53 protein-coding genes (1 of these 53 cut by a window edge) are annotated in these 57208 nt (G+C 72.8%); 12 read left to right on the top strand and 41 right to left on the bottom strand.

Annotation, left to right across the window (positions count from 1 at the left end; genetic code table 11):
- From trpC to hisI, 6 genes are all read right to left on the bottom strand, one after another.
- Positions 1-308: the beginning of an indole-3-glycerol phosphate synthase TrpC gene (gene trpC, locus ACWGSR_RS11025; protein WP_453565491.1), read on the bottom strand. 502 nt of this gene lie to the left of the window's left edge; 308 of the gene's 810 nt are visible here — the first part of the coding sequence; it begins with the start codon at positions 306-308; the stop codon falls past the left edge of the window.
- Positions 309-447: 139 nt separating this feature from the next.
- Complete coding sequence (locus ACWGSR_RS11020; protein WP_453565780.1) at positions 448-939, bottom strand: DUF2752 domain-containing protein; 492 nt, start codon at positions 937-939, stop codon at positions 448-450.
- 389 nt (positions 940-1328) lie between these two features.
- Positions 1329-1583 carry an HGxxPAAW family protein gene (locus tag ACWGSR_RS11015; RefSeq protein WP_125668447.1) on the bottom strand — a complete coding sequence of 85 codons (255 nt, stop codon included), beginning with the start codon at positions 1581-1583 and terminating at the stop codon, positions 1329-1331.
- A 141-nt stretch (positions 1584-1724) separates the two neighbouring features.
- The gene (locus tag ACWGSR_RS11010) at positions 1725-2372 is read right to left on the bottom strand and encodes a TIGR02234 family membrane protein (RefSeq protein ID WP_453565489.1); all 648 of its coding nucleotides are present in this window, start codon (positions 2370-2372) and stop codon (positions 1725-1727) included.
- 14 nt (positions 2373-2386) lie between these two features.
- On the bottom strand, positions 2387-3877 hold the full coding sequence (locus tag ACWGSR_RS11005) for an anthranilate synthase component I (protein ID WP_376241813.1): 1491 nt from the start codon (positions 3875-3877) through the stop codon (positions 2387-2389).
- A gap of 11 nt (positions 3878-3888) precedes the next feature.
- Complete coding sequence (gene hisI / locus ACWGSR_RS11000; protein WP_376241815.1) at positions 3889-4239, bottom strand: phosphoribosyl-AMP cyclohydrolase; 351 nt, start codon at positions 4237-4239, stop codon at positions 3889-3891.
- 84 nt (positions 4240-4323) lie between these two features.
- Between hisI and ACWGSR_RS10995 the strand changes: the two genes are divergently transcribed.
- Positions 4324-4959 (top strand): TIGR03085 family metal-binding protein, encoded by a 636-nt coding sequence (locus ACWGSR_RS10995; protein WP_453565486.1) that lies wholly within the window; start codon positions 4324-4326, stop codon positions 4957-4959.
- 242 nt (positions 4960-5201) lie between these two features.
- On the opposite strand, the gene ACWGSR_RS10990 is transcribed toward ACWGSR_RS10995, so the two are convergent.
- The 10 genes from ACWGSR_RS10990 to hisD all read right to left on the bottom strand — a co-directional run bounded on the left by ACWGSR_RS10990 (position 5202) and on the right by hisD (position 12928).
- Positions 5202-6449 (bottom strand): MFS transporter, encoded by a 1248-nt coding sequence (locus ACWGSR_RS10990; RefSeq protein ID WP_453565484.1) that lies wholly within the window; start codon positions 6447-6449, stop codon positions 5202-5204.
- Positions 6446-7033 (bottom strand): ArsR/SmtB family transcription factor, encoded by a 588-nt coding sequence (locus ACWGSR_RS10985; RefSeq protein ID WP_453565481.1) that lies wholly within the window; start codon positions 7031-7033, stop codon positions 6446-6448. Before ACWGSR_RS10985 ends, ACWGSR_RS10990 begins: the two co-directional genes overlap by 4 nt.
- Before the next feature lie 118 nt (positions 7034-7151).
- On the bottom strand, positions 7152-7907 hold the full coding sequence (gene hisF, locus ACWGSR_RS10980) for an imidazole glycerol phosphate synthase subunit HisF (protein ID WP_376241823.1): 756 nt from the start codon (positions 7905-7907) through the stop codon (positions 7152-7154).
- On the bottom strand, positions 7904-8302 hold the full coding sequence (locus ACWGSR_RS10975; RefSeq protein ID WP_376241825.1) for a RidA family protein: 399 nt from the start codon (positions 8300-8302) through the stop codon (positions 7904-7906). Before ACWGSR_RS10975 ends, hisF begins: the two co-directional genes overlap by 4 nt.
- Positions 8299-9027, bottom strand: coding sequence for a bifunctional 1-(5-phosphoribosyl)-5-((5-phosphoribosylamino)methylideneamino)imidazole-4-carboxamide isomerase/phosphoribosylanthranilate isomerase PriA (gene priA / locus ACWGSR_RS10970; protein WP_376241827.1), 729 nt, complete (start codon positions 9025-9027; stop codon positions 8299-8301). The genes ACWGSR_RS10975 and priA overlap by 4 nt, the downstream gene beginning before the upstream one ends.
- A complete protein-coding gene (gene hisH / locus ACWGSR_RS10965; protein WP_376241829.1) occupies positions 9024-9689 on the bottom strand; it encodes an imidazole glycerol phosphate synthase subunit HisH in 666 nt (221 codons plus the stop codon). Before hisH ends, priA begins: the two co-directional genes overlap by 4 nt.
- Positions 9686-9850, bottom strand: a complete 165-nt coding sequence (locus tag ACWGSR_RS10960) for a hypothetical protein (RefSeq protein WP_376241831.1) — start codon at positions 9848-9850, stop codon at positions 9686-9688. Before ACWGSR_RS10960 ends, hisH begins: the two co-directional genes overlap by 4 nt.
- Positions 9851-9852: 2 nt before the next feature.
- Entirely contained in the window at positions 9853-10446 is a 594-nt protein-coding gene (gene hisB, locus ACWGSR_RS10955) for an imidazoleglycerol-phosphate dehydratase HisB (RefSeq protein WP_053646363.1), read from the bottom strand.
- Complete coding sequence (locus ACWGSR_RS10950; RefSeq protein ID WP_376241874.1) at positions 10443-11549, bottom strand: histidinol-phosphate transaminase; 1107 nt, start codon at positions 11547-11549, stop codon at positions 10443-10445. Before ACWGSR_RS10950 ends, hisB begins: the two co-directional genes overlap by 4 nt.
- Positions 11550-11575: 26 nt before the next feature.
- Positions 11576-12928 carry a histidinol dehydrogenase gene (hisD, locus tag ACWGSR_RS10945; RefSeq protein WP_453565475.1) on the bottom strand — a complete coding sequence of 451 codons (1353 nt, stop codon included), beginning with the start codon at positions 12926-12928 and terminating at the stop codon, positions 11576-11578.
- A 194-nt stretch (positions 12929-13122) separates the two neighbouring features.
- Between hisD and ACWGSR_RS10940 the strand changes: the two genes are divergently transcribed.
- The 4 genes from ACWGSR_RS10940 (at position 13123) to ybaK (ending at position 17258) form a co-directional block, all read left to right on the top strand.
- A complete protein-coding gene (locus ACWGSR_RS10940; RefSeq protein WP_453565472.1) occupies positions 13123-14736 on the top strand; it encodes an oxidoreductase in 1614 nt (537 codons plus the stop codon).
- A 145-nt stretch (positions 14737-14881) separates the two neighbouring features.
- A complete protein-coding gene (locus tag ACWGSR_RS10935) occupies positions 14882-15961 on the top strand; it encodes a hypothetical protein (RefSeq protein WP_453565469.1) in 1080 nt (359 codons plus the stop codon).
- A gap of 11 nt (positions 15962-15972) precedes the next feature.
- Complete coding sequence (locus tag ACWGSR_RS10930) at positions 15973-16710, top strand: LON peptidase substrate-binding domain-containing protein (RefSeq protein WP_376241840.1); 738 nt, start codon at positions 15973-15975, stop codon at positions 16708-16710.
- Between the two features lie 50 nt (positions 16711-16760).
- Positions 16761-17258 carry a Cys-tRNA(Pro) deacylase gene (gene ybaK / locus ACWGSR_RS10925; RefSeq protein WP_376241842.1) on the top strand — a complete coding sequence of 166 codons (498 nt, stop codon included), beginning with the start codon at positions 16761-16763 and terminating at the stop codon, positions 17256-17258.
- A 67-nt stretch (positions 17259-17325) separates the two neighbouring features.
- Here ybaK and ACWGSR_RS10920 read toward each other — a convergent pair whose 3' ends face one another.
- The 4 genes from ACWGSR_RS10920 to ACWGSR_RS10905 form a co-directional block, all read right to left on the bottom strand.
- Positions 17326-17940 carry a DUF2567 domain-containing protein gene (locus tag ACWGSR_RS10920; RefSeq protein ID WP_453565466.1) on the bottom strand — a complete coding sequence of 205 codons (615 nt, stop codon included), beginning with the start codon at positions 17938-17940 and terminating at the stop codon, positions 17326-17328.
- 34 nt (positions 17941-17974) lie between these two features.
- Entirely contained in the window at positions 17975-18781 is an 807-nt protein-coding gene (locus tag ACWGSR_RS10915; protein ID WP_376241876.1) for an ABC transporter permease, read from the bottom strand.
- Between the two features lie 157 nt (positions 18782-18938).
- Positions 18939-19919, bottom strand: a complete 981-nt coding sequence (locus ACWGSR_RS10910) for an ABC transporter ATP-binding protein (RefSeq protein ID WP_376241878.1) — start codon at positions 19917-19919, stop codon at positions 18939-18941.
- Positions 19920-19939: 20 nt separating this feature from the next.
- Positions 19940-21283 carry an NYN domain-containing protein gene (locus ACWGSR_RS10905; protein ID WP_453565464.1) on the bottom strand — a complete coding sequence of 448 codons (1344 nt, stop codon included), beginning with the start codon at positions 21281-21283 and terminating at the stop codon, positions 19940-19942.
- A gap of 225 nt (positions 21284-21508) precedes the next feature.
- On the opposite strand from ACWGSR_RS10905, the gene ACWGSR_RS10900 reads away from it, so the two are divergent.
- Positions 21509-21682 (top strand): hypothetical protein, encoded by a 174-nt coding sequence (locus tag ACWGSR_RS10900; RefSeq protein ID WP_167309042.1) that lies wholly within the window; start codon positions 21509-21511, stop codon positions 21680-21682.
- A 72-nt stretch (positions 21683-21754) separates the two neighbouring features.
- On the opposite strand, the gene dnaE is transcribed toward ACWGSR_RS10900, so the two are convergent.
- Positions 21755-25294: a DNA polymerase III subunit alpha gene (dnaE, locus tag ACWGSR_RS10895; protein ID WP_453565461.1), complete on the bottom strand. Its 3540-nt coding sequence runs from the start codon at positions 25292-25294 to the stop codon at positions 21755-21757.
- Between the two features lie 190 nt (positions 25295-25484).
- On the opposite strand from dnaE, the gene ACWGSR_RS10890 reads away from it, so the two are divergent.
- The 5 genes from ACWGSR_RS10890 (at position 25485) to ACWGSR_RS10870 (ending at position 31651) form a co-directional block, all read left to right on the top strand.
- Positions 25485-26843, top strand: a complete 1359-nt coding sequence (locus ACWGSR_RS10890; protein ID WP_401569191.1) for a DUF2252 domain-containing protein — start codon at positions 25485-25487, stop codon at positions 26841-26843.
- Between the two features lie 37 nt (positions 26844-26880).
- A complete protein-coding gene (locus ACWGSR_RS10885; RefSeq protein ID WP_376241853.1) occupies positions 26881-27567 on the top strand; it encodes a hypothetical protein in 687 nt (228 codons plus the stop codon).
- Between the two features lie 98 nt (positions 27568-27665).
- Positions 27666-28481 carry a DsbA family protein gene (locus ACWGSR_RS10880; RefSeq protein ID WP_376241855.1) on the top strand — a complete coding sequence of 272 codons (816 nt, stop codon included), beginning with the start codon at positions 27666-27668 and terminating at the stop codon, positions 28479-28481.
- Positions 28482-28682: 201 nt separating this feature from the next.
- Complete coding sequence (locus tag ACWGSR_RS10875; RefSeq protein WP_453565457.1) at positions 28683-30332, top strand: alkaline phosphatase D family protein; 1650 nt, start codon at positions 28683-28685, stop codon at positions 30330-30332.
- Between the two features lie 356 nt (positions 30333-30688).
- Positions 30689-31651, top strand: a complete 963-nt coding sequence (locus ACWGSR_RS10870; protein ID WP_376241859.1) for a zinc metalloprotease — start codon at positions 30689-30691, stop codon at positions 31649-31651.
- 74 nt (positions 31652-31725) lie between these two features.
- Here the strand turns inward: ACWGSR_RS10870 and ACWGSR_RS10865 are convergent, their stop codons facing one another.
- From ACWGSR_RS10865 to ACWGSR_RS10840, 6 genes are all read right to left on the bottom strand, one after another.
- Positions 31726-32307: a dienelactone hydrolase family protein gene (locus ACWGSR_RS10865; protein WP_376241861.1), complete on the bottom strand. Its 582-nt coding sequence runs from the start codon at positions 32305-32307 to the stop codon at positions 31726-31728.
- Between the two features lie 37 nt (positions 32308-32344).
- A complete protein-coding gene (locus ACWGSR_RS10860; protein WP_376241863.1) occupies positions 32345-33931 on the bottom strand; it encodes a Na+/H+ antiporter in 1587 nt (528 codons plus the stop codon).
- A 220-nt stretch (positions 33932-34151) separates the two neighbouring features.
- Entirely contained in the window at positions 34152-34619 is a 468-nt protein-coding gene (locus ACWGSR_RS10855) for a GNAT family N-acetyltransferase (RefSeq protein WP_383360397.1), read from the bottom strand.
- Entirely contained in the window at positions 34616-35557 is a 942-nt protein-coding gene (locus tag ACWGSR_RS10850; protein ID WP_376241867.1) for an RluA family pseudouridine synthase, read from the bottom strand. Before ACWGSR_RS10850 ends, ACWGSR_RS10855 begins: the two co-directional genes overlap by 4 nt.
- 17 nt (positions 35558-35574) lie before the next feature.
- Positions 35575-36159: a signal peptidase II gene (lspA, locus tag ACWGSR_RS10845; RefSeq protein WP_453565454.1), complete on the bottom strand. Its 585-nt coding sequence runs from the start codon at positions 36157-36159 to the stop codon at positions 35575-35577.
- 139 nt (positions 36160-36298) lie between these two features.
- The gene (locus ACWGSR_RS10840) at positions 36299-37159 is read right to left on the bottom strand and encodes a TraR/DksA family transcriptional regulator (RefSeq protein ID WP_453565450.1); all 861 of its coding nucleotides are present in this window, start codon (positions 37157-37159) and stop codon (positions 36299-36301) included.
- Between the two features lie 549 nt (positions 37160-37708).
- Between ACWGSR_RS10840 and ileS the strand changes: the two genes are divergently transcribed.
- Positions 37709-40852 (top strand): isoleucine--tRNA ligase, encoded by a 3144-nt coding sequence (gene ileS / locus ACWGSR_RS10835; RefSeq protein ID WP_453565447.1) that lies wholly within the window; start codon positions 37709-37711, stop codon positions 40850-40852.
- A gap of 197 nt (positions 40853-41049) precedes the next feature.
- Here ileS and ACWGSR_RS10830 read toward each other — a convergent pair whose 3' ends face one another.
- The 14 genes from ACWGSR_RS10830 to ACWGSR_RS10765 all read right to left on the bottom strand — a co-directional run.
- Positions 41050-42192, bottom strand: coding sequence for a DivIVA domain-containing protein (locus ACWGSR_RS10830; RefSeq protein ID WP_453565445.1), 1143 nt, complete (start codon positions 42190-42192; stop codon positions 41050-41052).
- Positions 42193-42247: 55 nt separating this feature from the next.
- Positions 42248-42538 (bottom strand): YggT family protein, encoded by a 291-nt coding sequence (locus tag ACWGSR_RS10825; RefSeq protein WP_360801912.1) that lies wholly within the window; start codon positions 42536-42538, stop codon positions 42248-42250.
- 81 nt (positions 42539-42619) lie between these two features.
- Positions 42620-43240, bottom strand: a complete 621-nt coding sequence (locus tag ACWGSR_RS10820; protein WP_376243195.1) for a cell division protein SepF — start codon at positions 43238-43240, stop codon at positions 42620-42622.
- A 122-nt stretch (positions 43241-43362) separates the two neighbouring features.
- A complete protein-coding gene (locus ACWGSR_RS10815) occupies positions 43363-44082 on the bottom strand; it encodes a YggS family pyridoxal phosphate-dependent enzyme (RefSeq protein ID WP_453565441.1) in 720 nt (239 codons plus the stop codon).
- A complete protein-coding gene (pgeF, locus tag ACWGSR_RS10810; protein WP_453565438.1) occupies positions 44082-44858 on the bottom strand; it encodes a peptidoglycan editing factor PgeF in 777 nt (258 codons plus the stop codon). The genes ACWGSR_RS10815 and pgeF overlap by 1 nt, the downstream gene beginning before the upstream one ends.
- Positions 44855-46072, bottom strand: coding sequence for a cell division protein FtsZ (gene ftsZ / locus ACWGSR_RS10805; protein ID WP_376243187.1), 1218 nt, complete (start codon positions 46070-46072; stop codon positions 44855-44857). The genes pgeF and ftsZ overlap by 4 nt, the downstream gene beginning before the upstream one ends.
- A gap of 278 nt (positions 46073-46350) precedes the next feature.
- A complete protein-coding gene (locus tag ACWGSR_RS10800; RefSeq protein WP_453565435.1) occupies positions 46351-47154 on the bottom strand; it encodes a cell division protein FtsQ/DivIB in 804 nt (267 codons plus the stop codon).
- Positions 47155-47189: 35 nt separating this feature from the next.
- The gene (gene murG / locus ACWGSR_RS10795; protein ID WP_376243181.1) at positions 47190-48284 is read right to left on the bottom strand and encodes an undecaprenyldiphospho-muramoylpentapeptide beta-N-acetylglucosaminyltransferase; all 1095 of its coding nucleotides are present in this window, start codon (positions 48282-48284) and stop codon (positions 47190-47192) included.
- A 6-nt stretch (positions 48285-48290) separates the two neighbouring features.
- A complete protein-coding gene (gene ftsW / locus ACWGSR_RS10790; RefSeq protein WP_376243178.1) occupies positions 48291-49631 on the bottom strand; it encodes a putative lipid II flippase FtsW in 1341 nt (446 codons plus the stop codon).
- A gap of 55 nt (positions 49632-49686) precedes the next feature.
- On the bottom strand, positions 49687-51126 hold the full coding sequence (gene murD / locus ACWGSR_RS10785) for a UDP-N-acetylmuramoyl-L-alanine--D-glutamate ligase (RefSeq protein WP_453565432.1): 1440 nt from the start codon (positions 51124-51126) through the stop codon (positions 49687-49689).
- Positions 51108-52178, bottom strand: a complete 1071-nt coding sequence (gene mraY / locus ACWGSR_RS10780) for a phospho-N-acetylmuramoyl-pentapeptide-transferase (protein ID WP_376243172.1) — start codon at positions 52176-52178, stop codon at positions 51108-51110. Before mraY ends, murD begins: the two co-directional genes overlap by 19 nt.
- Positions 52175-53599 (bottom strand): UDP-N-acetylmuramoyl-tripeptide--D-alanyl-D-alanine ligase, encoded by a 1425-nt coding sequence (locus ACWGSR_RS10775; protein WP_453565429.1) that lies wholly within the window; start codon positions 53597-53599, stop codon positions 52175-52177. The genes mraY and ACWGSR_RS10775 overlap by 4 nt, the downstream gene beginning before the upstream one ends.
- A 4-nt stretch (positions 53600-53603) precedes the next feature.
- Positions 53604-55295, bottom strand: coding sequence for a UDP-N-acetylmuramoyl-L-alanyl-D-glutamate--2,6-diaminopimelate ligase (locus tag ACWGSR_RS10770; RefSeq protein WP_453565426.1), 1692 nt, complete (start codon positions 55293-55295; stop codon positions 53604-53606).
- A gap of 16 nt (positions 55296-55311) precedes the next feature.
- The coding region (locus tag ACWGSR_RS10765; protein WP_453565423.1) for a peptidoglycan D,D-transpeptidase FtsI family protein at positions 55312-57208 on the bottom strand (1897 nt) is incomplete at its 5' end.

The following is a 57208-nucleotide window of genomic DNA, read 5'->3' as shown; positions in this document are numbered from 1 at the left end:
TCCAGGTCCGCGAGGGAGCCGCCGAAGCGGCGCTCCTCGGTGAGGACCGAGATGACGGCCGCGCCGCCCGCCTCGTAGTCCGCGGCGAGTCCGGCCGGGTCGGCGATCACGGCGAGCGCGCCCTTGGACGGGCTGGAGCGCTTGACCTCGCAGATCACCTTGACGCCGTCGCCGCGCAGTGCGGCGACGCCGTCCTTGGCCTGCGGCGCCTTGGCGGCGCGCTCCTTGAGCTCGTCGAGGGTGACCCGCGCCTGCCGCTCTGCGAGGTCGGCGCGCACGCCTTCGATGATCTCGTCGAGCACACTCACGCGAGGGGCCCCCTTCCGGGACGGTGATGATGAACCAGGTTCAGCCATATCGATCCTATCCGCAGGACGGCCCGGGAATCGCATCGGCCGGAGCGACGTCCCACCTGCTGGGACGTCCCGACGAGGTCGCGGCGGGTCCTCACGGGGCCAGCGCGGAGCCGAAGGGAAGGTTCCTGACCAGGGTGAAGAGGGCGAGGACGGCCCCGATCCCCCACCACCAGTTCGGCGGGATCGCGAGGCGCAGCGGCACGCCCCGACAGGCGCGAACCAGCCACAGGACGGCGACGACGGCGAACACGCCGTAGCCGACGACGGCGAGGGCGTTGGCGCCGAGGGCGGCCGGGAGGTCGCCGTGGGCGAAGGCGTGGGCGCTGCGGAGCCCGCCGCAGCCGGGGCAGTACACGCCGGTGAAGCGGAGCAGCGGGCAGACGGGGTAGTGCCCGGGTTCGTTGGGGTCGACGGTCCCGACGTACGCGAACGCCGCGACGACCCCGGCGACCGCGCCCACGGGCGCGAGCAGGCGCCGGGCGCGCGACCGGGGCGGGGCCGGGGGCGCGGGGGGCCCGGGCCAAGGGGTGCCGGGTGGGGGCGGCGGTACGACCGCCTGCGGGCGGGGGCCCGCAGCGTCCACGGCGGACGGGGCCGGGCCCGGGGCCGCCGGCGACGGGGCCGGGGCGGGCGGGGGTTCCCACGACGGGTCCGGGACGGACGGGGCCGGGTCCGGGGCGAGCGGGCCCCCGGCCGACGGGGCCGGGACATTCGTGTCCGTCCGTTCCGCCGACCGGGTGCGGTGGGCGGTGTCGGTCGCGGGTTCGGGCGTCGGGTGCGGGTCCACGCGGTGATTCTCGCCCCTCGCGCGCGAGGGCGCAGCCCGACCCCTCGCGCACGAGCCCGGCCGGTCCTCTCCACGCGCGAGCCCGGCCCGGCCCTCATCAACCCACGAGCCCGGCCCGGGCCCCTCCACGCGCGAGGGCGCGGTCCGGCGTCGCCGGGCCGCGCCCTCGGGTGCGTGGGGTCGCGTCAGGAGCGGGCCCGCGCGGTCGTGGTCGCGGCCTCGCGGGCGGCGACGACGTCGGCCGACTGCTTCGGCATGCCGAGGCCCGCCACCTTCATCGCCCCGCCGACGACGCCGCCGAGGAGGACCACGGCGATGCCCGCCCAGAAACCGGGCACGTTGGCGGCCACCATGAAGACTCCGGCGATGCAGAAGCCGATGAAGGAGATGATGACACCGGTCCAGGCGGCCGGGGTGTGTCCGTGGGCGCTGCCCGCCATGAGTTGCTCCTCGTTGCTGTTGCTCGATGGTGAGGTCACGCGTGCGCGGACGCTCGGCGCTCATTGTCCCGCACGCGGGCACGCGAGGATGAATCGGGGGTACCGGGACGATCACGCGTCGCGGTCGGCGCCCCGGCTCCGTCAGCCCCGGGTGGGGTCCTCACCGCGGTCGAGGGCCTTCCACAGGTCCTCGGGCCGGTCCGGGTCGGCGGCGGGCGCCCTGCGTCCGGCGCGCGGGGCGCCGGTGCGCTCGTAGCGGCCGCCCATGGCCGGCCAGTTCTTGCCGAAGCGGAGCGCGAAGAGGCCGGCGAGCAGGATGAGGACGGCGCCGACTGCGGTCACGTACGGCCAGACGGTGTGGGTCAGGCCGGCGACGGCGGCGGCCGTGTCGCCGCTGATCCGGGCGGCCTCGGCGTCCAGGGCGGTGCGGTCGGAGGCGCCGAGGACCGCGGCGAGCGCGGCGCCCGCGCCGCTGAGCGCGAGGACCGCGGCGACGAGGGCGCGGCCGGTGCGGCGGACGGCGAAGACGGCGAAGAGCGCGGCGAGGCCGACGATCGCGAGGGCGGTCGGCACGCCGGTGACGGTGCCGCCGTCGGCCTCGACGGGGACGCTGCCGCCGCCGACGGCCGCGGTGCCCTCCGCCCAGATCTGACCGGCGGAGAGCAGGACGACGGTGGCGCCGAGGGCGCCGAGGAAGAGGGCCGCGGCCAGGCTGCGACGGCCACCGGCGGGGGCGGCCGCGCGGGCGGCCCGGGGCTGGGGTACGGGTACGGCACTCACGTACCCCACTATCCCCTACGTCCTCAGGAGGCGTTCATCCGGTTGGCGGTGTGGACGGCGCGGAGCACGGCCGCCGCCTTGTTGCGGCACTCGTCGTCCTCGGCCACCGGATCGGAGTCGGCGACGACACCCGCTCCGGCCTGCACGTACGCGGTGCCGTCGCGGAGCAGGGCCGTACGGATGGCGATGGCGGTGTCCGCGTCGCCGGCGAAATCGAGATAACCGACACATCCGCCGTACAGGCCGCGCCGGGAGGGTTCGAGCTCCTCGATGATCTGCATGGCGCGGGGCTTGGGGGCGCCGGAGAGGGTGCCGGCGGGGAAGCAGGCGGTGAGGACGTCGAAGGCGGTGCGGCCCTCCGCGACCCGGCCGGTCACGGTGGAGACGATGTGCATGACGTGGGAGTACCGCTCGATCGACATGAAGTCGACGACCTCCACGGAGCCGGGCGCGCAGACCCGGCCGAGGTCGTTGCGGCCGAGGTCGACGAGCATGAGGTGCTCGGCGCGCTCCTTGGGGTCGGCGAGCAGCTCCTCGGCGAGGTCGTGGTCCTCCTGCGGGGTGGCGCCGCGGTGCCGGGTGCCGGCGATGGGGTGCAGGAGCGCCTGCCCGTCCTCGACCTTGACGAGGGCCTCGGGGCTGGATCCGACGACGTCGAAGCCGTTCTCGAAGCGGAAGAGGTACATGTACGGGGACGGGTTGGTGGCCCGCAGGACCCGGTAGACGTCGAGCGCGGAGGCGGTGCAGGGGGTCTCGAACCGCTGCGAGGGCACGACCTGGAAGGCCTCGCCGGCCCGGATGCGCTCCTTCACGTCCTCGACGGCCTCCTGGTACGCCCGGCCGCCCCAGAGGGCCGAGTACGCGGGGAGCTCGGAGGCGGGCAGGGCGGTGGGGGCGGTGGCGACCGGGCGGGCCAGGTCGGCCTCCATCGCGTCGAGGCGGGCGACGGCGTGCGCGTACGCCTCGTCGACGCCGGTCTCCAGGTCGTTGTGGTTGATCGCGTTGGCGATCAGGAGGACCGAGCCGTCCCAGTGGTCCAGGACCGCGAGGTCGCTGGTGAGGAGCATGGTGAGCTCGGGGAGCTCCAGGTCGTCCCGGCCGTGCTCGCCGATCCGCTCCAGGCGGCGGACGATGTCGTAGCCCAGGTAGCCGACCATGCCGCCGGTGAAGGGCGGCATGCCGGACGCCAGGTCGCGGGGGGTGTGGAGGGTCTCGACGGTAGCGCGCAGGGCCTGGAGGGGGTCGCCGTCGACGGGGACGCCGACGGGCGGGGTGCCGAGCCAGTGGGCCTCGCCGTCCCGGACCGTCAGCGTGGCGTCGCTGCGGACCCCGATGAAGGAGTAGCGGGACCAGCTGCGGCCGTTCTCCGCGGATTCGAGGAGGAAGGTGCCGGGGCGTTCGGCGGCGAGCTTGCGGTAGAGCCCGACCGGGGTGTCGCCGTCCGCGAGGAGCCTGCGGCTGACGGGGATGACGCGGCGGTCGGCCGCCAGCTTGCGGAAGGTCTCGAGATCCATGGCACCGGACCTTACTGGGAGACGGGGAGCACGTCGGCGTCGAAGCAGGTGCGGGCGCCGGTGTGGCAGGCGGCCCCGACCTGGTCGACCTTGACGAGGAGGGTGTCGGCGTCGCAGTCGAGGGCGACGGACTTGACGTGCTGGACGTGGCCGGAGGTGTCGCCCTTGACCCAGTACTCGTTCCGGCTGCGGGACCAGTAGGTGCAGCGGCCGGTGGTGAGGGTGCGGTGCAGGGCCTCGTCGTCCATCCAGCCGAGCATCAGCACCTCACCGGTGTCGTACTGCTGGGCGATGGCGGGGACGAGCCCGTCCGGGCTGCGCTTGAGCCGGGCGGAGACGGCCGGGTCGAGATTGCTGCTCATGGCGCCATTGTGCCGCGCCCGGGGAGGGTGTCCGGCGGGGCGTCCACTGGGCGGACCGCCGGCGTCCGCCGTACGCTGGCGGACATGTCGACCCATGCCAAACGTGAACGGCTTCTGCTGGCTGACCTGTTGGAAGCGGCCGGTCCGGACGCGCCGACGCTCTGCGAGGGCTGGCGGACGCGGGACCTCGCGGCCCATGTGGTGGTCCGGGAGCGGCGCCCGGACGCGGCGGCCGGTTCGCTCGTGCCGGCGCTGAAGAACCGGCAGGACCGGGTGCAGGCGGAGTTCGCCGACAGGCCGTACGACGAGCTGATCCGGCTGATCCGCACGGGCCCGCCGAAGTTCTCGCCCTTCACGATCAAGCAGGTGGACGAGGGGGCGAACGTCGTCGAGTTCTACGTGCACGCGGAGGACGTGCGGCGGGCCCAGCCCCACTGGTCGGCCCGCGAGCTGGACCCGGTCTTCGCGGACGCCCTCTGGTCGCGCCTGGAGCGCTCGGCCCGGCTCCTGGGCCGCAAGGTCCCGGTGGGCCTGGTGCTGCGCCGGCCGGACGGGCAGACGGTGGTCGCCCACAAGGGCACCCCGGTGGTGACGGCCTCCGGGGAGCCGGGCGAGCTGACGATGTACCTGTACGGGCGGCAGGACGCGGCGAAGGTGGCGCTCGACGGGGAGCCGCAGGCGATCGAGCGGCTGCGGGAGACGAAGCAGCTGGGGTTCTAGGGCCTGTCCGGGGGCTCGGTGCCTGTCCGGAGGGCCCGGTGCCTGTCCGGAGGGCCCGGTGCCTGTCCGGAGGGCCCGGTGCCGCTCCGGGGGCTCGGCGGCCTGCGTCGCTTCGCCGGTCCGGTGCCGCTCCGGCGGCCCGGCGGCCTGCGTCGCTTCGCCGGTCCGGTGCCGCTCCGGCGGCCCGGCGGCCTGCGTCGCTTCGCCGGCCCGGTGCCGCTCCGGCGCCCCGGCGGCCTGCGTCACTTCGGCAGTTCGGCGTGGCGCAGGGCCGGGACCAGGAGGCCGTACACGCCCGCCAGGGCGCAGACGGCGGCGCTGGCGACGAAGACCGGGCCGGTGCCCCACAGGCCGATCGCGGCGCCCGTGAGCGGGAAGCTCAGCGGGGCGAGGCCCAGGCTGCACAGGCTCGCGACCGCGGAGACGCGGCCGAGGTACGCGGGGTCGCACTCGGTCTGGAGGAGGGCGCCGGCCAGGGCTCCGGAGAGCCCGGCGAGCAGGCCGACGGAGAGCGCGAGGAGCACGGCGAGGGGCAGCAGCGGGGCGTGGGCGAGCGCGCCGACCGAGACGGCGCCGAGGGCCATGGTCCAGCCGAGGACGGCTCCGGCGCGCGGGACCCGGCCCTTGACGCCGAGCAGCAGCGAGGAGGCCGCCGCGCCCGTGCCGAAGCCGGCGAGGATCCAGCCGATGCCGGAGGCGCCCCAGCCGCGCTGGTCGGAGAGGAGCGCGAGGCCGACGTTGAGGGGGCCGACGAAGCCGAGGTCGCTGAGGGCGATGACGATCATGAGGGGGCCGAGGACCCGGTGGCCGCGCAGGTAGCGCAGTCCGTCGGCGAGGTCGCCGAGGGCGGTGTTCTTCCGGGCCGCCTCCGTCCCGGCCCCGGTGGGCAGCGGGCTCAGGCGCAGGCCGAGCAGCAGGGGCAGGGAGAGCGCGAAGAGCAGTCCGGCGACCGCGAACGCGATGCCCGGTCCGCCGAGGGCGACCGCGAGGCCGCCGAGCGGGGCGCCGAGGACGGCTCCGGCGCGCTGGCCGAGGCCGCGCATGCCCTGGACGCGGGCGAGCTGGTCGCGGGCGGCTATCCGGGGCGGCAGGGCGCCGACGGCGGGCATGAAGAGGGCGTCGAGGACGCCGAAGACCAGGGCGACGGCGGCGAGCACCCAGAGGGTGGGCGCGGTGGCCAGGACGAGCGCGGCCAGGGCGAGGACGACGAGGCAGCGGACGGCGTCGGAGGCGATGACGACCCGGCGGGGGCCGAAGCGGTCGGCGATCACTCCCCCGCCGAGCATGAGGAGGGCACGGGGCACGGCGGAGACGGCCAGGACGAGTCCGGCCTCCGCCGGGGTGCCGCCGCGGACGGCGGCCCAGGAGAGGGCGAGGTGGTAGACGCTGTCACCGAGGGTGGAGGCGGTGTAGGCGCCGAGCCAGCGCAGGACCCGGGGGTCGCGGTGGGCGGGCCGCCGGGGGGCGGCGGTGAGGACGGCGGCGCTCATGCGCGGTAGGGGAAGGCGTGGATGTGGACGGCGGTGTTCTCGCGTCCCTCGGTGTCGCCGGCCTCTTCGGCGGCGCGGGCCCGCTGGTCGTACTTCTGGACGACGGCGTCCAGTTCGGCGGTGAGCGCGGCGAGTTCGGGGGCGGTGAGGCGGGGCAGCCACTCGGAGGCGGTGGAGGCGGCGCGCCACTCGGCGGACCAGGTGGGCCGCTCGTCGAGGAAGCGGGCGTACATCCCGTTGCGCTGCTCCTCGACCGCACGGCTGAAGGCGGTGTTGGCGGCGACGAGTTCGGGGGCGTCGCGCATGTCCTCGTCGTGGATGCTGAAGCCGTACGAGCTGGGCTGCCACCAGCGTTCGCGGCCGTCCGTGGACCGGGCCCCGGCCTCCTCGATGAGGCCGTGCTCGGCGAGCTTGCGCAGGTGGTAGCTGACGAGGGAGACGGCCTCGTCGACCTGGTCGGCGAGCTGGGAGGCGGTGGCGGTGCGGGCCGTGAAGAGGGCGCGGTAGAGGCGCATCCGCAGCGGGTGCGAGATGGCCTTGAGGGTGCCGAGGTCGGTGATCCGGCGGTTCTCGGACGAGGTCATGTCCACGACCCTAGATACGAAAGAAAAGTTGCGCAACTAAAATTGCGAAATAAATGTTGCACGTCCGGGCGTGAAGAAGGGCCCCCGAGGGGGCCCTTCCGGAGAGCGGAACCGGGTCTCAGCGGACCTCGTGGCCCGCTTCCCGCAGCGTCTCCTTGACCTGGCCGATCCGCAGGTCGCCGAAGTGGAAGACGGAGGCCGCGAGCACCGCGTCCGCGCCCGCCGCGACGGCCGGCGGGAAGTCGGAGAGCTTCCCCGCGCCGCCGGAGGCGATCACCGGCACGGTCACGTGCTTGCGCACCGCCGCGATCATCTCGGTGTCGTAGCCGTCCTTCGTGCCGTCCGCGTCCATCGAGTTGAGCAGGATCTCGCCCGCGCCGAGCTCGGCGGCGCGGTGCGCCCACTCGACGGCGTCGATGCCGGTGCCCTTGCGGCCGCCGTGCGTGGTGACCTCGAAGGAGCCCGTCTCCGTGCGGCGCGCGTCCACGGACAGGACGAGCACCTGGCGGCCGAAGCGCTCCGCGATCTCCCGGATCAGCTCCGGGCGCGCGATGGCCGCGGTGTTCACGCCGACCTTGTCGGCGCCGGCCCGCAGCAGCCTGTCGACGTCCTCGGCCGACCGCACGCCGCCGCCGACCGTGAGCGGGATGAAGACCTGCTCGGCGGTGCGGCGCACCACGTCGTAGGTGGTCTCCCGGTTGCCGGAGGAGGCGGTGATGTCGAGGAAGGTCAGCTCGTCGGCACCCTCGGCGTCGTACAGCTTCGCCATCTCGACGGGGTCGCCCGCGTCCCGCAGGTTCTGGAAGTTGACGCCCTTGACGACCCGGCCGTTGTCGACGTCCAGGCAGGGGATCACGCGTACGGCGAGGCTCACGCGTCCTCACCCCGGTAGGCCTCGACCTCGACCTCGACGACCAGGCTGGGGTCGACGAAGCCGGAGACGATGATCATCGAGGCGGCCGGGCGGATGCCGTCGAACAGCTCCTTGTGGGCGCGGCCGACCTCCTCCACGTCCCGGGCGTGCGTGATGTACATCCGGGTGCGGACGACGTGCTCCGGACCCAGGCCCAGCTGCTTCAGCGCCTCGAAGGCGACGTTGAAGGAGTTGACCGTCTGCTCGTGCGGGCCGCCGCCGGCGATCTGGCCGCCGACCACCGACGTGCAGCCGGAGACCAGGACCGTGCCGTTCGGCAGCTCGACCGCGCGGGAGTAGCCGAACTGCTCCTCCCAGGGGGCACCGGTGACGACCTTGCGGACCGCGGAGGTCACGACGCCACCGCCGCGAGCGCCTCTTCGAGGGTGAAGGCCTCGGCGTAGAGCGCCTTGCCCACGATCGCGCCCTCGACGCCCAGCGGGACCAGGCCGGACAGGGCCCGCAGGTCGTCCAGGGAGGAGACGCCGCCGGAGGCGACGACGGGCTTGTCGGTGGCCGCGCAGACGTTCTTCAGGAGCTCCAGGTTGGGGCCCTGGAGGGTGCCGTCCTTGGCGATGTCGGTGACGACGTAGCGGGCGCAGCCCTCGGAGTCGAGGCGGGCCAGCGTCTCGTACAGGTCGCCGCCGTCGCGGGTCCAGCCCCGGCCGCGCAGGGTCGTGCCGCGCACGTCGAGGCCGACGGCGATCTTGTCGCCGTACTCGGCGATGACCTTGGCGACCCATTCGGGGGTCTCCAGGGCGGCGGTGCCGAGGTTGACGCGGGTGCAGCCGGTGGCGAGGGCGGCGGCGAGCGAGGCGTCGTCGCGGATGCCGCCGGAGAGCTCGACCTTGATGTCCATGGCCTTCGCGACCTCGGCGATCAGCTCGCGGTTGTCGCCGGTGCCGAAGGCGGCGTCCAGGTCGACCAGGTGCAGCCACTCGGCGCCGGAGTTCTGCCAGGCGAGGGCCGCTTCGAGCGGGGAGCCGTAGGAGGTCTCGGTGCCGGACTCGCCGTGGACGAGGCGGACGGCCTGGCCGTCGCGGACGTCGACGGCGGGGAGGAGTTCAAGCGTGCTGCTCACAGGGTTCCGATCCAGTTGGTGAGGAGCTGGGCTCCGGCGTCGCCGGACTTCTCGGGGTGGAACTGGGTGGCCCACAGGGCGCCGTTCTCGACGGCCGCGACGAAGGGCTCGCCGTGGGTGGTCCAGCTGACCTTGGGGGCGCGCATGTTGGGGTTGCCGACCTCCAGCGTCCACTCGCGCACGCCGTAGGAGTGCACGAAGTAGTACCGGGCGTCGGCGTCGAGTCCGGCGAACAGCTCGCTGTCGGCGGGGGCGTCGACGGTGTTCCAGCCCATGTGGGGGACGACGGGGGCGTTCAGCGGCTCGACCGTGCCGGGCCACTCGTCGAGGCCCTCGGTCTCCACGCCGTGCTCGATGCCCTGGGCGAAGAGGATCTGCATGCCGACGCAGATGCCCATGACGGGCCGGCCGCCGGCGAGGCGGCGGCCGACGATCCAGTCGCCGCGGGCCTCCTTGAGCCCCTGCATGCAGGCGGAGAAGGCGCCGACGCCGGGGACGAGGAGTCCGTCGGCGTTCATGGCGCGCTCGTAGTCGCGGGTGATCTCGACGTCGGCGCCGACCCGGGCGAGGGCGCGCTCGGCGGAGCGCACGTTGCCGAAGCCGTAGTCGAAGACGACGACCTTCTTGGGGCTCCCCTTCGCGGGGCTCGCGGACGCGCTCATGACCACACGTCCAGACGGAGCACGCCGGCGGCGAGGCACATCGCGGCGCCGATGGAGAGCAGCACGATGACGCCCTTGGGCATCTGCTGCTTGGAGAAGGAGTAGATGCCGCCGAGCAGGAACAGCCCGACGACGATCAGGATGGTGGAGAGGCCGTTCACGGCTAGAGCGCGCCCTTCGTGGAGGGGAGGATGCCGGCGGCGCGGGGGTCGCGCTCGGAGGCGTAGCGCAGGGCGCGGGCGAGGGCCTTGAACTGGCACTCCACGATGTGGTGGGCGTTGCGCCCGTACGGGACGTGGATGTGCAGCGCGATCTGGGCCTGGGCCACGAAGGACTCGAAGATGTGCCGGGTCATCGTGGTGTCGTACGAGCCGATCATCGGCGCCATGTTCTCGGGCTCGGTGTGCACGAGGTACGGGCGGCCGGAGAGGTCGACGGTGACCTGGGCGAGCGACTCGTCCAGCGGGACGGTGCAGTTGCCGAAGCGGTAGATGCCGACCTTGTCGCCGAGGGCCTGCTTGAAGGCGGCGCCGAGCGCGAGGGCGCTGTCCTCGATGGTGTGGTGCGAGTCGATGTGCAGGTCGCCCTCGGTCTTGACCGTGAGGTCGAAGAGCCCGTGGCGGCCGAGCTGGTCGAGCATGTGGTCGTAGAAGCCGACCCCGGTCGACACGTCGACCTTTCCGGTGCCGTCGAGGTCGATCTCGACGACGACGGAGGTCTCCTTGGTGGTGCGCTCAACGCGGCCTACGCGGCTCATCGTTCCTGCTCCTTCATCAATTCACGGACCGCGTCGAGGAACGCGTCGTTCTCTTCGGGTGTGCCGGCGGTGACGCGCAGCCATCCCGGTACGCCGTTGTCCCGGACCAGGACGCCCCGGTCGAGGATCGCCCGCCAGGCGGCGTGGGTGTCGGGGAACTTCCCGAACTGCACGAAGTTGGCGTCGGACTCGGTGACCTCGTAGCCGATCGCCCGCAGTTCGGCGACGAGCCGGTCGCGCTCGGCCTTGAGCTGCTCGACGTACCCGAGGAGGGTGTCGGTGTGCTCCAGGGCGGCGAGCGCGGTGGCCTGGGTGACGGCGGAGAGGTGGTACGGCAGCCGGACGAGCTGGACGGCGTCGACCACGGCGGGGTGGGCGGCGAGGTAGCCGAGGCGGAGTCCGGCGGCGCCGAAGGCCTTGGACATGGTCCGCGAGACCACCAGGTTCGGGCGGCCCTCGATGAGCGGCAGCAGCGAGTCGCGGTGGCTGAACTCGACGTACGCCTCGTCCACGACGACCATCGACGGCCTGGCCGCCTGGGCCGCCTCGTACAGGGCGAGGACGGTGTCGGCCTCGACGGCGGTGCCGGTGGGGTTGTTGGGCGAGGTGACGAAGACGACGTCCGGGCGGTGCTCGGCGATCGCCTTCCGGGCGGCCTCCACGTCGATGGTGAAGTCGTCGTTGCGGGGGCCCGAGATCCAGCCGGTGCCGGTGCCGCGGGCGATCAGGGCGTGCATCGAGTACGAGGGCTCGAAGCCGATCGCGGTGCGGCCGGGGCCGCCGAAGGTCTGGAGGAGCTGCTGGAGGACCTCGTTGGAGCCGTTGGCCGCCCAGACGTTCTCGGTGGCGACCGGGTGCCCGCCGGTGCGGGTGAGGTAGCGGGCGAGCTCGGTGCGCAGCTCGACCGCGTCCCGGTCGGGGTAGCGGTTGAGGCCGCGGGCGGCCTCGGCGACCCGCTCCGCGATCCGGGCCACGAGCGGCTCGGGCAGCGGGTAGGGGTTCTCGTTGGTGTTGAGCTGGACGGGGACGTCGAGCTGGGGCGCGCCGTAGGGGGACTTGCCGCGCAGCTCGTCCCGGACGGGCAGGTCGTCGATTCCGGTCACGCCGGTTCCGGTCACTCGGTCTGCGGTCACTTGGTGTCCGGCACCTTCCACCCGAAGCGGGCCTTGATCGCGGCGCCGTGGGCCGGCAGGTCCTCGGCCTCCGCGAGGGTCACCACGTGGTGGGCGACGTCCGCGAGGGCGTCGCGGGTGTAGTCCACGATGTGCACCCCGCGCAGGAAGGACTGCACGGAGAGGCCCGAGGAGTGGCAGGCGCAGCCGCCGGTGGGCAGGACGTGGTTGGAGCCGGCGCAGTAGTCGCCGAGCGAGACGGGGGCCCAGGGTCCGACGAAGATCGCGCCGGCGTTGCGGACGCGGTCCGCGACGGCGGCGGCGTCGGCGGTCTGGATCTCCAGGTGCTCGGCGCCGTACGCGTCGACGACCCGGAGGCCGTCGGCGAGGTCGCGGACGAGGACGATCGCGGACTGGCGGCCGGCCAGGGCGGGCGCGATCCGGTCGTCGACGTGCTTGGAGGCGGCGACCTGCGTCTTCAGCTCGGCCTCGGTGGCCCCGGCCAGCTCCTCGGAGTCGGTGACGAGGACGGAGGCGGCCATCGGGTCGTGCTCGGCCTGGCTGATGAGGTCGGCGGCGACGTGCACGGGGTCGGCGGTGGAGTCCGCGAGGATCGCGATCTCGGTGGGTCCGGCCTCGGCGTCGATGCCGATGCGGCCCTTGAGGAGGCGCTTGGCGGCGGCCACGTAGATGTTGCCGGGGCCGGTGACCAGGTCGACGGGGGCGCAGCCGGACTCGCCGTCCGTCCCGGTGCCGTCGAGGGTTCCGTACGCGAACATGGCGATCGCCTGGGCGCCGCCGGCCGCGTAGACCTCGTCCACGCCGAGCAGGGCGCAGGCGGCCAGGATCGTCGGGTGCGGGAGGCCGCCGAAGTCCTTCTGCGGGGGCGAGGCGACGGCCACGCCCTCGACGCCTGCCTCCTGGGCCGGGACGACGTTCATCACGACGGAGGACGGGTAGACGGAGCGGCCGCCCGGCACGTACAGGCCGACGCGGCCGACGGGGATCCACTTCTCGGTGACGGTGCCGCCGGGGACGACCTGGGTGGTGTGGGTGGTGCGGCGCTGCTCGCGGTGGACGAGCCGGGCGCGGCGGACGGACTCCTCCAGGGCGGCGCGGACGGCCGGGTCGAGCTCGTCGAGGGCGCGGGCGAGCTCCTCGGCGGGGACGCGCAGGCTCCGGACGCGGACGCCGTCGAACCTCTCTCCGTAGTCGATCACCGCGGCCGCGCCGTGATGCCGTACGTCCTCGCAGATCGGCCGCACCTTCTCCAGGGCGGCTTCCACGTCGAACTCGGCACGGGGCAGCAGGTCGCGCAGGGCGGAACCCTCGGGGAGGGCCTCGCCGCGCAGATCGATTCGAGAGATCACGGGTCAATTCTCTCAGACGCCCCACGGGGCCGGACGCCCGTATCACTGGCTGATACACACCACACTGGCGTCTTGTCGCCACTCCTGACCGTTAGCGTTCAGCCCGTCACACAGCGGGAAGAACGGCTGTACGAATCCACGGATCCCGGGAAGCGGAATCGTGGGTGCGGATCGTGGAAAGCGAGGGGGCGGCAGTGACCGAGCCGCGCGAGGACGGGGTGCCGGACGGCCTCACGGCTCCGGAGCGGGCGCTGTGGCGGGCGTTCCGGGTGGGCAGGACGTGCGATCTGACGGAAGGGATCGCGGAGCGGGACGACCCGTTCGGGGCGTGGGAGTGGGGGGAGGAGCGGAGCGTCCGCGCCGAGGTGATGGCGCTGCTGCTGCTCTCCGGGCCGGAGGCCCGGTCCGGCCGGGTGGCCGCGCTGAAGCTGCGCGGGGCGAGGATCACGGGCGTCCTGGACCTGGCGGGCGGGACGATAGGGCCGTACGTGGAGCTGCAGGGCTGCCGGTTCGACGGCGAGGTGGCGGTGCCCGAGGCCCGGTTCGGCACCCTGCGGATGGTCGAGTGCGCGCTGCCGCGCCTGGAGGCGGCCCGGCTGCACACGGAGGGGGACCTGCACCTGCCGCGCTGCCGGGTGCGCTGGGGCATCCGGCTGACGGACGCGCAGATCGGCACGGACCTGCTGATCAACCAGATCCAGGTGTGGCCGGACCGGCGGGGCCGGGCGATCGCGGCGGACGGGATGGTGGTGGCGCAGGACCTCCAGGCCGAGCTGATCGAGACCTACGGCGAGCTGAGCCTGCGCGGGGCCCAGGTCGGGGTCTCGCTCAGCCTGCGGGGCAGCGTGCTGCGCGGCGCGCAGGGCCGCCGCGCGCTCAACGCGCCGCAGCTCACGGTGGAGCGCTCCCTCTATCTGAACGCGGCCTGGGTGTACGAGGGGGCGGGGACCGCGGGGACGGTGGTCGGTTCGACGGCCACCCCGCCGTACGGGCTCACGCCCGCCCGGGGCACGCGGCGCAAGCCGGTCGAGTTCCACGGCGGGGTGCGGCTCGACGACGGGCGGTTCGGGGACGCGGTGGACCTGAAGCACGCCCGGTTCCTCCTCGACGGCGCGCGCCGGGAGGAGGTGTCGCTGCGCCGGATCGTCACCCCGGAGCTGCGGTTCAACGGCGAGCGCCCGGAGGAGGGGCGGGTGGTGCTCAACGGCGCCAAGATCGTCACGCTCATCGACCTGTGGAGCAGCTGGCCGGGGCCCGGCGGCCTGGCGATGGGCGGCTTCGTCTACGAGAACCTCGTGCCGTACGAGCGCTTCCCGCTGTCCCGGCGCCTGGAGTGGGTGGCGGCGGCGACCCCGGAGTACGCCCCCGAGCCGTACGAGCGCCTCGCGACGGTGCTGCGCAACAGCGGGGAGGACGCGGACGCCCGTGAGGTGCTGCTCGCCAAGCAGCGGCGCCGCCGGGAGACGCTGCCGCTGGCCGGGAAGCTCTGGGGGTACCTCCAGGACTGGACGGTGGCGTACGGCTACCGGCCGGGCCGGGCGGCGCTCTGGATGGCGGTGCTGTGGGCGGCGGGCACGGTGGCCTTCTCCCACTACCGGCCGGTGCCGCTGAAGGAGGACGAGGCGCCCGCGTGGAACGGCACGCTGTACGCGCTCGACCTGCTGCTGCCGGTGATCAACCTCGGGCAGGACGGCTACTGGCGCCTCGAAGGCGCGTGGCAGTGGGTGGCTGCGGTGCTGGTCCTGCTGGGCTGGATCCTCGCGACGACGGTGGCGGCGGGCGCGACCCGCCTGCTGAGCAGGGGGTGAGCGGGTCGCGGAGGGATTTTCGCGAGAGGACGCGGGGGCGGGCGCGGCAGGCGTGTGGAAGCTGTCACGGCGGGGTGAGGGAGCTGTCACGACCTGCCGGGACGGCTGCGGCGGCGTGGGCCGCCGGGGGACAATACGTCACGCCATGTCCTTGTTCCGCGCCCTGGTCGGCGCCGCCCGCTCGGCCCGGCACGCGCCGCGGCTCGCCGCCGGGCTCGTGCCGGACGACGACGTGCTGCTCGACGCCCCGGACGAGCGGCTCGCGCCCGCCCTGGTCGCCGCCGCCCTCGGCGACCCGGAGCCCGCGGCGAAGCTGCTCGCCACCGCCCGGGACGCCGCCGAGTGGGAGGACCGCGACCGGTACGTCACCCGGCTCGCCGCCTTCGCCCACCTCAGGGACGACTGGCTGCTCCAGTGGCTCTCCACCGCGCCCGAGGACTCGGACGCCCTCCTCGTCACGACGCAGCTCGCCGTCCGCAGGGCGTGGGGGTCTCCGGCGCGGGCCGAACTCCTGCGCGATCTCGAACCGCTGGTCCGGGGGGTCGCCGAGACGGCCCCGCACGACCCGGTGCCGTGGCGGCTCGCCCTGGACCACGCGCGCGGGGCGCAGGCCGGGCCCGCCGTCTTCGAGACGCTCTGGGAGCAGGCCGTGCGCCGCTCCCCGCACCACTACGGCTGCCACGTCGCGGCCCTGAAGTACCTGTCCGCCCAGGGGCAGGGCTCGCGCCGCGCCGCCTTCGACTTCGCCGAGCGGGCGGCCGACGACGCCGCCCCGGACTCGCTCGTGCGGGCGCTGCCGGTCCGCGCCGCCCACGAGGCGCTGCGGGTGCCGCCCGGGCAGGACGGTTCCGAGCCGCCGGCCCGCCTCGACCGGGCGGCGGACCGGGCCCTGGCCCTGTCGGCGGTGTTCCCGGCGGGCGACCCGTGGCCGGCCGGGGTCCGCAACCTGCTCGCGCACGTGCTGATGGAGCGGGGCCGGTGGGCGGAGGCGCTGGAGGAGTTCGGCCGGATCGGCCCCTCCGCGACCTCGTTCCCCTGGGAGTCGGCGCGGGACGCCGTGCCGGAGTACCCCCCTCCGGGCTCCCGGCCCCGCCCGAGCGGGGAGGACCCCCTCCTCCGCTTCCTGGCCGCGCGGGACCGGACGCGGTTCGAAGTGGCCCGCCGGACGCCCCTGTGGACGCCGGGTCGTGGACGGGCCGGACGGGGCGGGCCCGGCGGCCATTAGGCTTGGCGGCTGTGACCACCGCCCGTCTGCCCCTCTTCCCGCTCAACACGGTGCTGTTCCCGGGCCTCGTGCTGCCGCTGAACGTCTTCGAGGAGCGTTATCGCGCCATGATGCGCGAGCTGCTCACCCTCGACGAGTCGGAGCCGCGCCGCTTCGCCGTCGTCGCGATCCGCGACGGCCGCGAGGTCGCGCCGACCGCGCCCGGCATGCCGGACCCGACGGCGCTGCCCGAGAAGGGTCCGGCGGCGGGTTTCGGCCCCGACCCGATCCAGTCCTTCCACCGGGTCGGCTGCGTCGCCGACGCGGCGAGCATCCGGGAGCGCGCCGACGGCAGCTTCGAGGTGATGTCCACCGGCACGACCCGGGTGAAGCTGCTCTCGGTCGACGCGAGCGGCCCGTTCCTGACGGCCGAGGTCGAGGAGGTCCCGGAGGAGCGGGGCGAGGGGGCGGGCACGCTCGCCGAGGGGGTGCTGCGGGCCTTCCGGAGCTACCAGAAGCGGCTGGCGGGGGCCCGGGAGCGCTCGCTGACCACGACCGAGCTGCCGGACGACCCGTCGGTGGTGTCGTACCTGGTCGCGTCGGCCGCGGTCCTCGACACGCCGTCGAAGCAGCGGCTGCTCCAGGCCCCGGACACGGCGACGCGGCTGCGCGAGGAGCTGACCCTGCTGCGCGCGGAGACGGCGGTGCTGCGGCACCTGCCGTCGCTGCCGGCGGTGGATCTGACGCAGGCCCCGACGTACCCGAACTGAGCCGGTCCGGTCCCGGCCGGCCGGGACCTGGGGAGAACGAGGAAGAGCGCGTGGCGAAGAAGCAGAAGAAGAACGGCGGGGGCACGCCGGCGACGGCGGCCCTGACGGCGGCCGGCACGCCGTTCACCGTGCACGCGTACGAGCACGACCCGGCCTCCCCGTCGTACGGCGAGGAGGCGGCGGAGGCCCTGGGCGTCTCCCCCGACCGGGTGTTCAAGACGCTGGTGGCGGACGTCGACGGCGAGCTGACGGTCGCGGTGGTCCCGGTGGCGGGCCGGCTCGACCTGAAGGCGCTGGCCTCGGCGGTCGGCGGCAAGCGCGCGGTGATGGCCGACCCGGTGGCGGCGGAGCGCACCACGGGCTACGTGCGGGGCGGCATCTCCCCGCTGGGGCAGCGCAAGCGGCTCCGTACGGTCCTCGACGCCTCGGCCTCGGACCACGCGACGGTCTGCGTGTCGGCGGGGCGGCGCGGCCTGGAGGTGGAGCTCTCCCCCGCGGACCTCGCCGCCCTCACCTCGGCGGTGGTGGCTCCGATCGGCCGCGACTGACGCCTCCGGTCCGCAGGGCCGCGGGGCCTCGGAGCGCCTTCGGCTGCTCCCGCGGGGCCGTGGGTTCTCAGAGCGCCTTCGGCTGCTCCCAGGGGTCCGGGTCGCGCGGGCCGAAGGCGGCCGTCAGGGCCAGGTGGACGACCATCGCCCCGAGCGGCCAGGCGAGGAGCGCGGCGATCCCCAGGTTCAGCTCCAGCGGGGCCTCGAAGGGGACGTTCGGCCCGACGGCCTTGGCGCGGGCGACCACGTCCGAGGTCGGGCCGAAGTGCGTGCCGACGCCCCACGCGAGCAGGGAGCCCAGGACGCCGCCGACGGCCAGGCCGAGCACCAGCGGGACCCCGCCCCGCCGGCGCAGCAGGAAGACGACGAGCCCGGCGACCGCGCCGAAGGCCAGGGCGAGCACGACGAACGTGCCGTCGGCGCCGATCGCGTACTCCCCCTCGGAGTTCCGCAGGTAGACCCCCTTGCCGTCCGAGACGAGCAGGACGCGGGGGGCCAGGTTCAGCCACAGCACTCCGAGCAGCGCTCCCGCGACCGCCGAGACGGCGGTCACCAGAACGCCCTGGATGACCTCGGCCGCCGTGATCGGGTCCCCGGCCGGGCCGGGCGTCGGCGGGGCGGGCGGCGGCCGGTCGGGGTCGTGCGGCTGCGGCTGGTGAGGCGGAGTCAGAGGTGCGGTCACCCCGCCATCGTGCCAGGTGTGCCTGTGACCCGCCTCAGCGGACGGCGGCCCTTCGGTACGCCCAGGTGGCGACCGCCAGCGAGACCGCGCCGACCGCGCCGCAGACGGCGAGGTCGAGGGCGACGGCCGCCCAGTCGGGGTCCGGGTCGAAGGTGCGGGCCAGGGCCTCCACGCCGTACGTCGACGGCAGCAGGTCCCGCGCCCAGCCGATGGGCCCGGGCAGCCGCTCCGCCGGGAGCACGCCGAGGAGCAGCGCCGCCGACATGCCGAGCTGGCCCAGGAGGGTGGCCAGTTCCTGACGGGGCGCGAGGAGCCCGAGGGCGGCGCCGAGCCCCGCGAGGGCGGCGCCGGAGAGCGGGACGACGGCGACGAGGATCCACAGGTGGGTGAGCGGCAGGCCGAAGAGCAGGGAGCCCGCGACGGCGGTGAAGGCGGTCCCGGGGACGGTGAAGGAGGCGTACGCCCCGGCCGCGCCGAGCACGACGGCGGCGGGCGGCACCGGCAGGGTGGCGTAGTGGTCGAGGCCGCCACCGGCCCGCAGCTGCCCGAAGTACTGGGCGAGCAGGTTGAGCGCGACGAAGGCGACGACGAGGACGGTGGAGCCGGCGACGACCGCGCGCGCCTCGGAGCCGCCGTCGACGATCCCGCGCATCAGGACCATGATCCCGATGGACTGGAAGGTGGCGACGAAGAGCAGCGGGATCCGGGCGACGCGGGCGCGGGAGAGCTGGGCGCGGTAGACGGCGGCCAGGGAGGGCAGCAGCCGGGCGCTCGGGGCGAGGGGCGCGGCGGCGGCGGTCCCGTCGGCGCGCGGACGGACGCCCGGTGCGCGGGTCGGCAGGGCCTCGGCGGGCACGGTGCTCACTGCGGACAGCTCCTGACGGTCGCGTGGGGGTACGGAACGCGGTGCCCCGCGGGGGCGGGGAGGTCCGCGTGCGGGAGGCGGGGGACGCGGAGAGCCGCGCGGGGGACGCGGCTGCCGCCGGGGGCGGGGCGGGTCATCCCTTCACCAGCCCCTCCGCGCCCTTCGCCCCGCCGCCGAGGGCGAGGTAGACGTCCTCCAGACTGGGGGTGGCCAGGGTGAAGTCGTCGAGGGCGGCGAAGGCGGCGCCGCCGGTGACGGTGGCGACGGCCGCGCGGGCCGCGTCGGGGGCGAGCCGCAGGACCCAGCGCCGGCCGGTCTCCTGGGCGAGGCCGCGCAGGGCGGCGACCTCGGGCAGGTGGAGCGGGGCGGTCTCGCGCCACACCAGCTCGACGCGGACCTCGCCCGCGACGCGCTCCTTGAGCCCGGCCGGGGTGTCGCAGGCGATGACCCGGCCGTGTTCGAGGACGGCGACCCGGTCGAGGACGGTCTCGGCCTCGATGACGTTGTGGGTGACGAGCAGCACGGTGGTGCCGTGTTCGGCGCGCCGCCGGTCGACGGCGGCCCAGACGGCGCGGCGGGCGACCGGGTCCATGCCGGTGGTGGGCTCGTCGAGGACGAGGACGGGCCGCCGGCCGACGAGGGCGGCGGCGACGCAGGCGAGGCGCCGCTGTCCGCCGGAGAGCTTCTTGAGGGGCCGGGGGGCGAGGGCGGTGAGGCCGAGCTCCTCCAGGACGGCGCCGCTCTCGGCGCGCGCGTCGCGGGCGGTGAGGCCGCGCAGCCGGCCGGTGGTCTCGGCGGCGAGGGCGACGGTCAGCTCGTCGAGGGCGGTGGACTCCTGGCCGAGGTGGGCGAGGAGGCGGGAGGCCCGCTCGGGGTGGCGCACCAGGTCGTGGCCGAGGAGCTCGACGGAGCCGGAGTCGGGGCGCATGAGCCCGGTGACCTGGCGGACGAGGGTGGACTTGCCCGCCCCGTTGGGGCCGAGCAGCCCGAAGATCTCCCCGCCGCGCACGTCGAGGCTGATCCCGTCGGTGGCCCGCACCTCGGGGGTCGCCGGGGCACCGCGCCTGCCGCGCGTGGCGGGGTACGTCTTGACCAGATCCCGCACCGCGCACACCGTACTCACGGAGGAAGAGCCTACGGGGTCGCCGGGCCCGCTCCGGGCGCGGGGGCGTGTTCGGCGGCGGCGCGGACGTCGATCTCGCGCCAGAAACCGGCCCGGATCGCGTACCGGTCGTGCTCGTCGATCTGGTCGTCCTTGTGGGCGAGGAGGCCGAAGCGGGCGGCGTAGCGGAGGAGTTCGCCGTCGATGCGGTGCGGGATGCGGGGGTAGAGGGTGGAGAGCTTCTGGACGTGGCTCTGTTCCGGGAGACGTTCCATCCAGCGGCGGGCGAACACCTGCCCGACCTCGAAGGGGTCGCCGCCGACGGTGGTGATGTCCTCCTCGCGGTCGGCCCAGCGCTGCTCGGCGCTGGTGAGGGTGGCGAGGGTGGGCAGGGAGGCGGTCTCGGGCGGTTCGCCGAGGGGGGCGGGGCGCTCGACCCAGCCCCGGTCGGAGGACCAGCGGAGCGCGCTGGCGCTCTGCGCCGCGGAGGAGCCGTGGGGGCCGTGGACGCCATGGGTGCCGTTGGCTGCGGGGCCGCGCAGCCCCGCGAGGTCCTTGGGGGTGGGGACGCCCCTGCTCTGGGCCGGGGCGCGCCCGTTCTCCCCGGCGCGGTCGTGGCCGTGGTCGAGGCCGCCGTCGGAGGCGCCGGAGGAGCCGTTCACCTCGGCCGGGGCCGTGCTCCCGTTCCGTACGGCCGCCGCGGCGGCTTCCGCCGCCCGTTCCGCGGAGGCGGCGAGGGCGGCCTCGGGCAGCGGCGCGGAGAGGATCGCGGCGATCTCGGGGCGCGGGGCGGGCGGGGGCGCGCAGAGCCCGGTGAGGTCCTTGGCGCGGACGGCGCGGGTGATCCAGGCCCGGTCGAGGACCCGCCGCTCGTCGGCCTCGGCGACAAGGTCCTCGGACTGGTTGTAGTCGCCGTCGGCGGCCTGGACGGCCCAGAGGTGGACGGCGACGCCGTGCTCCTTGGCGGACATGAGGCCGGGCAGCAGGTCGCCGTCGCCGGTGACGAGCACGATGTCGGAGCAGGCCCTGTTCCGGGCGAGTTCGGTCAGCTCGGTGTGCATGGCCGCGTCGACGCCCTTCTGCGCCCAGCGTCCGTCGCTCCTGGTCAGGGCGCCGAGCCGGACGGTGACCCGGGGCATCACGCGCAGTCTGCGGTGCTCGGGCTGGGGCACCCGGTCGGGCGCGCCGTCGAACCAGTAGATCCGCAGGAGGGGCAGCGCGGTCTCGGCCTCGGCCCGCTGGCGCAGCTGCTGGATCAGCGCGGCGTGGTCGACGGTGATCCGGGAACGGGCCGGTTCCCCGGCGAGGAGGCTGGCGGCGGCGCCCAGCAGGTAGCCGGCGTCCACCAGGACGACGCAGCGGTCCACGTGTTCCACCCTCTTTCGGCCCTGGGGGTCGGACTCGGGATCGGAAGTTGCTCCGGGTTTCCTTCGAGTCTGCCCGACCGCCGGTGGCTTGACGGTCGGAACTGGATCATCGGCGTGGCGAATGTCCTGCTCGGCGGGCCCTGACCCTCCGTAATGATCCAAAATGCGGCGTTTCAGGCCTTATGTGAGGCTGACAGCGGCCCTGGCCCCTAATTCCCTTGAGGAGGCATCACCATGGCCAAGAACCGGAACCAGAACCGCGCCCAGAAGCAGCAGTCCCCGGCCGAGCGCGGCGCCCAGCAGGCGCAGCAGTCGGCGATGGAGTCGGAGGCCGCGCAGCGCGCGTCCCAGGTCCTCCCGAGCGACGTCGCCCGCAAGGGCCGCCAGAAGCGCTTCGGCCACAACTGACGGCTTTCGCGTACGGCAAAGGGGCGCGCCCGTGACGACGGGCGCGCCCCTTGCGCGTGGCCGGACGGAGGATCAGCCCGCCAGGCAGGACGGGCCGAGCAGCACCTTCAGATCGCCGAAGAGCGCCGGGTCGGCCGTCACCCGGTGCCGGTCGAGCCGCAGCACGGTGGTCTTGCGCGGGCCCTGGAGCCTGATCCGCACCTCGGTGTTGCCCTTGTGGTGCTTGAGGATCTCGCCGAGCCTGCTGACCATCGGCGGGGTCACCTTGACCGTCGGGATGGTGAGGATCACCGGCGCGTTGGTCCCGGCGTTCGACAGGTCGGGGACCATCAGCTCCATGGCGACGAGCCGGGGCACGTCCTCGCGCTTGTCGAGCCGTCCCTTGACGAAGACGACCGTGTCCTCGACGAGCTGGGTGGAGACCAGCTGGTAGGTGGCCGGGAAGAACATGCACTCGATGGAGCCGGCCAGGTCCTCGACGGTGGCGATGGCCCAGGCGTTGCCCTGCTTGGTCATCTTGCGCTGGAGGCCGGAGATGATGCCGCCGATGGTGACGACCGCGCCGTCGCTGTGCTCGCCGCCGGTGAGCTGGGAGATCGCCGCGTCCGTCTTGTCGGAGAGGACGTGCTCGATGCCGAAGAGCGGGTGGTCGGAGACGTAGAGGCCGAGCATCTCGCGCTCCTGGGCGAGCAGGTACGACTTCTCCCACTCGACGTCGGAGAAGACGACGTCGAGGCCGAAGCCGGGCTCGTCGCTGGTCTCCTCGCCCATGCCGCCGAAGAGGTCGAACTGTCCCTCGGCCTCCTTGCGCTTGACCGCCACCACGTTGTCGATCATGGGTTCGTGGTGGGCGACCAGGCCCTTGCGGGTGTGGCCCATCTCGTCGAAGGCGCCGGCCTTGATCAGCGACTCGACGGTCCGCTTGTTGCAGACGACGGCCTCGACCTTGTCGAGGAAGTCGGGGAAGGAGGAGTACTTCCCCTTGGACTTGCGGGTCTTGATGATCGACTCGACGACGTTGGTGCCGACGTTCCGGACGGCGGTGAGGCCGAAGAGGATCACGTCGTCGCCCTGGGCGGCGAAGTTCGACTCGGACTCGTTGACGTTGGGCGGCAGCACCTTGATGCCCATGCGGCGGCACTCGTTGAGGTAGACCGCGGACTTGTCCTTGTCGTCCTTGACCGAGGTGAGCAGCCCCGCCATGTACTCGGCCGGGTGGTTGGCCTTGAGGTAGGCGGTCCAGTAGGAGACCAGGCCGTACGCGGCGGAGTGCGCCTTGTTGAAGGCGTAGCCGGCGAAGGGGACCAGGACGTCCCAGAGGGACTGGATGGCCTCGTCGCTGTAGCCGTTCTTCCGGGCGCCGGCCTGGAAGATGGTGAAGTTCTTCGCCAGCTCCTCGGGCTTCTTCTTGCCCATCACGCGGCGGAGAATGTCGGCCTCGCCGAGCGAGTAGCCGGCGATGATCTGGGCGGCCTTCTGCACCTGCTCCTGGTAGACGATGAGGCCGTAGGTGACCGCGAGCACCTCTTCGAGCGGCTTCTCCAGCTCGGGGTGGATCGGGGTGATCTCCTGCTGCTTGTTCTTGCGCAGGGCGTAGTTGGTGTGCGAGTTCATGCCCATCGGGCCCGGCCGGTACAGGGCGGACACGGCGGAGATGTCTTCGAAGTTGTCGGGCTTCATCAGCCGGAGCAGCGAGCGCATGGGGCCGCCGTCGAACTGGAAGACGCCGAGGGTGTCGCCGCGCTGGAGCAGTTCGAAGGTCTTCGGGTCGTCGAGCGGCAGGGCGAGCAGGTCGAGGTCGATGCCCTTGTTCGCCTTCACCATCTTGACGGCGTCGTCCATGATGGTGAGGTTGCGCAGGCCCAGGAAGTCCATCTTCAGGAGGCCGAGCGACTCGCACTGCGGGTAGTCCCACTGCGTGATGGTGACGCCGTCGGTGTGCCGCACCCAGATCGGCGCGTGGTCGACGATCGGCTCGCTGGACATGATCACGCCGGCGGCGTGCACGCCCATCTGCCGGACCAGGCCCTCGACGCCCCGGGCGGTGTCGATGACCTTCTTCACGTCGGGCTCGTTCTCGTACATCGCCCGGATCTCGCCCGCCTCGCTGTAGCGCGGGTGGGAGGGGTTGGTGATGCCGTCGAGGTCGATGCCCTTGCCGAGGACGTCGGCGGGCATGGCCTTGGTGAGCCGGTCGCCCATGGCGTACGGGTAGCCGAGGACGCGCGCGGAGTCCTTGATCGCGTTCTTGGCCTTGATCTTGCCGTAGGTGCCGATCATGGCGACCTTGTCGGAGCCGTACTTCTCCGTGACGTACCGGATGACCTCGACGCGCCTGCGCTCGTCGAAGTCGATGTCGACGTCGGGCATGGAGATGCGCTCGGGGTTGAGGAAGCGCTCGAAGATCAGTCCGTGCGGGATGGGGTCGAGGTCGGTGATGCCCATGGCGTACGCGACGATCGAGCCGGCCGCGGAGCCGCGGCCGGGGCCCACGGCGATGCCCTGGCTCTTGGCCCACATGATGAAGTCGGCGACGACGAGGAAGTAGCCGGGGAAGCCCATCGAGATGATGGTGTCCATCTCGTACTCGACCTGCTTCATGCGGTCCTCGGGGATGCCCCCGGGGAACCGGCGGGCCATGCCCCGCATGGTCTCCTCGCGGAACCAGGTGACCTCGGTGTAGCCCTCGGGGATGTCGAACCTCGGCATGAGGTTCTTCTCGACGAACATGCCCTCGGTGGAGATCTGCTCGGCGACCAGGAGGGTGTTGCGGCAGCCCTCCTGCCAGGCGTCCGAGGAGTCGACGGCGTACATCTCGTCCGTGGACTTCAGGTAGTAGCCGGTGCCGTCGAACTTGAAGCGGTCCGGGTCGGAGAGGTTCTTGCCGGTCTGGATGCACAGCAGGGCGTCGTGGGCGGTGGCCTCGTGCGCGTAGGTGTAGTGCGAGTCGTTGGTGACCAGCGGCGGGATGCCGAGCTTCCTGCCGATCTCCAGGAGCCCGTCGCGGACACGGTGCTCGATCTCGATGCCGTGGTCCATCAGCTCCAGGAAGTAGCGGTCCTTGCCGAAGATGTCCTGGTACTCGGAGGCGGACTTCAGGGCCTCGTCGAACTGGCCGAGGCGCAGTCGGGTCTGGAGCTCGCCGGAGGGGCAGCCGGTGGAGGCGATCAGGCCCTCGGACCACTGGGAGATGGTCTCCTTGTCCATCCGGGGCCACTTCTGGAGCCAGCCCTCCTGATACGCGTCGGAGGAGAGCTTGAAGAGGTTGTGGAGGCCGGTGACGTTCGCCGCCCAGATCGTCTTGTGGGTGTAGCCGCCGGAGCCGGAGACGTCGTCCCGCTTCTGGTGCGGCTGGCCCCACTGGATCTTCCGCTTGTTCCGCCGGGACTCGGGGGCGACGTACGCCTCGATGCCGATGATCGGCGTGACCCCGGCCTTCTTGGCCGTGTGGAAGAAGTCGTACGCGCCGTGCAGGTTGCCGTGGTCGGACATGGCGATGTGCGTCATGCCCATCTCGTTGCACGCGTCGAACATGTCCTTCAGCCGCGCGGCACCGTCCAGCAGCGAGTACTGGGTGTGGACGTGGAGGTGCGTGAAGGGCGGCTTGGTCACGGCGGGAGGCCTCCGGGAACGACGACGAGCAGGCTGCGGGCAGTCTGAGGGGGACGGTGTCGGAGTCTAGTCGGGCGGGAGGGTCGCGCGGGGCACTCGGGGGCTAGGGTCGCGCGTTGTGAGACGGGGAATACCTGTCCCTTTTGTCGTGAACACTCTGCGTGCACGTCCCGTACCAGGAGGCATCCCGATGTCGGTCCCCCAGCCCACCGCCACCGAACGCGGTGAGCACATCCTCGCCGTCTTCGACACCGCCTTCGGCGAGCTGCTCGCCGCCGACCCGGCGGCCTTCCGCGTCAAGTTCCGGAAGATGGCCGGGTCCGCCTTCGCCTTCTACCGGGGCACCGCGTGCCTGTTCTACGCCGACCTGGAGCGGGAGGCCCACGGCGGGCCGTACCTGGACGAGCGCACCGGCCGGGTCTGGATACACGGCGACCTGCACGCCGAGAACTTCGGCACGTACATGAACGCCAACGGGCGCCTGATCTTCAACGTCAACGACTTCGACGAGGCGTACGTGGGCCCCTTCACCTGGGACCTGAAGCGGCTCGCGGCCTCGCTCGCCCTGATCGGCTACGCCAAGGCGCTCAGCGACGGACAGATCACCGAGCTCGTGCGGATCTGCGCCGCCGCCTACCGGGAGCGGATCCACGCCCTGGCGACCGGTGCCGAGGGGGACGAGGCGCCCGGCTTCACCCTGGAGACCGCCGGCGGGCCGCTGCTCGCCGCCCTGCGCCAGGCCCGGTCGCTGACCCGTTTCGGCCTCCTCGACTCGATGACCGGGATCCGGGACTTCGAGCGCCGCTTCTCGGCGGGCCGCGGCGCGATCGAGCTGGACGCGGCCACCCGCCGCGAGGTCCTGACGGCCTTCGACGCCTATCTGGAGACCCTGCCGGAGTCCAGCCTGACCCGCCCCGACTCGTACCGGGTGAAGGACGTGGTCGGGCGGCGCGGGATCGGCATCGGCTCGGCCGGTCTGCCCTCGTACAACATCCTCCTGGAGGGCAACAGCGACGCCCTGGAGAACGACGTCGTGATCTACCTCAAGCAGGCGCAGACCCCGGCGGTCTCCCGGCACGTGACGGACGCGGCGGTACGGGAGTACTTCCGGCACGAGGGGCACCGGACGGTGATCTCGCAGCGGGCGCTCCAGGCGCACGCGGACCCCTGGCTGGGGTGGACGGAGCTGGGCGGCGCGGGACAGCTGGTGGCGGAGGTCTCGCCGTACGCGGTGGACCTGGACTGGTCGGACATCGACGACCCGGCCGAGATCGCGGCGACCGTGGCGGACCTGGGGCGGGCGACGGCGACCATGCACGCGGCGGCGGACGACTCCAGCGGCCACTCCCTCGTGCCGTTCTCGACGGAGCGGGCCATCGACGCGGCGATCGGCGCCGACGGGGAGGGCTTCGCCGAGCTGCTCGTGGACTTCGCGCACTCCTACGGGGCCCGCGCCCGGGCGGACCACCAGATCTTCGTGGACCTCTTCCGCAACGACCGGATCCCGGGACTCCAGGGGCCGGCGGGACCGTCCACAGTTTCCCTTTAATGACCCCTTACGCGCCCGCGTGGCACACTCCTGAGCGATGGACATGGCAGGGACGCAGCTGAGGGCGCTGCGGGCGGCGTTCTTCACGGCACTGGTCGTGACGCTGTCCGTGGCGTCCCACGTGCTGCTCTCGGGCGTGCCGCTGCCGGTGGGCGCGGTCCTCCCGGTCGCCGCCGCCGTCTTCGCCGTGGCGTACGCGCTGGCCGGCCGCGAGCGCGGCCTCGGCCCGATCGCCGGGCTCCTCGTCCCGCTGGAGCTGGCGGCCGACACCTTCTTCACCAGCGGCCAGACGGTCTGCTACGGCCCCGCCGGCGGGCCGGTCGCCGGGTCGCTGCGCGCGGTGGGCGTGGAGGTCTTCTGCGGCGGCGCCGTGGGGGCTCCGCTGCCCGGCGTGGCGGCCCCGGAGAGCGGGCACGCGACCGCCCTGCTCTCCTCCCCCGACCCGGCGCTGCCGTGGCTGCTGCTCCTGGCCCACGTGGGCGTCGGGTTCTCGGCGGCCTGCTGGCTGCGCGGCGGGGAGCGGGCCCTCGCCCGGCTGGTCGGCGCGCTGGAGGCCTTCGCGTTCCGGCCGCTGCTGCTCGTGGCGGCCTTCTTCCGCGCGGGCGGTCCGGCGCCCCGGCGCGCCGGGCGCCTCGAGGACCGGCCCCGGTCCTCGCGCACCCGGCTCCTCGTGCACTCCGTGGGGCGGCGGGGGCCGCCGCGTCCGGGCCTCGCTCTCGTCTGAGCGAGCCCCGCGGCTCCCCCCTTTCCCCTTTTCACGGGCGCTCCACGTCCTCCACGGACGTTTTTTGCGCCCTCCGCAGCCCCACGGAGAAGAAGATCATGAGTGCACGCAACAGCCAGGCCAGCAAGGCGGCCGCCCGCGAGCGACTGCGCCAGGAGCGCGAGCGCCAGGCGAAGAAGGACCGGGTGCGCCGGCAGCTCGTCGTGGCCGGTTCGGCCGTGGCCGTCCTCGCCGTCGCCGGCGGCGTCGGCTACGCGGTGGTGCAGGCCAACAAGCCCTCCGAGTGGGAGACGGCGGCGAAGGCGACGTCCGTCACGGCCCCGAAGAACACCTCGGGCGCGAACGGCACGACGGTCGTCGTCGGCAAGGCGTCCGCGAAGAAGACCCTGGAGCTGTACGAGGACTCGCGCTGCCCGGTCTGCGCGACCTTCGAGCAGTCGGTCGGCTCCACGGTCGAGAAGGACGTCGAGGAGGGCAAGTACAAGATCCGGTACGTCGGCGCCACCTTCATCGACGACGTCGCCACGGGCGAGGGCTCGAAGAACGCCCTGTCGGCGCTGGGCGCGGCCCTGGACGTGAGCCCGGAGGCCTTCCTGACGTACAAGTCCGCGCTCTACTCCACGAAGTTCCACCCGGAGGAGAACGACGACAAGTTCGCCGAGGACTCCTACCTGATCGAGGTCGCGGAGTCGGTGCCGGCGCTCAAGGGCAACGCCGCGTTCAAGAAGAACGTCGAGGAGGGCACCTTCGACGCCTGGGCGATGAAGATGTCCAAGGCCTTCGACGACAGCGGGGTGAAGGGCACCCCGACGCTGAAGATGGACGGCAAGCCCGTGACGGTCCAGGGCTCCGACAACCCGCCGATGACCTCGGAGGAGTTCACGACGGCGATCACGGCGGCCCTCAAGGGCTGACGCCCGCCGCCGGCCTCCGCCCCGGAGGCCGGCCGCCCGCTCCACGACGGAGCACCGACCTCTCGGCCCCGGACCCCCGGTCCGGGGCCGGGGCGCGTCCGGACCGGCTCCGGGCACCCCGGGCGACCCGGGGGCGACCAGTCGGCGAACTTCCGGATTTCGCCTGCCCACCGGTCGTACCCGTCAGTAATCTGACTGCCCGTGACCAGTCGCTTCATATCTCCCGCCCCCACCCGCCGCACGGTCGTGAAGGCCGCCGCCGTCACCGCCGTCGCCGCGCCCGCCCTCCTGGGCGCGGCCTCCCCCGCCCTCGCGGGGACCGGGGCCCCCGCCTTCCTCCACGGCGTCGCCTCCGGCGACCCGCTGCCCGACGGCGTCCTGCTCTGGACGCGCGTCACCCCCGTCCCCGAGGCCGTGCCCGGCTCCGGCCTCGGCCCCGACGTCCGGGTCGGCTGGGAGGTCGCGGAGGACCGCGGCTTCGCCCGGACCGTCGCCTCCGGCACGACCACGGCGGACGCCGCCACCGACCACACCGTGAAGGCGGACGTCCGGGGCCTGCGCCCGGCCACCTCCTACTGGTTCCGCTTCACCGTGGACGGCGTGGTCTCGCCGGCCGCCCGCACCCGCACCGCCCCGGCCGCCGACGCGGCCGCGCCCGGCGTCCGCTTCGGCGTGGTCTCCTGCGCGAACTGGGAGGCCGGGTACTTCTCCGCCTACCGTCACCTCGCCGCCCGCGCCGACCTGGACGCGGTGCTCCACCTCGGCGACTACCTCTACGAGTACGCCAGTGGGGCCTATCCCGACGCGAAGTACACCGTCCGGGCCCACGAGCCGCGCCACGAGATCGTCTCGCTCGCCGACTACCGCGCCCGGCACGGGAAGTACAAGACGGACCCCGACCTGCGGGCGCTGCACGCGGCGCACCCGGTGATCGCCATCTGGGACGACCACGAGTTCGCCAACGACGCCTGGACGGGCGGGGCCGAGAACCACACCCCCGGCGCCGAGGGCGAGTGGGCGGCCCGGGTGGCGGCCGCCAAGCAGGCGTACTTCGAGTGGATGCCGGTCCGGGCCTCCACCGAGGGCACGGTCTTCCGGCGCCTGCGCTTCGGCAGGCTGGCCGATCTGCACCTGCTCGACCTGCGTTCGTTCCGCTCGGCCCAGGCGAAGACGGGCAGCGGCACGGTCGACGACCCGGAGCGGAGCATCACCGGGCGCGCCCAACTGGACTGGCTCAAGGCCGGTCTTGCCGGTTCGGACGCGGCCTGGCAGCTGGTCGGCACCTCGGTGATGATCTCGCCGGTAGCCTTCGGCGCCCTGCCCGCCCACCTCCTGGAGCCGCTCGCGGAGCTGATGGGCCTGCCGAAGGAGGGGCTCGCGGTCAACGTCGACCAGTGGGACGGCTACACGGACGACCGCAAGGAGCTGCTCGCGCACCTGACCTCGCGGGGCGTCCGGAACACGGTCTTCCTGACCGGCGACATCCACATGGCCTGGGCCAACGACGTGCCGGTGAAGGCCGCGACGTACCCGCTCTCGGCCTCGGCGGCGACCGAGTTCGTGGTCACCTCGGTGACCTCGGACAACCTGGACGACCTGCTGCACGTGGCGCCGGGGACGCTCTCGGCGGTGGCGGCGACCGCGGTGAAGGCGGCCAACCGCCATGTGAAGTGGGTGGACATGGACCACCACGGCTACGGGGTGCTCGACGTGACCGCCGCCCGCTCGCAGATGGACTACTACACGGTCTCCGACAAGAGGGACCCGGCCGCGACGGCGGCCTGGGCGCGCTCGTACCGGACGCAGAGCGGAACGCAGCGTGTCGAGCGGGTGTACCAGCCGGTCCTCTGAGGCATCCCGGATGGTTGATTTTCAGCCATGATCCCTTCTGTTAACGAGAGATCACACGGCTACGGCGGGTGGCGAGTTCCAGCGATCGAATCCGGACACACCACCCGCCTCCGTCCTCCCGCTCGTTACGTCGGCGTCTCAAACTCCGGAAGGCGCAGAAGATTTTCTTCCCGTTGCGCCGAATTGCCCCACGGATGATTGGGCCTGATCACTCCTCAACGGCCACTGACATGGACGCGTAATCTCCCCGGCGTGGCGGAGGAAGTTCCTCCGCGCACCCCCCACGAGGAGTCACCATGCGTGCTCTTGTCCGTATATCCCCGCGTACGTCACGTCGTGTCATCGGTACCGCCGTCATGGCCGGAACCCTGGCCCTTGCCCCGCTCTCGGCCCCCGTCGCCACCGGTGCCGCCACCGCCGACCGCGCCTCCGCCTCCCTCTCCGCCGAGGAGTGCGAGGACGGCACCGGGGCCGTCTCCGGCGCCCGCAAGGCGCGCGGCGCCGACAGCCACGCCGCCGAGCCGAACGAGGTCTCGGCCGCCCAGGCCAAGGCGATGGACGCGGACCTCAAGAAGAGACTGGCGTCGCTCTCCCCGGCCGCGACCGCCAGTGCCGCCCGGGCCGCCGCCTCGGGCCGGGCCGCCGCCGCGGTCACCATCCCGGTCTACTTCCACGTCATCCACTCCGGGACGACGGGCAAGCTCTCCGCCTCCGCCATCAACAGCCAGATCGCGGTCCTCAACGCGGCCTACGGCGGCCAGGGCACCGGCAACGTGAACACCAACTTCCAGTTCACGCTGGCCGGCACCGACTACACGAACAACTCCAGCTGGTACAACCTGGCCTCCGGCTCCAGCGCCGAGAAGCAGATGAAGCAGACGCTCCGCAAGGGCGGCGCGGGCGCGCTGAACTTCTACACCGCCAAGCTGAGCGGCGGCCTCCTCGGCTGGGCGACCTTCCCGACCTCGTACGCCTCCAACCCGAAGATGGACGGCGTCGTCGTCCTGGACGCCTCGCTCCCGGGCGGCTCGGCGGCCAACTACAACCAGGGCGACACCGGTACGCACGAGGTCGGCCACTGGATGGGGCTCTACCACACCTTCCAGGGCGGCTGCAGTGGCAGCGGCGACTCCGTGGCCGACACCCCGGCCGAGTCGAGCCCGGCCTACGAGTGCCCGACGGGCCGCGACACCTGCACCACGGCGGGAGCGGACCCGATCCACAACTTCATGGACTACACGTACGACTCCTGCATGTACCAGTTCACCGCGGGCCAGGTGTCCCGGATGAGCCAGCACTGGACCGCGTACCGCGGCTGACCGGCTCCGGAAACACACCGGGGGCGCGACGGGAAGGGCCTCCCGCCGCGCCCCCGGCGCACGTCCGGACGGAGCTACGACACGTCCGCCAGCTCCTCCAGGAACGCGAGCGCCACCGACCAGGTCCGCTCGGCCGCCTCCGCGTCCCAGTCCGGCAGCTCCGGGTCCGTGTAGAGGTGCCCGGCGCCCCGGTAGCGGTGGATCTCCACGTCCGCCCCGGCCCGGCCCATCTGGAGGTACCAGGCGGACAGCCAGTCGTCCGTCTCGTAGGGATCGGGCTCGGCCACGTGCAGCTGTACGGGGAGTTCGTCCACCGACGCGTTCGGCGCGAGGTCCGAGGTGCCGTGCAGCAGCAGGAGGCCGCGGGCCCTCTCGTCGCCGAGGGCCAGGGTCTGCGCGACCGACGCGCCCAGCGAGAAGCCGGCGTAGACGAGTCCGCGCTCCGAGTACGGGGCGGCGGCCAGGATCGCGCGCTTCAGGAGCTCGTCCTTGCCGATCTCGTCCCGCTTCGCCATGCCCTCCTCCACCGCATCGGTGCTCCAGCCGTCGAAGAGGTCCGGCGTCCACACCCGGTGCCCGGCGTCCCGCAGCCGGTCGGCCGCGGCCTCCACGGCCGGGCGCGGTCCGTACACCGAGTGGAAAAGCATGATGTCCATGCCCGCCATCCTGCCACCCGCGGCGGACCGCCCCCGTTCACCGCATGCTGCGCACGTCCAGCTGGCGGAGCACCCGGTCCACCACCTCCGGGTCGGCGCCCGGCTCGCTGCGCGCCGCCAGGACCTCGTGCCGGGCGGCCGACATCAGCTCCCGCTGGATGCGCTGCACCGCCTTGAAGCGGTTCGCCCGCTCCGCGAAGGCGGCCCGCCGCTCGTCGTCCACCATGTCGGGACTGATCCGCGCCCCGATGTCGAAGGCACCGCGGTGGAGCCGCTCCTGCACCTCCTCCGGCAGGTCCTCGACCTCCTCGATCTCCTTGAGCCGCCGCTTGGCCGCCTTCGCCGCCCGGATCGCCAGCTCGCGCTCCAGGGCCCGTTCGGCCTCCGTGTCCGCCTTCACGCCGAGCCGCCGGACCAGGGCGGGCAGGGTGAGCCCCTGGAGGACGAGGGTGGTGAGGATCACGCAGAAGGCGATGAAGATGATCTCCGCGCGGCCGGGGAAGGGCTCGCCGTCGGCGGTGGTGAGCGGGACGGCGAGCGCGAGCGCCACCGAGGCCACTCCGCGCATCCCCGCCCACCACATGACGACGGTCTCCCGCCAGCTCACCGGGATCTCCTCGTCCACGTCCCGGAGCGTGTGCATCCGCTGTGCCAGCCAGGTGGCGGGCAGCAGCCACAGCAGCCGGACGACGACGACCGTCCCGGCCACGGCGGCGCCCCAGCCGAGCATCTCCAGGACGTGCCCGTCCGCGTACCCGAAGACGTGGACGACCTCCAGGCCGATGAGGCCGAAGGCGATGCCGGTCACGAGGGTGTCGACGACCTCCCAGAAGGTCTGTCCGGCGAGCCGGCCCATGACGTCGTCGGCGTCGGCCGCGTGCTCGGCCAGGAAGAGCGCGGTGATCAGGACGGAGAGGACGCCGGAGCCGTGCAGCTCCTCGGCGAGCACGTAGCTCACGAAGGGGACGAGGAGGGTGAGTCCGGTCTGGAGGGTGACGTCGCCCAGGACCCCGATGAGCTTGTTGGAGAGCCAGCCGAGCCCCAGGCCGACGACCACGGCCACGACGGCGGAGAGGACAAGGGCGCCGGCCGCTCCGGGCACGGAGAAGGAGCCGCTGACGGCGGCGGCGATCGCCACGTGGTAGAGCACGATCGCGGTGACGTCGTTGAAGAGCCCCTCGCCCTCCAGGATCGACACGAGCCGGCGGGGCAGCCCGAGGGAGCCCGCGACGGCGGTCGCGGCGACCGGGTCCGGCGGGGCGACGAGGGCGCCGAGCGCGATGGCGGCGGCCAGCGGGATGCCGGGCACCAGCGCGTTGGCGACGGCGCCGACGGCGGCCGTGGTGACGAAGACCAGGGCCACGGCGAGCAGGAAGATGGGCCGTCTGTTGGCCGCGAACTGGCGCCAGGAGGTCCGCTGCACGGCCGCGTAGAGCAGGGGCGGCAGCACCAGCGGAAGGATGTACTCCGGCGGGATCTCGACGTTCGGCACGAACGGCAGGAGGGCCAGCACGATCCCGACGAGGGTCATCAGGACGGGCGCGGGCAGCCCGAGCCGCTCACCGAGGGGGACGGTGAGCAGGGCGCCGAGGAGCAGCAGGAACAGCAGGGCCAATTGATCCACGGGCTCAGCCTGCCACGTGCGCCTGTTTTCACACGTGTTGTCCCGGGGGCGCCGCGACGGGCGGTCCGGGAAGGGCCGGTTCCTGGGGGAGCCGGCCCCGGGGAGGACTAGTTCCTGGGGAAGCAGGTTCCGGGGAGGGCTGATTCCTGGGGAAGCAGGTCCCGGGGGAAGCCGGCCCCGGGGAGGGCCGGTTCCGGGGTGAGCCGGCCCCGGGGAGGCCCTACAGCGCCTTGCGCATGGCCCGGTGCGGGATGCCCGCGTCCGGGAACTCGGGGCCGTACGCCTCGTACCCCAGCCGCTCGTAGAAGCCGAGGGCGTGGGTCTGCGCGTGCAGGTCGACGGCGGTCAGACCGCGCTCGCGCGCCGCCTCCTCGATGCCCCGGACCAGGGCCGCGCCGACCCCGAGCCCGCGCGCCGCCTTGGCGACCGCGAGCCGCCCGAGCGAGCCCACCGAGGCGTCGCCGCCGGTCTTGCCCAGCGCGTCGGCGCCGTGCAGCAGGCGCCCGGTGCCCAGCGGCAGCCCGTCCGCGCGGACCGCGAGCACGTGCACGGCGGTCGCGTCGTACGCGTCGTACTCCAGCTCCCGGGGCACGCCCTGCTCCTCGACGAAGACCTCGCGGCGGACCGCGAAGCAGGCCTCCCGGTCCTCGTCGCCCAGGACCTCGCGGACGTCGTACGCGGCGCTCACCGGCTCTCCGCCTCGATCCGGTCCAGGGCCTTGCTCAGGTCCTCGGGGTAGGTGCTGGCGAACTCGACCCACGAGCCGTCGCCGGGGTGCTCGAAGCCGAGGCGGACGGCGTGCAGCCACTGCCGGGTCAGGCCGAGGCGCTTGGCGATCGTCGGGTCGGCGCCGTAGGTGAGGTCGCCGACGCAGGGGTGGCGGTGGGCGGACATGTGCACCCGGATCTGGTGGGTGCGGCCCGTCTCCAGCTTGATGTCGAGCAGCGAGGCCGAGCGGTAGGCCTCGATGAGGTCGTAGTGCGTGACGGAGGGCTTGCCGTCGGCGGTGACCGCCCACTTGTAGTCGTGCTGGGGGTGGCGGCCGATGGGGGCGTCGATGGTGCCGCTCATCGGGTCGGGGTGGCCCTGGACGAGCGCGTGGTAGCGCTTGTCGACCGTGCGCTCCTTGAACTGGCGCTTGAGCGAGGTGTACGCGTACTCCGACTTGGCGACGACCATCAGGCCGGAGGTGCCGACGTCGAGGCGGTGCACGATGCCCTGGCGCTCGGCGGCGCCGGAGGTGGAGATGCGGTAGCCGGCGGCGGCGAGGCCGCCGATGACGGTGGTGCCGGTCCAGCCGGGGCTGGGGTGGGCGGCGACGCCGATCGGCTTCATGATCACGACGATGTCGTCGTCGTCGTGGACGATCTCCATGCCCTCGACGGGCTCCGCGACGATCTGCACGGGCGCGGCCGCGCCCGGCATCTCTACCTCCAGCCACGCGCCGCCGCTGACCCGCTCGGACTTGCCGACGACGGAGCCGTCGACCTGGACCTTCCCTGCGGCGGCCAGCTCGGCCGCCTTCGTACGGGAGAACCCGAACATGCGGGCGATGGCGGCGTCGACTCGCTCGCCCTCCAGGCCATCGGGAACGGGCAGCGTGCGGATCTCGGGACTCGTACTCACCCGTCGAGTATGCCTTGTCAGTCCTTGTGGACGGTCCCGTCGGGGTCCAGGCCCCGGAACGACAGGATCACGATGAGGATGCCGCCGCAGACGATCGCCGAGTCGGCGAGGTTGAAGACGGCGAAGTGCGCGGGGGCGATGAAGTCGACGACCGCGCCCTCGAAGACGCCCGGCGAGCGGAAGATCCGGTCCGTGAGGTTGCCGAGCGCGCCGCCGAGCAGCAGGCCGAGCGCGATGGCCCAGGGCAGGCTGTAGAGCTTCCGCGCGAGCCGGATGATCACGACGATCACGGCGGCGGCGATGCAGGTGAAGATGATCGTGAAGGCCTCGCCCATGCCGAAGGCGGCGCCCGGGTTCCGGATGGCGTCGAAGCGGAGCAGGTCGCCGACCACCCGGATCGGCTCGCGGCCCTCCAGCTTCTCGACCACGAGGATCTTGCTGCCGAGGTCGAGCAGGTAGGCCAGGAGGGCCACCACGAACAGGGCGACGATCCGGCGCCTGCCCCGGGGACGCTCCGCGGGGACGTCCGTGCCGTCGGAGGAGGCCGGCTCGTCGGCCCCTGCTGAATCCGGCGTACCGATGATGCGCTCCGCCTCTGCCACGTGAGTGAGTCCCTCGACCTCGATGCCTGACCGTGCACCGAGGGTACGGCACAGGCGTGCGAGACCGTCAGCCGAGACCACCGGCCGCGCGGCGCCCGTGGCCCGGCCCGTGCCGCCCGGGCGCCGCGCGGCGCCCGCCTCAGCCGCGCCGCTCCTGCCGCTGCTTGTCCTCGACGCAGAGCGTGGCCCTCGGGAAGGCCTGCATCCTGGCCTTGCCGATCGGCCTGCCGCACACCTCGCACAGGCCGTACGTGCCGGCGTCGAGCCGCTCCAGGGCGTGCTCGGTCTGCTCCAGCATCTCCCGGGCGTTGGCCGCGAGGGCCAGCTCGTGCTCGCGGGTGATGTTCTTGGTGCCGGTGTCGGCCTGGTCGTCCCCGGCGCCGTCGCCCGAGTCCCGCATGAGGCCGGTCAGCTCCTCCTGGGAGTGGGCGAGCTCGCTGCGCAGCCGCAGCACCTCCGCCTGGAGCCCGTCGCGGGCCTCGGCGACCTCCTCGGGCGTCCAGGGGTCCTCGCCCGGACGCACCGCGAGCTCGCCGGCGCGGGCCGGGGGCACCGCGGCCTCGTCGTCGACGGTCGTGACGCCACCCGCGGTCTTCTTCGCTGCCACCGTCCTGGCTCCTGTCTGCTTCCGCGCGGACGCCCTGCCGGCGGCCGCCCTCTTCGCCCCGGCCTTCCCGGTGGGCGTGCCCGGGGCGGCGGTGTCCTCGGCGGGGGCCGCCGCTCCCGTCTTCTCCACGACGGCCTTCTTGGCCGCCGCGGCCTTCTTCGCGACCGTCTTCTTCGCGGCCGCCACCTTCTTCGCGACCGCCTTCTTGGCGCCCGCCCTCCCGCTCCCCTTCCCGTCGGCTTCCTTCCGCTCCGCCTTCTCCGTCTTATCCGTCTTCTTCCCGGCGGCCGCCTCCGGGGCGGGCTCCGGTTCCTCCGCGACCGTGGGGTGCCCGGTGACCGCCGTCCGTTTCCCGGCCGTGGTCTTCTTCGCGGCGGTCTTCTTCGCCACCATGTCGCGGCCCCTTCACATTTTGTGATCTTGCTCGCGAATCGTGCTGGGACGATAAATCGGCCCGAGGCCCGCGGCAACGGGGCACGCCGCCGTTCCCACCCGCCCCCGCTCCCCGCCGGGGCGGCCTGCATCCGTTGTGCCCGGCTCCCCGCGCGGTTATCCGCCCCGCCCCTCCCCCACATGGCCCCACCCCGGGCCCGGCGCCCGCCGTGTGGCCATTCGGGTCACGGAAAACCGGTCGGCCCCCCTTCGCCGGGCCCCGTACACTGGCCTCAGCGAAAGGCTTGGATGGGGACGAGTAGCGTCGTACGCAGCCATGAGCGACCCGGGGACGGTGAGAGCCCGGGGGCGAGCCCGATGTGAAGCATCACCCCGGAGCCGCCGGAAGAAAGCCGCGCCACGGGGCGCGGTGACTAGACCCGGCGTCGCGACCCCAATGAGGGGGCTCGGGACGGTCACGTCCGGGGCCAAGGAGGGTGGTACCGCGGGAGCAGCGCTCTCGTCCCTCCGACGGAAGCAGAACCGTCCGTCCGGAGGAGAGTCCGCCGCATGACAGCGCCGCAGTACCGCCAGGTGCCCGCCCAGGTCGACCTGCCCGCCCTCGAGCACGCCGTGCTCGACTTCTGGCAGGAGAACAAGGTCTTCGCCAAGACCCTGGAGCAGTCCGAGGGCCGCCCCGAATGGGTGTTCTACGAGGGCCCGCCCACCGCCAACGGCATGCCGGGCGCCCACCACATCGAGGCCCGCGTCTTCAAGGACGTCTTCCCCCGGTTCCGGACCATGCGCGGCTACCACGTGGCCCGCAAGGCCGGCTGGGACTGCCACGGCCTGCCGGTCGAGCTCGCCGTCGAGAAGGAGCTCGGCTTCTCCGGCAAGAAGGACATCGAGGCGTACGGCATCGCCGAGTTCAACGACAAGTGCCGCGAGTCCGTGACCCGGCACACCGACGCCTTCGCCGAGCTGACGACCCGGATGGGCTACTGGGTCGACCTCGACGACGCGTACCGGACCATGGACCCCTCGTACATCGAGTCGGTCTGGTGGTCGCTCAAGCAGATCTTCGAGAAGGACCTGCTGGTCCAGGACCACCGGGTCGCGCCCTGGTGTCCCCGCTGCGGCACCGGCCTCTCCGACCACGAGCTGGCGCAGGGGTACGAGACGGTCGTCGACCCCTCGGTCTACGTCCGCTTCCCGCTGACCTCGGGACCGCTGGCCGGCCGGGCGGCGCTCCTGGTCTGGACGACGACCCCGTGGACCCTGGTGTCCAACACGGCGGTCGCCGCCCACCCCGAGGTCACCTACGTGGTCGCCACCGACGGCGACGAGCAGGTCGTCGTCGCCGAGCCGCTGGTCGACAAGGCGCTCGGCGAGGGCTGGGTGACCACCGGCGAGACCTTCACCGGCAAGGACATGGAGCGCTGGACGTACGAGCGCCCGTTCGAGCTGATCGAGTTCCCGGCGCCGGCGCACTACGTCGTCAACGCGGAGTACGTGACGACCGAGGACGGCACGGGTCTGGTCCACCAGTCCCCCGCCTTCGGCGAGGACGACCTCCGGGTCTGCAAGGCGTACGGCCTGCCGGTCGTGAACCCGGTCCGCCCCGACGGCACCTTCGAGGAGGACGTGCCGCTGGTCGGCGGCGTCTTCTTCAAGAAGGCCGACGAGGCGCTGACCGCCGACCTGGACGCGCGCGGCCTGCTCTTCCGGCACATCGCGTACGAGCACAGCTACCCGCACTGCTGGCGCTGCCACACGGCGCTGCTCTACTACGCGCAGCCGTCCTGGTACATCCGCACGACCGCGGTCAAGGACCGCATGCTCGCGGAGAACGAGCGGACCAACTGGTTCCCGGAGTCGGTCAAGCACGGGCGCTTCGGCGACTGGCTGACCAACAACGTCGACTGGGCCCTCTCCCGCAACCGCTACTGGGGCACCCCGCTGCCGATCTGGCGCTGCGAAGAGGGGCACCTGACCTGCGTGGGCTCGCGCGCCGAGCTGACCGAGCTGACCGGCACCGACCAGTCGGGCCTGGACCCGCACCGCCCGTACATCGACGCGGTCACCTTCCCCTGCACCCACGAGGGCTGCTCGCTGGAGGCCGTCCGCGTCCCGGAGGTCATCGACGCCTGGTACGACTCGGGCTCGATGCCGTTCGCGCAGTACGGCTATCCGTACCAGAACAAGGAGCTGTTCGAGAGCCGCTACCCGGCGCAGTTCATCTCCGAGGCGATCGACCAGACCCGCGGCTGGTTCTACACGCTGATGGCCGTCGGCACCCTGGTCTTCGACAGGTCGTCGTACGAGAACGTGGTCTGCCTGGGCCACATCCTCGCCGAGGACGGCCGCAAGATGTCCAAGCACCTGGGGAACATCCTCCAGCCGATCCCGCTCATGGACCAGCACGGCGCCGACGCGGTCCGCTGGTTCATGGCGGCCGGCGGCTCGCCGTGGGCGGCCCGCCGGGTGGGCCACGGCACGATCCAGGAGGTCGTCCGCAAGACCCTCCTGACGTACTGGAACACGGTCGCCTTCCAGGCGCTCTACGCCCGCACGTCCGGCTGGGCGCCGAGCGCGGCGGACCCGGCCCCGGCCGACCGCACGGTCCTCGACAAGTGGCTCCTCTCCGAGCTGAACACGCTGGTGGCCGAGGCCACCGAGGCGATGGAGTCGTACGACACCCAGCGCACCGGAAAGCTCCTGTCGGCGTTCGTCGACGACCTGTCCAACTGGTACGTGCGCCGCTCCCGCCGCCGCTTCTGGCAGGGCGACAAGGCGGCCCTGCGGACCCTGCACGAGGTCGTGGAGACGGTCACGCGCCTGATGGCCCCGCTGACCCCGTTCATCACCGAGCGGGTCTGGCAGGACCTGGTCGTCCCGGTGACCCCGGACGCCCCGGAGTCGGTCCACCTGGCCACCTGGCCGGAGGCGGACGCCGCGCTGATCGACGGCACCCTCTCCGAGCAGATGCTGCTCGTCCGGCGGCTGGTGGAGCTGGGCCGGGCGACGCGCGCCGAGTCGGGCGTGAAGACCCGCCAGCCGCTCTCCCGCGCCCTGGTCGCGGCCAACGGCTTCGCGGCGCTCTCCCCCGAGCTCCAGGCCCAGATCACGGAGGAGCTGAACGTCTCCTCGCTCGCGTCCCTCTCCGAGGTCGGCGGCTCGCTGGTCGACACGACGGCCAAGGCGAACTTCCGGGCCCTGGGCAAGCGCTTCGGCAAGGGCGTGCAGGACGTGGCAAAGGCGGTGGCGGCGGCGGACGCGGCGGCCCTCTCCCTGGCGCTGCGCTCCGGAGAGGCGAGCCTGGAGGTGAACGGCGAGACGATCACCGTCACCCCCGAGGAGATCATCATCACGGAGACCCCCCGCGAGGGCTGGTCGGTCGCCTCGGACGCGGGCGCGACGGTCGCCCTCGACCTGGAGATCACCCCGGAGCTGCGCCGGGCGGGCCTGGCCCGTGACGCGATCCGGCTGATCCAGGAGGCCCGCAAGAACAGCGGCCTGGACGTCGCCGACCGGATCGCCCTGCGCTGGACCTCGGACTCCGAGGAGACCACGGACGCCCTGACGGCCCACGCGGCCCTCATCGCGGACGAGGTCCTGGCGACGGACCACGCGAACGGCGAGGCCGACGACAGCTATGGCGCCCCGTTCACGGACGAGGCCCTCGGCCTGACGTTCCGCCTCCGCAAGGCGTAACCGGCACGGCGAAGGCCCGGCTCCCCCGCTCCGGGGGGCCGGGCCTTCCGCTCTGTCCGGGGCCGGGCCTTCCGCGTTCCCCTCCCCTGCGTCTCCCGTACGTCTCCGTACACGGCGAAGGGCCGGCCCCCGGTTTCCCGGGAGCCGGCCCTCGTAGCCTGCCGACGGCTACGCGCTCGTCGCGCGACCGCCCGCCGTCAGTTGTCGTCCTCGTCGATCAGGAAGCCCCGCATCGGCGCCGGAGCCTGCTGCATCGGCTGCGGTGCCTGCGGACGGACCGGAGCCATCGGCTGGGTCATCGCCGGGGACATCTGCTGCTGACCGCCGCCGTAGGACGGGGCGCCGCCCATGGACGGACCGCCACCCATCGTGCCGCCGCCGTAGGACGGGGCACCGGCGCCGGCCGAGGCCATCGACGGGGCCGGCGGCAGGGAGGCCGCGGCCGGGGTCCGCGGCGGAGCCAGCGAGTCGTCCGCCTGGGTCTCCAGCTGGCGCAGCTGCGACTCCAGGTACGACTTCAGACGCGTGCGGTACTCGCGCTCGAAGCCCCGCAGGTCCTCGACCTTGCGCTCGAGGGTGGCGCGGGCGGACTCCAGGGAGCCCATCGCGACGCGGTGCTTCTCCTGCGCGTCCCGCTCCAGGGCGTCGGCCTTGGCGCGGGCGTCCCGCTCCAGGCCCTCGGCGCGCGAGCGCGCCTCGCCGACGATCTTGTTGGCCTCGGAACGGGCCTCCGCGATCGCCTGGTCGGCCGTCTGCTGGGCCAGCGAGAGGACGCGCGCGGCGCTGTCGCCGCCCGGACCCTGCGCGGGCTGCTGCTGCATCTGCTGCGGGTGGCCCATCGGACCGCCCTGCATCGGGCCGGGACCCATCGGTCCGCCCTGCATGGGGCCGCCCTGCATCGGGCCGGGACCCATGGGGCCGCCCTGCATGGGGCCACCCTGCATGGGACCGCCCTGCATGGGACCGCCCTGCATCGGGCCGCCCTGCATCGGTCCGGCGGGAAGCTGAGGGGCACCGGAAGGCAGCTGCGGCGGGCCCATCTGCGGCGGCTGCTGCTGGACCGGCGGTCCGGATATGGCGGCGGGTACCGGGGCCCCGGGACCGACGGGACGATCCTGCTGCTCCGGGGGCTTGCGCATGCTCTGCTGCTGCTGGTTCTGCGCGGCGGCGCGCGTCGCGGCGGCCAGCTTGGCGCGCAGGTCCTCGTTCTCGCGAAGCAGGCGGGTCAGCTCGGCTTCGACCTCGTCGAGGAAGGCATCGACCTCGTCCTCGTCATAGCCTTCTCGAAGGCGGACGGTCGTGAACTGCTTGTTCCGCACGTCCTCGGGAGTCAGCGGCATCTCTTCTTCACCTCTACGTAGTCGTCGGCAGTCGGCAAGACCGTATCGTCCACATTCACCTCGCGAAGCTGCTCACGAGGGAGATCAGGATGTAGACGATGATCATCAGAACGAAGAAGGACAGGTCGAGTGCCACACCCCCGAGACGCAGCGGCGGGATCAGCCGCCGCAGGAGCTTGAGCGGTGGATCGGTGACAGTGTAGGTGGCCTCAAGGACGACCACCATCGCCTTACCGGGTTGCCATGAACGGGCGAACTGGAAGACGTAGTCCATGACAAGCCGGACGATCAGGAGGACGAGGAAGCACATCAGCACGATGTAGACCACCTGTAGTGCGACGCCCATCCCGCGTTTCCCTCTCCCCTGGCTTGCGTGCTCTCGCTCGTCCGGCCGCCCTCGCGACCGGTCCGTCCGGTTCCTGTGTTCTCAGCTCTGGTTGAAGAATCCGCCCTCTGCGATCCGGGCCTTGTCCTCCGCCGTGACATCGACGTTAGCAGGCGACAACAGGAACACCTTCTGCGTCACGCGCTCAATGCTGCCATGGAGCCCGAAGACGAGTCCGGCGGCAAAGTCGACAAGTCGCTTCGCGTCCGTGTCGTCCATCTCCGTGAGGTTCATGATCACCGGGGTGCCCTCACGGAAGTGTTCCCCGATGGTACGGGCCTCGTTGTAGGTCCGGGGGTGCAGCGTGGTGATGCGGTAGGGCTCCCGCTCGGACACGACCTTGGGCATGATCACCGGTGCGTTCTTCTCCAGGCTCGGGCGTTCGGGTGTGATGGATGCCACGGGGGCAATTCGGGCCGGACGTCCGCTTTCGGCGAGTACCGGGACGGAATGGGCGACGGGCTCCCGGGGGGCCGGGGGCTTCGCCACGCGCACCGGCTCCTCGTGCTCCACCTGTCGCGGGGGAGCGTGACGCCGGTCGCGCTCCGGCTCCGGCTCCAGCTCGGGTTCGAAGTCGTCGTCGGGGTCGAAGCCCCGGCCGTCGTACCCATCGTCCTCCACGAGGCCGAGGTAGACCGCCATCTTGCGCATCGCGCCGGCCATGCTCCGATTCCTCCGCTCTGTGGTGGATCGGCCTTGTCACCAAGTGCCGGCGATCCACGGGTCGTCCCGCCGTTCTGCGGAATGACCATATTTTCTGCTGTGGTCCGACTTGCTTCGCGACGTTACCCGAGCTTCGGGCGGACACCGAGTACCGCCGTACCGACGCGTACGTGTGTCGCCCCGGCGGCGACGGCCTCTTCGAGGTCCCCGCTCATCCCCGCGGACACCATGTTCGCAGCAGGACGGGCCGCGCGCAGGGCAGTCGACAAATCCATCAACCGGTCGAAGGCGGCGCGCGGCTCACCGGCGTAGGGGCCGGCGAGCGGGGCGACCGTCATCAGGCCGTCGAGCCGCAGCCCGGGGGCGGCGTCCACGGCCGCCGCCAACTCCTCGACGCCGTCCGGCGACACGCCGCCCCGGTCGCCCCGCTCGCCGGACTCCGCGTCGAGCGCGACCTGGATCAGACAGCCGAGTTCGTGCCCCCTCCTCTCCGCGGCGGCGGAGAGGGAGGAGACGAGCTTCGAGCGGTCGACGGACTGCACGACGTCGGCGTAACCGACCACCGACCTGACCTTGTTCGTCTGCAACTGGCCCACGAAGTGCCAGGTGAGGTCGAGATCGGCGCAGGCGGCCGCCTTGGGCGCGGCGTCCTGGTCCCGGTTCTCGGCGACGTGCCGAACTCCCAGGCCGTGGAGGATTCTCACGTCGCTCGCGGGGTAGGTCTTGGTCACCACGATCAGGGTGACCTCCTCGCGCGCGCGTCCTGCGGCGGCGCAGGCGGCGGCGATGCGCTCCTCCACCCGGGCGAGGTTCTCGGCGAGTTCCGCCGTGCGGTCCGTCATCAGCTCTTTCCTGCCGGGGATCCGGGGGCCTCGCCCCGGGAGGACTCGGCGTCCAACCAGACATATCCCGCGAGTCGCCCCGTGGTGCGGTCACGGCGGTACGAGTAGTGGTCGCGGGACTCCAGGGTGCAGATCCCGGCGTCCTCGACGTCGCGGACCCCGAGCCGTTCGAGCTGCGCGCGCACTCCGGCGGCGACGTCGACGGCGGGGGTCCCCCAGGAGGTCTCCGCGGCGGCGGCCGGTTCGACGGCCGCGACCTCGGCGCGCATCGCCTCCGGCACCTCGTAGCACCGTCCGCAAACGGACGGTCCGGTGCGGGCGACGATCCGGGCGGGGTCGGCGCCGAGACCGGTCATGGCCTTCACCGCGGCCGGGACGACCCCGGCGACCATACCGGGCCGTCCGGCGTGGGCGGCGGCCGCGACCCCGGCGACGGGGTCGGCGAGCAGGACCGGTACGCAGTCGGCGGTGAGGACGGCGAGGGCGAGCCCGCGCCGGGTGGTGACGAGGGCGTCGACGGAGGGGATCTCCGCGTCGCCCCAGGGACCGTCGACCTCGGCCACGTCCGCGCCGTGCACCTGGTTCATCCAGACCGCCCGGGCCGGGTCGAGGCCGAGGGCCCCGGCGGCGAGCGCCCGGTTGGCGAGCACGGCCCCGGGGTCGTCGCCCACCGCGCCGCCGAGATTGAGCTCCTCGTACGGAACGGCGCTCACCCCGCCCCACCGGTCGGTGAAGGCGAAGTGCGCGCCGTTCGCGTCGAAGCGCCGTCCTATCACTTCAGGAAGTCCGGGACGTCCAGCTCCTCGGCCTGGCTGTCCGCGTACGGACGGGCCGGGGGGACCACCGGCGGGGCCGGGGTCAGCGGGGTCTCGTTGACGACCGGGGCGACGGGCTCGGCCGGGGCGGGGGCCGGGTCCTCGCGCGGGGCCACCGTGCCGAGGCCGCCGAGCGGGCGGGAGGTCTCGGTGGTGCGGGGCGCCGGGGCGGGCTCCTCGCGCTTGGCGGAGACCGAGCCGATGATGTTGTCCCGGCGGGCCGGCGGCTGGCCGCCGTCGAAGCCGGCCGCGATGACGGTGACCCGGACCTCGTCGCCGAGGGCGTCGTCGATGACGGCGCCGAAGATGATGTTGGCCTCGGGGTGGGCCGCCTCGCTGACCAGCTGCGCGGCCTCGTTGATCTCGAAGAGGCCGAGGTCGCTGCCGCCGGAGATGGAGAGCAGCACGCCGCGGGCGCCGTCGATGGAGGCCTCCAGGAGCGGCGAGGAGATCGCCATCTCCGCGGCGGCCACCGCGCGGTCGTCGCCGCGGGCGGAGCCGATGCCCATGAGGGCCGAACCGGCCTCGGACATGACCGACTTGACGTCGGCGAAGTCGAGGTTGATCAGACCCGGGGTGGTGATGAGGTCGGTGATGCCCTGGACACCGCTCAGGAGGACCTGGTCGGCCGACTTGAACGCGTCGAGCACGGAGACCTGGCGGTCCGAGATCGAGAGCAGCCGGTCGTTGGGGATGACGATGAGGGTGTCGACCTCTTCGCGGAGCTCGGCGATGCCGTCCTCCGCCTGGTTGGCGCGACGGCGGCCCTCGAAGGTGAACGGCCGGGTGACCACACCGATCGTGAGGGCGCCGAGCGAGCGCGCGATGTTGGCGACGACGGGGGCGCCGCCGGTGCCGGTGCCGCCGCCCTCGCCGGCGGTGACGAAGACCATGTCGGCCCCCTTGAGGACCTCCTCGATCTCCTCGCGGTGGTCCTCTGCCGCCTTGCGACCGACGGCCGGGTTCGCCCCGGCCCCGAGGCCGCGGGTGAGTTCACGGCCGACGTCGAGCTTGACGTCGGCGTCGCTCATCAACAGCGCTTGCGCGTCGGTGTTGATCGCGATGAACTCGACGCCCTTGAGACCGACCTCGATCATTCGGTTGATGGCATTGACACCACCGCCGCCGACACCGATGACCTTGATGACTGCGAGGTAGTTCTGCGGTGCTGCCACGTCGAAGGCCTCTCGCCTCGAGTTACGTGTCGCCACCGCGCGGTTGGCCGCGCTGCGACGACGGATGCCGATTGGGACGGTCCGAAACGCCGACCCAAACCCTAACGTTGAAGTTTAGGGTTACCAGTGTCTCTGTTCGCTGGACTCTTCCGAACAGGACACTAAGTCGACAAGCGGCGCACGTTCAACGAACACGCCGAACCTCCCGTTTTTCTTTTCACCCTATGTGATCACCCGTAGCGCTGGCCAACCAGGGTGCTGGCCAGCGGTGATGCCCGTCAACTCCCCGACGAGGCGGGCGCCGTGGGAGCACTTACATCGAAGTGCCCCGCTTTGGGGGTCGCCTTCATGAGGGCGGTCAGGACCCGGGCCTTGACCGGGCCGTGCTCGCCGCTGCCCCAGAGGACGGTGCGGCCGCCGACCAGTTCGAGCGTGACGGAGTCGTACGAGGCGACGCGGACGACCCGGGTGTTCCGGGCGACGTCCGCCGGGAGTTCGCCCCGGACGCGCACCGCCTCCCGGAGCAGCCGGTCCGCGTCGAAGCGGCGGAGGCTCGGGGAGGAGGCGGCGTCGAGGGCCAGCAGGGGGACGCCCGGGGGCGCGGTGGCGACGGTGGCGAACCGCACGCCGTTCATGTCCACTTCGGTGAACTTTCCACCCTTTTCGATGAGCAGGACCGGCTTCCGCTCCGTCACTTCGAGTCCGATTCCGTGCGGCCAGGACCGCACGACCTCGATCGACTCGATCCGCGGCAGCAGCTGCCGGGTCCTGGCCTCGATCGCGTCGGTGTCGACGGAGGCGAGCGGGGCGCCGACCGGGACGGCGGCGGCCTTCTCGACCTCGGCCGGGGTCAGGACCAGGGTGCCGGAAGTCTTCACACGTTCCACACGGAACCAGTCCGACCCGTAGAGCGCCCAGAGCAGGCCGGCCGCGACCGCGGCGAGGCCGAGCGCGGAGAGCAGGAACCGGGGCGCGGGCACCCGGAACCTGCGATTCCGGGCACCCGGCCGGGACGGACCGTCCGACGACCCCTTCGACCCGCGTGCGCCGCCCTTCTCGGCGGTCGTCGGTGCGGTTGCCACCCGGCGCCTCCTGCCCTTCCGTCCGGAGCGCCGCGCTACGCCTGGCGGCGGGCGGCGATCGCCTCGTACACCATGCCGACGAGCAGGTCGTCGGCGTCCCGGCGGCCGAACTCGGCGGCGGCGCGGGACATCTCGTACAACCGGTGCGGATCGGCCAGTACGGGCAGGACGTTGGCCTGCACCCACTGCGGCGACAGCTCCGCGTCGTCGACGAGGAGCCCGCCGCCGGCCTTGACCACCGGCTGGGCGTTGAGCCGCTGTTCGCCGTTGCCGATGGGCAGCGGGACGTAGGCGGCGGGCAGCCCGACGGCGGAGAGCTCGGCGACGGTCATCGCGCCCGCGCGGCAGAGCATCATGTCGGCCGCGGCGTACGCGAGATCCATCCGGTCCACGTACGGTACCGGCACGTAGGGCGGCATACCGGGCATGTTGTCGACGCGCGGCATTTCGTTCTTCGGGCCGACCGCGTGCAGGATCTGGATGCCGGAGCGCTGGAGCACCGGGGCGATCTGCTGGATCACCTCGTTGAGGCGCCGGGCGCCCTGCGAGCCGCCCGAGACGAGCAGCGTCGGCAGGTTCGGGTCGAGCCCGAACGCGGCGCGCGCCTCGGGGCGCACCCGGGCCCGGTCGAGGGTGGCGATGGTGTGCCGCAGCGGGATGCCGATGTAGCGGGCGTTGCGGAGCTTGCTGTCCGGGGTGGCGACGGCGACCCCGGCCGCGTACCGCGAGCCGATCTTGTTGGCCAGGCCGGGCCGGGCGTTGGCCTCGTGGACCACGATCGGCACCCCGAGCCGCTTGGCGGCCAGGTAGCCGGGCAGCGCCACGTAGCCGCCGAAGCCGACCACGCAGTCCGCCTTGGTGCGCTCCAGGACCTGCTCGGCCGCCTTGATCGTGCCGCGCAGCCGCCCGGGGACGGTGATCAGCTCGGGGGTGGGCTTGCGGGGCAGCGGTACGGCGGGGATGAGCGCCAGCTCGTAGCCCCGCTCGGGCACGAGCCGGGTCTCCAGGCCCTTCTCCGTGCCCAGCGCCGTGATCCCCGTGCTGGGGTCCTGCCTGCGCAGGGCGTCCGCGAGGGCGAGCGCGGGCTCGATGTGGCCGGCGGTCCCCCCGCCGGCGAGTACGACATGCACCGAAATTCACCGCTCTCCGGACGGGCGCTTCTTCACGCGCCGTCGCATCGACTTCCATCTCTTCCCGACCCGCTTGCCCCAGCCGGGGCGGCGCATGGCCAGGGCCGCTTTCGCGGCGGGTTCCTGTCGCGCGAAGGCGATGAGGAGCCCGACGGCGAACATGGTCGGCAGCAGGGCCGACCCTCCGTAGGAGAACAGCGGGAGCGGGACACCGGCGATCGGCAACAGGCCGAGCACCGCACCGATGTTGATCACGGCCTGCGCCGTGATCCAGGTGGTCACGCCTCCCGCGGCGAACCTCACGAAGGGGTCCTCCGTGCCTCCGGCCACGCGGATACCCGCATAGCCTAGAGCCGCGAACAGGGCGAGTACCGACAGCGTCCCCGCGAGGCCCAGCTCCTCACCGGTGACCGCGAAGATGAAGTCGGTGTGCGCCTCGGGCAGTTGGCCCCATTTCTCCACGCTCGCACCGAGCCCGGATCCGAACCATCCGCCCGACGCCAGAGCATAGATTCCGTGCGCGGCCTGGAGGCAGGGGGCTCCTTCGCCGCCCGGATCGGACGCGCCGATGCACTGGAAGCGGTCCATCCGGTGCGGGCTGGTCCTGATGAGCAGCGTGCCGAGGGCGCCGGCCACCGCGAGCACCCCGACGAAGAGCCGGGTGGGCGCGCCGGCCGTCCACAGCAGGCCGAAGAGGATCGTCGTGAGGATGATCGCGGTGCCCATGTCCCCGCCGAGCATGATGAGCCCGAGCAGCAGGAAGGCCACCGGGACCAGCGGCACCAGCATGTGCTTCCACTGGGTGAGCAGCTTCATGTCCTGCTTGCGGGCGAGCAGGTCGGCCCCCCACAGGATCAGCGCCAGCTTGCCGAACTCGCTGGGCTGGAGCATGAACGGGCCGCCCAGCGAGATCCAGTTCTGGTTGCCTCCGATGTTGTGCCCTATCCCGGGGATCTGCACGAGGGCCATCAGGAAGAGCGCGCCGACCAGGATCGGGTAGGCGAGCGCCCGGTGCAGCTTCACCGGCATCCGGGAGGCGGCCAGGAGCAGCCCGGTGCCGAGGAGCGCGGCGAAGAACTGCTTCCGGAAGAAGTACGACGGCACCAGCTCGTAGCGGAGCGCGGTGATCATCGAGGCGGAGTAGACCATCACGAGCCCGAGGGCGGTGATGAGCATCCCGGCCCCGATGATCACGTAGTACGCCGTGAGAGGGCGGTCCCAGGCCTTCCTGGCCCGCTCGTGGAGTCCCCGGATCCCCCCGCCGCGCGTCCGCCGCGGGATCGCGGGAGTCCGCCCCCCGCCGCGTGCGGCGGAGGGCCGGCGCGTCCCGGCGGTCTTGCTCGGCATGGTCGCCGTCCCCTCCGGTCGTGTCCGGTGCGGCCGGACCCTCCCACTGGTCGGGTCAGGCGTCCCCGGTGGCGGCGAGGGCGCGGACCGCGTCCGCGAAGGCCTCGCCGCGCTTGTTGTAGTTGGTGAACATGTCCATCGAGGCGCAGGCCGGGGCGAGCAGGACCGTGTCCCCCGGGCGGGCGAGCCGGGCCGCCTCGCGGACCGCCTCGGACATCGCCCCAGTGTCGGTCCGGTCGAGGTCGACCACCGGGACCTCCGGGGCGTGTCGCGCCAGGGCTTCGCGGATCAGGGCCCGGTCGGCGCCGATCAGGACGGCCCCGCGCAGCCGCTTCGCGGACTTCTCGACGATCTCGTCGAAGGTCGCGCCCTTGGCGAGGCCGCCGGCGATCCAGACGATCGGGTCGTAGGCCGCCAAGGAGGCTTCGGCGGCGTGGGTGTTGGTGGCCTTGGAGTCGTCCACGTACGTGACTCCCCCGACCTCCTCGACCAGTTCGATGCGGTGCGGGTCGGGCCGGAAGGCCTTCAGGCCGTCCCGTACGGCCTTGGCGTCGACGCCGAAGGCGCGGGCCAGGGCGGCGGCCGCCAGGGCGTTGGCGATGTTGTGCGGGGCCGGGGGCTGCACGTCGGAGACCTCGGCGAGCTCCTGGGCGTTCTCCCGTCGGTTCTCGACGAAGGCCCGGTCGACGAGGAGGCCCTCGACGACGCCCAGTTCGGAGGGGCCGGGGGTGCCGAGGGTGAAGCCGATCGCCCGGCAGCCCTCCTCGACGTCGGCCTCGCGGACCAGGTCCTCGGTGGCCCTGTCGGCGACGTTGTAGACGCAGGCGACCTGGTTGCCCTCGTAGATCCGGCCCTTGTCGGCGGCGTACGCCTCCATGGAGCCGTGCCAGTCGAGGTGGTCGGGCGCCAGGTTGAGGACGGCGGCCGAGTGGGCGCGGACCGAGGGCGCCCAGTGGAGCTGGTAGCTGGAGAGCTCGACGGCGAGCACGTCGTACTCCTCGTCGCCGAGGACGGCGTCGAGGAGCGAGACGCCGATGTTGCCGACGGCGGCGGTCCGCAGTCCGGCCGCCTCCAGGATCGAGGCGAGCATCCGCACGGTCGTGGTCTTGCCGTTGGTGCCGGTGACCGCGAGCCAGGGGGCGGCCCCGGCGCCCCGGAGCCGCCAGGCCAGTTCGACGTCGCCCCAGACCTCCACGCCCGCCTCGGCGGCGGCCGCGAAGAGGGGCTTGTCGGGCTGCCAGCCCGGGGTGGTGACGATCAGCTCGGTGCCGGACGGCAGGGTCGCCCCGTCGCCGAGGCGGACGGTGACGCCCTCGGCCTCCAGCGCGGCGGCCTGGGCCCGGGAGCGCTCGTCGTCGCCGTCGTTGACGACGGTCACGCGCGCGCCGAGTCCGTGCAGGACGCGGGCGGCCGGGATGCCGGAGACGCCGAGTCCCGCAACGGTGACCTTCTTGCCGTTCCAGTCGAGCCGTTCCGTCACTTGTCCGCTGCCCATCCCGCGTAGAAGAGGCCCAGGCCCACGATCACGCACATGCCCTGGATGATCCAGAACCGGACGACGACCAGGACCTCGGACCACCCCTTGAGTTCGAAGTGGTGCTGGAGGGGGGCCATCCGGAAGACGCGCTTGCCGGTCAGCTTGAACGAGCCGACCTGGATGACCACGGACATCGTGATCAGCACGAACAGGCCGCCGAGCAGCGCGAGGAGGAGCTCCGTACGGGAGCAGATGGCGAGGCCGGCGAGGGCGCCGCCGAGGGCGAGCGAGCCGGTGTCGCCCATGAAGATCTTGGCGGGCGAGGTGTTCCACCACAGGAAGCCGAAGCAGGCTCCCATGAGGGCGGAGGCCACGACCGCGAGGTCGAGCGGGTCGCGGACCTCGAAGCAGGCGTTCGGGTTGGTGAGGGTCAGCGCGTTGGCACAGGACTCCTGGAACTGCCAGAGCCCGATGAAGGTGTACGCGCCGAAGACCATCACGGAGGCGCCGGTGGCCAGGCCGTCCAGACCGTCCGTCAGGTTCACGCCGTTGGACATGGCCAGGATCATGAAGAGCGCCCAGACCACGAAGAGCACCGGGCCGATGGTCCAGCCGAAGTCCGTGATGAAGGAGAGCTTCTCGGAGGCCGGGGTGAGGCCGCGCGAGTCGGAGAACTGGAGCGCGAGCACCGCGAAGGCGATGCCCACGATCAGCTGTCCGGCCATCTTCGCCTTGGCCCGCAGACCGAGCGACCGCTGCTTGACGATCTTGATGTAGTCGTCGAGGAAGCCGACCAGGCCCATGCCCGCCATCAGGAAGAGGACGAGCAGGCCGGAGTACGAGACGGGTTCACCCGTGATGACCTTGGCCAGCGCGTACGCGATGAGCGTGGCCAGGATGAAGGAGATGCCGCCCATGGTGGGCGTGCCCTTCTTCCCGGCGTGGCCGCGCGGGCCGTCGTCCCGGATGAACTGCCCGTACCCCTTGCGCGCGAGCAGCTTGATGAGCAGCGGGGTGCCGATCAGGGTCAGGAAGAGCCCGATGGCCCCCGCGAAGAGGATCTGCCTCATCGGCCGGTGACCTCGCCCTCGGTGTCGAGGAGAGCCAGGGCGACCTGTTCGAGACCGACCGACCTGGAAGCCTTCACAAGGACGACGTCCCCCGGGCGCAGCTCACTGCGCAACAGGTCGACCGCCGCCTGCGCGTCGGACACGTGCACCGACTCCTCACCCCACGAACCCTCGTTATATGCGCCCAGTTGCAGCCAGGACGCTTCCCTGTCCCCGACCGCCACGAGCTTGCTGACGTTGAGCCGGACGGCGAGCCGTCCGACCGCGTCGTGCTCGACGAGCGATGCGTCCCCGAGCTCGGCCATCTTGCCGAGCACCGCCCACGTACGGGCCCCTCGGGCCTGTGCGGCCCTGCCCATGGCCGCGAGCGCGCGCAGGGCGGCTCGCATGGACTCGGGATTCGCGTTGTAGGCGTCGTTGACGATCGTCACGCCGTCCGGACGCTCGGTGACCTCCATGCGCCAGCGCGACAGGGAGCCGGCCTCGGAGAGCGCGGTGGCGATCTCTTCGACAGGCATGCCCAGCTCGTGCGCGACGGCGGCCGCGGCGAGCGCGTTCGACACGTGGTGCTCACCGTACAGGCGCAAGGTCACGTCGCTGCACCCGGTGGGTGTGTGAAGGCGGAAAGAGGGCCTCCCGGTCTCGGTGAGGTGGACGTTCTCGGCCCGTACGGCCGCTTCGTCCGCTTCTCCGAACAGGGTCACGCGGGCCTTGGTGCGGTCGGCCATCGCGCGGACGAGGGGGTCGTCGGCGTTGAGGACCGCCACGCCCCCCTCGGCCTCGGTGGGAAGCGACTCGACCATCTCGCCCTTCGCCAGGGCGATCTGCTCGCGGCCGCCGAACTCGCCGATGTGGGCGGAGCCCACGTTGAGGACGAGGCCGATGCGGGGCGGGGTGAGGGTGGTGAGGTAGCGGATGTGGCCGATGCCCCGGGCGCCCATCTCCAGGACCAGGTGCCGGGTCTCGTCGGTCGCGCGGAGCGCCGTGAGGGGCAGGCCGATCTCGTTGTTGAGCGATCCGGGCGTCCACACGGTGGGCGCGTGCTTCTCCAGGACCTGGGCGATCAGGTCCTTGGTGGAGGTCTTGCCCGCCGATCCGGTGAGGGCGACGACGTCGGTGCCGAGGCGTTCGACGACGGCGCGGGCGAGGGCCCCGAGGGCGGTCTGTACGTCGTCCACGACGATCGCGGGCACGCCGACGGGGCGGGCGGCGAGCACGGCCGTCGCACCCGCCTCCACGGCGCGCCGCGCGTAGTCGTGGCCGTCGACGCGCTCACCGGTGAAGGCGGCGAAGAGACTGCCGTCCCGCACCTCGCGGGAGTCGATGACGACGGGCCCGGTGATCCGGGCGGCCGGATCCGGTATGTCGTGCGCCTGCCCGCCGACGATTTCGGCGATCTCGGCGAGGGAGAGGGCGATCACTGCTTCATCCCTGACTGTTCTGGTGACTGGCTTCGGCACTGCTGCTCGACGGGGAGGTCCGGGCCTTCTGTCCGAGGATCGCGGCGCGCAGGACCTCGCGGTCGTCGAAGGGGCGGACGGCCCCGGCGATCTCCTGGCCCTGCTCGTGGCCCTTGCCCGCGACCAGGACGGTGTCGCCCGGCCGGGCGCGGGCGACGGCCGCGGCGATCGCGGCGGCGCGGTCGGCGAGGACGAGCACCTCGCCGCGCTCCTCCGCCGGGACCCCGGCGGCGCCGGTGAGCATGGCGGTGAGGATGGCGAGGGGGTCCTCGGAGCGGGGGTTGTCCGAGGTCAGGACGGCGGTGTCGGCGAGCCGGGCGGCGGCGGCGCCCATCGGGCCGCGCTTGGTGGTGTCCCGGTCGCCGCCGCAGCCGATGACCACGTGCAGCCGGCCCTCGGTGACCTCGCGCAGGGAGCGCAGGACCGATTCGACGGCGTCCGTCTTGTGCGCGTAGTCGACGACCGCGAGGTACGGCTGCCCGGCGTCGACGCGCTCCAGGCGGCCGGGGACGCCGGGGACGGCGGCGACGCCCTCGGCGGCGGCCTTCGGGTCGAGCCCCGCGGCGGCGAGGACTGCGATCGCGGCGAGGGTGTTGGCGACGTTGAACGGGCCGGGCAGCGGGGCGGTGGCGGGGAACCGCTCGCCCCCGGGGCCGACGGCGGTGAACGTCGAGTCGTGGGAGCCCAGGACGAGGTCCTCGGCGCGCCAGTCGGCGTCGGCGCGTCCCTCGGCGGAGAAGGTGAGGACCGGGACGCCGGCCTCCTTCACGAGCCTGCGGCCGTACGCGTCGTCGAGGTTGACCACGCCCAGGCGGCTGCGCTCGGGCGTGAAGAGCCCGGCCTTGGCCCGGAAGTAGTCCTCCATGTCGGAGTGGAACTCCATGTGTTCCGGGCTGAGGTTGTTGAAGACGGCGACGTCGAAGACGCAGCCGTCGACCCGGCCGAGCACGAGGGCGTGGCTGGAGACCTCCATGGCGACGGCCTCGACGCCCCGTTCGCGCATGACGGCGAAGAGGGCCTGGAGGTCGGTGGCCTCGGGGGTGGTGCGCTCGGACTTGATGCGCTCGTCGCCGATCCGCATCTCGACGGTGCCGACGAGCCCGGTCCGCCGTCCGGCGCCGCGCAGTCCGCCCTCCACCAGGTAGGCGGTGGTGGTCTTGCCGGAGGTGCCGGTGATGCCGATCTTCAGCAGGTCGGTGCCGGGCCGTCCGTAGATCTCGGCGGCGAGTTCGCCCATCCGGCCGCGCGGGTCGTCGACGACCAGGACCGGCAGGCCGGTGGCGGCGGCGCGTTCGGCGCCCGCCGGGTCGGTGAGGACCGCGGCGGCGCCGAGCCCGGCGGCCTGGGCGACGAAGTCGGCGCCGTGGGCGCGGGCGCCGGGCAGGGCGGCGTACACGTCGCCGGGGCGCACGGCCCGGGAGTCGTGGGTGATGCCCGAGATCTCGGCGTCGCCCGGGGTGTCGGTCCCCAGGTGCGCGGCCAGGTCGCCCAGGGGTGTCGGGCGGGTCCGCTCCGGCCGTGGCGGGGTGGTTCGGTACTGATCAGCGTGTGGCACGGCGGTGAGCGTACCGGGCCCACCCTGTGGGGGGCCAAAAGAGCCCGGGGCCTCGCCGGAGTTCGATTTCCGGTTCCCGGAATGGGGGGTGATCGTTGTCACTGGTGCTCCCGGAGTGTCACGGGGTGGGGTCGAAGACGACCGGCAGTCGGGCGGGGTCGCTGCCCGTGGGGGCGATGTGGAGGGTCTTGAGGGCGAACTCCATGACCTTCTTGTAGATGGGTCCGCAGATCTGGCCGCCGAAGTAGCTGCCCTTGGTGGGGTTCTGGATGGCGCAGTAGACGGTGACCCGCGGCTGGTCGGCGGGGGCGAAGCCGGCGAAGGAGGCGGTGTAGCCCTTGTAGCGGCCGAGTTCGGGGTCGACGCGGTTGGCGGTGCCGGTCTTGCCGGCGACGCGGTAGCCGGGGATCGCGGCGCGGGTGCCGGTGCCCTCCTCGTCGTCGACGACGGACTCCATCATGGTGGCGAGGGTCCTGGCGGTCTTCTCGCTGACGACCCGGGACTCCTCGGGCCGGGGGGCCGGGGTGAAGCGTCCGTCGGGGCCCTTGGTGCCGCGCACGAGGGTGGGGGCGATCCGTACGCCTCCGTTGGCGACGGTCGAGTACACGGAGGCGGCCTGCATGGCGTTGACGGAGAGGCCCTGGCCGAAGGGGATCGTGTACTGCTGCGAGGTGGACCAGTCCTTGGGCTTGGCGAGGATCCCGGGGGTCTCGCCGGGGTAGCCGAGGCCGGTGGGGCTGCCGATGCCGAACTTGCGCAGGTAGGAGTGGAGCACCTCGTTGGACTCGGCCTGGGTGGCGCCGAGCCGGCCGGTGGCGAGGATGGTGCCGATGTTGCTGGACTTGGCGAGGACGCCGTTGAGCGTCAGGTACCAGGTCTTGTGGTCGACGTCGTCCTTGAAGAGCCGGTCGCCGCGGTGGAGCCGGTTGGGGACGGTGACGTGGGTGTCGGGGGCGGCCTTGCCCTCCTCCAGGACGGCGGCCATGGACATGACCTTGCTGGTGGAGCCGGGCTCGTAGGCGTCCTGGAGGGCGGCGTTGCCCATGGCGGCGGCGTTGGCGGCGGAGAGGTCGTTGGGGTCGAAGCCGGGGGCGTTGGCCATGGCGAGGACCTCGCCGGTGCGGGTGTCCTGCACGACGACGTAGCCGCGGTCGGCCTTGGACTTCTTCACCTGCTCGGTGATGGCCTGCTGGGCGGCCCACTGGATGTCCCGGTCGATGGTCAGCTCGATGCCGGCGCCGGGGACGGCGGGGGTGCCCTGGGACCCGGCGGTGGGCACCTGGCGGCCGCCGGACTGGGTGAAGCGGATCTTGCCGTCCTTGCCGGCGAGCTGCGGGTCGAGCATGGACTCCAGACCGCCGGCGCCCCGGCCCTCGGCATTCACGTAGCCCAGTATCCCGGCGGCGAGCTCGCCGTTCGGGTAGACGCGCTTGGTGCTGGGCTCGCTGAGGACGCCGCCGAGGAGGTTGACGCCGTTTCCGCCGGCGGAGGGCTGGGACTTCTGCGCGTAGAGCTTCTTGAGGTCCTTGATCTGGTTCCACACCTGCGGGGTCTGCTTGCGGGCGAGGAGGGTGTAGCGGGACTTGGGGGTGCGGAGCTTCTTCGCGAGCTCGGCGGGCTGCTTGCCGAGGATCGGGGCGAGGAGGGCGGCCGCCTGCTCGGGGGCGTCGGCGGTCTTGCTCTCCTCCGGGGTGAAGAGCTTGGGGTCGGCGGTGATGTCGTACGCGTCGACGCTGGCGGCGAGCGCGATGCCGTTGCGGTCGGTGATCTCGCCGCGCTCGGCGGAGAGCGTGTACTCCTGGAAGCGGTACTTGTCGGCCTTGGCTGCGTACGCGCCGGCGTCGACGGCCTGGACCTGGAGCAGCCGCACGACGAAGGCCAGCATGACGAGGGTCAGGCCGAGGGAGACCAGGCGCAGCCGGGGCCGGGGGTTGCCGAGCCGGATGGTGCGGGGCCGGCGGGCCGGGGGCCGGGGCGCGGTCCGCCCGGCGGCGGGGCGCGGCGCGGGGCGGGGC

Source organism: Streptomyces sp. NPDC055632, from assembly GCF_053618675.1.
This window is presented reverse-complemented; position numbering and strand designations above follow the sequence as displayed.

Excerpts from the sequence above, each read along its gene's own strand:
- ACWGSR_RS10995 (WP_453565486.1), top strand. The coding sequence starts at position 4,324 with ATGTCGACCCATGCCAAACGTGAACGGCTTCTGCTGGCTGACCTGTTG.
- ACWGSR_RS10880 (WP_376241855.1), top strand. The coding sequence starts at position 27,666 with ATGAGTGCACGCAACAGCCAGGCCAGCAAGGCGGCCGCCCGCGAGCGA.
- mraY (WP_376243172.1), bottom strand. The coding sequence starts at position 52,178 with ATGAGGCAGATCCTCTTCGCGGGGGCCATCGGGCTCTTCCTGACCCTG.
- ACWGSR_RS10890 (WP_401569191.1), top strand. The coding sequence starts at position 25,485 with ATGTCGGTCCCCCAGCCCACCGCCACCGAACGCGGTGAGCACATCCTC.
- ACWGSR_RS10870 (WP_376241859.1), top strand. The coding sequence starts at position 30,689 with ATGGCCGGAACCCTGGCCCTTGCCCCGCTCTCGGCCCCCGTCGCCACC.
- ACWGSR_RS10815 (WP_453565441.1), bottom strand. The coding sequence starts at position 44,082 with ATGACGGACCGCACGGCGGAACTCGCCGAGAACCTCGCCCGGGTGGAG.
- ACWGSR_RS10900 (WP_167309042.1), top strand. The coding sequence starts at position 21,509 with ATGGCCAAGAACCGGAACCAGAACCGCGCCCAGAAGCAGCAGTCCCCG.
- hisI (WP_376241815.1), bottom strand. The coding sequence starts at position 4,239 with ATGAGCAGCAATCTCGACCCGGCCGTCTCCGCCCGGCTCAAGCGCAGC.
- ACWGSR_RS10865 (WP_376241861.1), bottom strand. The coding sequence starts at position 32,307 with ATGGACATCATGCTTTTCCACTCGGTGTACGGACCGCGCCCGGCCGTG.
- ileS (WP_453565447.1), top strand. The coding sequence starts at position 37,709 with ATGACAGCGCCGCAGTACCGCCAGGTGCCCGCCCAGGTCGACCTGCCC.
- ACWGSR_RS11015 (WP_125668447.1), bottom strand. The coding sequence starts at position 1,583 with ATGGCGGGCAGCGCCCACGGACACACCCCGGCCGCCTGGACCGGTGTC.
- hisH (WP_376241829.1), bottom strand. The coding sequence starts at position 9,689 with ATGAGCGCGTCCGCGAGCCCCGCGAAGGGGAGCCCCAAGAAGGTCGTC.
- ACWGSR_RS10885 (WP_376241853.1), top strand. The coding sequence starts at position 26,881 with ATGGACATGGCAGGGACGCAGCTGAGGGCGCTGCGGGCGGCGTTCTTC.
- ACWGSR_RS10985 (WP_453565481.1), bottom strand. The coding sequence starts at position 7,033 with ATGACCTCGTCCGAGAACCGCCGGATCACCGACCTCGGCACCCTCAAG.
- ftsW (WP_376243178.1), bottom strand. The coding sequence starts at position 49,631 with ATGCCGAGCAAGACCGCCGGGACGCGCCGGCCCTCCGCCGCACGCGGC.
- ACWGSR_RS10840 (WP_453565450.1), bottom strand. The coding sequence starts at position 37,159 with ATGGTGGCGAAGAAGACCGCCGCGAAGAAGACCACGGCCGGGAAACGG.
- ACWGSR_RS10935 (WP_453565469.1), top strand. The coding sequence starts at position 14,882 with ATGTCCTTGTTCCGCGCCCTGGTCGGCGCCGCCCGCTCGGCCCGGCAC.
- ACWGSR_RS10820 (WP_376243195.1), bottom strand. The coding sequence starts at position 43,240 with ATGGCCGGCGCGATGCGCAAGATGGCGGTCTACCTCGGCCTCGTGGAG.
- hisB (WP_053646363.1), bottom strand. The coding sequence starts at position 10,446 with ATGAGCCGCGTAGGCCGCGTTGAGCGCACCACCAAGGAGACCTCCGTC.
- ACWGSR_RS10830 (WP_453565445.1), bottom strand. The coding sequence starts at position 42,192 with ATGCCGCTGACTCCCGAGGACGTGCGGAACAAGCAGTTCACGACCGTC.
- ACWGSR_RS11005 (WP_376241813.1), bottom strand. The coding sequence starts at position 3,877 with ATGGATCTCGAGACCTTCCGCAAGCTGGCGGCCGACCGCCGCGTCATC.
- ACWGSR_RS10825 (WP_360801912.1), bottom strand. The coding sequence starts at position 42,538 with ATGGGCGTCGCACTACAGGTGGTCTACATCGTGCTGATGTGCTTCCTC.
- ACWGSR_RS10990 (WP_453565484.1), bottom strand. The coding sequence starts at position 6,449 with ATGAGCGCCGCCGTCCTCACCGCCGCCCCCCGGCGGCCCGCCCACCGC.
- murD (WP_453565432.1), bottom strand. The coding sequence starts at position 51,126 with ATGGGCAGCGGACAAGTGACGGAACGGCTCGACTGGAACGGCAAGAAG.